General features: G+C 40.6%; 53 protein-coding genes. 12 read left to right on the forward strand and 41 right to left on the reverse strand.

The window, feature by feature from the left end; translation table 11 throughout:
• On the forward strand, positions 1–734 hold a 734-nt coding region (locus B7E06_RS17600; protein ID WP_143414583.1), incomplete at its 5' end, for an SGNH/GDSL hydrolase family protein.
• 894 nt (positions 735–1,628) lie between these two features.
• Here B7E06_RS17600 and hutH read toward each other — a convergent pair.
• The 16 genes from hutH to B7E06_RS17680 all read right to left on the reverse strand — a co-directional run bounded on the left by hutH (position 1,629) and on the right by B7E06_RS17680 (position 22,629).
• Positions 1,629–3,149 carry a histidine ammonia-lyase gene (gene hutH, locus B7E06_RS17610; protein ID WP_082235242.1) on the reverse strand — a complete coding sequence of 507 codons (1,521 nt, stop codon included), beginning with the start codon at positions 3,147–3,149 and terminating at the stop codon, positions 1,629–1,631.
• A 94-nt stretch (positions 3,150–3,243) separates the two neighbouring features.
• Positions 3,244–3,684, reverse strand: a complete 441-nt coding sequence (gene hutP, locus B7E06_RS17615) for a histidine utilization transcription antiterminator HutP (RefSeq protein ID WP_082235243.1) — start codon at positions 3,682–3,684, stop codon at positions 3,244–3,246.
• A 111-nt stretch (positions 3,685–3,795) separates the two neighbouring features.
• Positions 3,796–5,124 carry a YjiH family protein gene (locus B7E06_RS17620; protein WP_082235244.1) on the reverse strand — a complete coding sequence of 443 codons (1,329 nt, stop codon included), beginning with the start codon at positions 5,122–5,124 and terminating at the stop codon, positions 3,796–3,798.
• 55 nt (positions 5,125–5,179) lie between these two features.
• A complete protein-coding gene (locus B7E06_RS17625) occupies positions 5,180–6,175 on the reverse strand; it encodes an agmatinase family protein (RefSeq protein ID WP_082235245.1) in 996 nt (331 codons plus the stop codon).
• Positions 6,172–7,434 carry an imidazolonepropionase gene (gene hutI / locus B7E06_RS17630; RefSeq protein ID WP_082235246.1) on the reverse strand — a complete coding sequence of 421 codons (1,263 nt, stop codon included), beginning with the start codon at positions 7,432–7,434 and terminating at the stop codon, positions 6,172–6,174. Before hutI ends, B7E06_RS17625 begins: the two co-directional genes overlap by 4 nt.
• Positions 7,435–7,448: 14 nt before the next feature.
• Complete coding sequence (gene hutU, locus B7E06_RS17635) at positions 7,449–9,119, reverse strand: urocanate hydratase (protein WP_082235247.1); 1,671 nt, start codon at positions 9,117–9,119, stop codon at positions 7,449–7,451.
• 261 nt (positions 9,120–9,380) lie between these two features.
• The gene (locus B7E06_RS17640) at positions 9,381–10,835 is read right to left on the reverse strand and encodes a helix-turn-helix domain-containing protein (protein WP_082235248.1); all 1,455 of its coding nucleotides are present in this window, start codon (positions 10,833–10,835) and stop codon (positions 9,381–9,383) included.
• A 262-nt stretch (positions 10,836–11,097) separates the two neighbouring features.
• Positions 11,098–12,024 carry a nuclease-related domain-containing protein gene (locus B7E06_RS17645; protein WP_082235249.1) on the reverse strand — a complete coding sequence of 309 codons (927 nt, stop codon included), beginning with the start codon at positions 12,022–12,024 and terminating at the stop codon, positions 11,098–11,100.
• Between the two features lie 162 nt (positions 12,025–12,186).
• On the reverse strand, positions 12,187–13,782 hold the full coding sequence (locus B7E06_RS17650; protein WP_082235250.1) for a DUF1510 family protein: 1,596 nt from the start codon (positions 13,780–13,782) through the stop codon (positions 12,187–12,189).
• A gap of 59 nt (positions 13,783–13,841) precedes the next feature.
• On the reverse strand, positions 13,842–15,074 hold the full coding sequence (locus tag B7E06_RS17655; RefSeq protein WP_179134084.1) for a glycosyltransferase family 2 protein: 1,233 nt from the start codon (positions 15,072–15,074) through the stop codon (positions 13,842–13,844).
• Between the two features lie 665 nt (positions 15,075–15,739).
• Positions 15,740–17,200: a CoA-acylating methylmalonate-semialdehyde dehydrogenase gene (locus tag B7E06_RS17660; RefSeq protein ID WP_082235252.1), complete on the reverse strand. Its 1,461-nt coding sequence runs from the start codon at positions 17,198–17,200 to the stop codon at positions 15,740–15,742.
• Between the two features lie 20 nt (positions 17,201–17,220).
• Positions 17,221–18,570 (reverse strand): GntP family permease, encoded by a 1,350-nt coding sequence (locus B7E06_RS17665; RefSeq protein WP_082235253.1) that lies wholly within the window; start codon positions 18,568–18,570, stop codon positions 17,221–17,223.
• Between the two features lie 23 nt (positions 18,571–18,593).
• Positions 18,594–19,766 carry an iron-containing alcohol dehydrogenase gene (locus B7E06_RS17670; protein ID WP_143414585.1) on the reverse strand — a complete coding sequence of 391 codons (1,173 nt, stop codon included), beginning with the start codon at positions 19,764–19,766 and terminating at the stop codon, positions 18,594–18,596.
• 159 nt (positions 19,767–19,925) lie between these two features.
• On the reverse strand, positions 19,926–20,054 hold the full coding sequence (locus B7E06_RS22155) for a helix-turn-helix domain-containing protein (RefSeq protein ID WP_245807765.1): 129 nt from the start codon (positions 20,052–20,054) through the stop codon (positions 19,926–19,928).
• Entirely contained in the window at positions 20,018–21,703 is a 1,686-nt protein-coding gene (locus tag B7E06_RS17675) for a sigma 54-interacting transcriptional regulator (protein ID WP_245807766.1), read from the reverse strand. Before B7E06_RS17675 ends, B7E06_RS22155 begins: the two co-directional genes overlap by 37 nt.
• A 26-nt stretch (positions 21,704–21,729) precedes the next feature.
• Positions 21,730–22,629, reverse strand: coding sequence for an endonuclease I family protein (locus B7E06_RS17680; RefSeq protein WP_082235255.1), 900 nt, complete (start codon positions 22,627–22,629; stop codon positions 21,730–21,732).
• Positions 22,630–22,904: 275 nt separating this feature from the next.
• Here B7E06_RS17680 and B7E06_RS17685 point away from each other — a divergent pair, with 275 nt between their 5' ends.
• Positions 22,905–23,288 carry a DUF2512 family protein gene (locus B7E06_RS17685; protein WP_082235256.1) on the forward strand — a complete coding sequence of 128 codons (384 nt, stop codon included), beginning with the start codon at positions 22,905–22,907 and terminating at the stop codon, positions 23,286–23,288.
• Positions 23,289–23,334: 46 nt separating this feature from the next.
• Here the strand turns inward: B7E06_RS17685 and B7E06_RS17690 are convergent, their stop codons facing one another.
• The 9 genes from B7E06_RS17690 to B7E06_RS17730 form a co-directional block, all read right to left on the reverse strand.
• Positions 23,335–24,132: a carbohydrate binding domain-containing protein gene (locus B7E06_RS17690; RefSeq protein ID WP_082235257.1), complete on the reverse strand. Its 798-nt coding sequence runs from the start codon at positions 24,130–24,132 to the stop codon at positions 23,335–23,337.
• On the reverse strand, positions 24,129–26,288 hold the full coding sequence (locus B7E06_RS17695) for a family 16 glycosylhydrolase (protein ID WP_082235258.1): 2,160 nt from the start codon (positions 26,286–26,288) through the stop codon (positions 24,129–24,131). Before B7E06_RS17695 ends, B7E06_RS17690 begins: the two co-directional genes overlap by 4 nt.
• 62 nt (positions 26,289–26,350) lie before the next feature.
• Entirely contained in the window at positions 26,351–27,697 is a 1,347-nt protein-coding gene (locus tag B7E06_RS17700) for a GH1 family beta-glucosidase (protein WP_082235259.1), read from the reverse strand.
• A gap of 27 nt (positions 27,698–27,724) precedes the next feature.
• Positions 27,725–28,738: a LacI family DNA-binding transcriptional regulator gene (locus tag B7E06_RS17705; RefSeq protein ID WP_179134085.1), complete on the reverse strand. Its 1,014-nt coding sequence runs from the start codon at positions 28,736–28,738 to the stop codon at positions 27,725–27,727.
• A 66-nt stretch (positions 28,739–28,804) separates the two neighbouring features.
• Positions 28,805–29,641: a carbohydrate ABC transporter permease gene (locus B7E06_RS17710; RefSeq protein WP_082235260.1), complete on the reverse strand. Its 837-nt coding sequence runs from the start codon at positions 29,639–29,641 to the stop codon at positions 28,805–28,807.
• Between the two features lie 4 nt (positions 29,642–29,645).
• Positions 29,646–30,542 carry a carbohydrate ABC transporter permease gene (locus B7E06_RS17715; RefSeq protein ID WP_425432231.1) on the reverse strand — a complete coding sequence of 299 codons (897 nt, stop codon included), beginning with the start codon at positions 30,540–30,542 and terminating at the stop codon, positions 29,646–29,648.
• Positions 30,543–30,665: 123 nt separating this feature from the next.
• Entirely contained in the window at positions 30,666–31,937 is a 1,272-nt protein-coding gene (locus tag B7E06_RS17720) for an ABC transporter substrate-binding protein (RefSeq protein WP_082235262.1), read from the reverse strand.
• An 829-nt stretch (positions 31,938–32,766) separates the two neighbouring features.
• Positions 32,767–33,567, reverse strand: coding sequence for a carbonic anhydrase (locus B7E06_RS17725; RefSeq protein ID WP_082235263.1), 801 nt, complete (start codon positions 33,565–33,567; stop codon positions 32,767–32,769).
• Between the two features lie 197 nt (positions 33,568–33,764).
• Positions 33,765–35,018 (reverse strand): Bcr/CflA family efflux MFS transporter, encoded by a 1,254-nt coding sequence (locus B7E06_RS17730; RefSeq protein WP_082235264.1) that lies wholly within the window; start codon positions 35,016–35,018, stop codon positions 33,765–33,767.
• Between the two features lie 342 nt (positions 35,019–35,360).
• Here B7E06_RS17730 and B7E06_RS17735 point away from each other — a divergent pair, with 342 nt between their 5' ends.
• From B7E06_RS17735 to B7E06_RS17750, 4 genes are read left to right on the forward strand one after another with little or no spacing between them, the layout of a single operon-like run.
• Complete coding sequence (locus tag B7E06_RS17735) at positions 35,361–37,106, forward strand: alkaline phosphatase D family protein (RefSeq protein WP_082235265.1); 1,746 nt, start codon at positions 35,361–35,363, stop codon at positions 37,104–37,106.
• 19 nt (positions 37,107–37,125) lie between these two features.
• A complete protein-coding gene (tatA, locus tag B7E06_RS17740) occupies positions 37,126–37,353 on the forward strand; it encodes a twin-arginine translocase TatA/TatE family subunit (RefSeq protein ID WP_082235266.1) in 228 nt (75 codons plus the stop codon).
• A 22-nt stretch (positions 37,354–37,375) separates the two neighbouring features.
• Complete coding sequence (gene tatC, locus B7E06_RS17745; RefSeq protein ID WP_082235267.1) at positions 37,376–38,107, forward strand: twin-arginine translocase subunit TatC; 732 nt, start codon at positions 37,376–37,378, stop codon at positions 38,105–38,107.
• 13 nt (positions 38,108–38,120) lie between these two features.
• The gene (locus B7E06_RS17750) at positions 38,121–39,551 is read left to right on the forward strand and encodes an alkaline phosphatase PhoX (RefSeq protein ID WP_082235268.1); all 1,431 of its coding nucleotides are present in this window, start codon (positions 38,121–38,123) and stop codon (positions 39,549–39,551) included.
• 38 nt (positions 39,552–39,589) lie between these two features.
• Here the strand turns inward: B7E06_RS17750 and B7E06_RS17755 are convergent, their stop codons facing one another.
• On the reverse strand, positions 39,590–40,642 hold the full coding sequence (locus tag B7E06_RS17755) for a bifunctional transcriptional activator/DNA repair enzyme AdaA (RefSeq protein ID WP_082235269.1): 1,053 nt from the start codon (positions 40,640–40,642) through the stop codon (positions 39,590–39,592).
• Positions 40,643–40,905: 263 nt separating this feature from the next.
• Between B7E06_RS17755 and B7E06_RS17760 the strand changes: the two genes are divergently transcribed.
• Positions 40,906–41,142: a hypothetical protein gene (locus B7E06_RS17760; protein ID WP_082235270.1), complete on the forward strand. Its 237-nt coding sequence runs from the start codon at positions 40,906–40,908 to the stop codon at positions 41,140–41,142.
• Positions 41,143–41,221: 79 nt separating this feature from the next.
• Here the strand turns inward: B7E06_RS17760 and B7E06_RS17765 are convergent, their stop codons facing one another.
• Both B7E06_RS17765 and B7E06_RS17770 read right to left on the reverse strand, forming a co-directional pair.
• Positions 41,222–42,247, reverse strand: a complete 1,026-nt coding sequence (locus B7E06_RS17765; protein WP_082235271.1) for a TDT family transporter — start codon at positions 42,245–42,247, stop codon at positions 41,222–41,224.
• Positions 42,248–42,347: 100 nt separating this feature from the next.
• Positions 42,348–42,950 carry a DedA family protein gene (locus tag B7E06_RS17770; protein ID WP_082235272.1) on the reverse strand — a complete coding sequence of 201 codons (603 nt, stop codon included), beginning with the start codon at positions 42,948–42,950 and terminating at the stop codon, positions 42,348–42,350.
• 156 nt (positions 42,951–43,106) lie between these two features.
• Between B7E06_RS17770 and B7E06_RS17775 the strand changes: the two genes are divergently transcribed.
• Positions 43,107–43,295 carry a YjzC family protein gene (locus tag B7E06_RS17775; protein ID WP_082235273.1) on the forward strand — a complete coding sequence of 63 codons (189 nt, stop codon included), beginning with the start codon at positions 43,107–43,109 and terminating at the stop codon, positions 43,293–43,295.
• Positions 43,296–43,438: 143 nt separating this feature from the next.
• Here the strand turns inward: B7E06_RS17775 and B7E06_RS17780 are convergent, their stop codons facing one another.
• A complete protein-coding gene (locus tag B7E06_RS17780) occupies positions 43,439–43,999 on the reverse strand; it encodes a hypothetical protein (RefSeq protein ID WP_082235274.1) in 561 nt (186 codons plus the stop codon).
• Between the two features lie 91 nt (positions 44,000–44,090).
• Between B7E06_RS17780 and B7E06_RS17785 the strand changes: the two genes are divergently transcribed.
• Positions 44,091–44,831 (forward strand): MerR family transcriptional regulator, encoded by a 741-nt coding sequence (locus B7E06_RS17785; RefSeq protein WP_179134086.1) that lies wholly within the window; start codon positions 44,091–44,093, stop codon positions 44,829–44,831.
• Positions 44,832–44,914: 83 nt separating this feature from the next.
• On the opposite strand, the gene B7E06_RS17790 is transcribed toward B7E06_RS17785, so the two are convergent.
• The 10 genes from B7E06_RS17790 to B7E06_RS17835 form a co-directional block, all read right to left on the reverse strand.
• Positions 44,915–45,991: a HAMP domain-containing sensor histidine kinase gene (locus B7E06_RS17790; protein ID WP_082235276.1), complete on the reverse strand. Its 1,077-nt coding sequence runs from the start codon at positions 45,989–45,991 to the stop codon at positions 44,915–44,917.
• Positions 45,981–46,664 (reverse strand): response regulator transcription factor, encoded by a 684-nt coding sequence (locus B7E06_RS17795; RefSeq protein ID WP_082235277.1) that lies wholly within the window; start codon positions 46,662–46,664, stop codon positions 45,981–45,983. The genes B7E06_RS17790 and B7E06_RS17795 overlap by 11 nt, the downstream gene beginning before the upstream one ends.
• 17 nt (positions 46,665–46,681) lie before the next feature.
• On the reverse strand, positions 46,682–47,257 hold the full coding sequence (locus B7E06_RS17800) for a redoxin domain-containing protein (protein ID WP_082235278.1): 576 nt from the start codon (positions 47,255–47,257) through the stop codon (positions 46,682–46,684).
• 15 nt (positions 47,258–47,272) lie between these two features.
• The gene (locus tag B7E06_RS17805) at positions 47,273–48,034 is read right to left on the reverse strand and encodes a cytochrome c biogenesis CcdA family protein (protein ID WP_082235279.1); all 762 of its coding nucleotides are present in this window, start codon (positions 48,032–48,034) and stop codon (positions 47,273–47,275) included.
• A complete protein-coding gene (locus B7E06_RS17810) occupies positions 48,018–48,635 on the reverse strand; it encodes a hypothetical protein (RefSeq protein WP_082235280.1) in 618 nt (205 codons plus the stop codon). Before B7E06_RS17810 ends, B7E06_RS17805 begins: the two co-directional genes overlap by 17 nt.
• Before the next feature lie 151 nt (positions 48,636–48,786).
• Positions 48,787–49,008: a hypothetical protein gene (locus B7E06_RS17815; protein ID WP_082235281.1), complete on the reverse strand. Its 222-nt coding sequence runs from the start codon at positions 49,006–49,008 to the stop codon at positions 48,787–48,789.
• Between the two features lie 84 nt (positions 49,009–49,092).
• Entirely contained in the window at positions 49,093–49,635 is a 543-nt protein-coding gene (locus B7E06_RS17820) for a putative glycolipid-binding domain-containing protein (protein WP_082235282.1), read from the reverse strand.
• Between the two features lie 111 nt (positions 49,636–49,746).
• The gene (ggt, locus tag B7E06_RS17825) at positions 49,747–51,495 is read right to left on the reverse strand and encodes a gamma-glutamyltransferase (RefSeq protein WP_082235283.1); all 1,749 of its coding nucleotides are present in this window, start codon (positions 51,493–51,495) and stop codon (positions 49,747–49,749) included.
• A 250-nt stretch (positions 51,496–51,745) separates the two neighbouring features.
• Positions 51,746–52,291 (reverse strand): GNAT family N-acetyltransferase, encoded by a 546-nt coding sequence (locus B7E06_RS17830; protein ID WP_082235284.1) that lies wholly within the window; start codon positions 52,289–52,291, stop codon positions 51,746–51,748.
• Positions 52,292–52,308: 17 nt separating this feature from the next.
• The gene (locus tag B7E06_RS17835) at positions 52,309–52,734 is read right to left on the reverse strand and encodes a PH domain-containing protein (RefSeq protein WP_082235285.1); all 426 of its coding nucleotides are present in this window, start codon (positions 52,732–52,734) and stop codon (positions 52,309–52,311) included.
• A 400-nt stretch (positions 52,735–53,134) separates the two neighbouring features.
• On the opposite strand from B7E06_RS17835, the gene B7E06_RS17840 reads away from it, so the two are divergent.
• Complete coding sequence (locus B7E06_RS17840) at positions 53,135–53,746, forward strand: CotY/CotZ family spore coat protein (protein WP_082235286.1); 612 nt, start codon at positions 53,135–53,137, stop codon at positions 53,744–53,746.
• 69 nt (positions 53,747–53,815) lie between these two features.
• Here the strand turns inward: B7E06_RS17840 and B7E06_RS17845 are convergent, their stop codons facing one another.
• Entirely contained in the window at positions 53,816–54,184 is a 369-nt protein-coding gene (locus tag B7E06_RS17845; protein WP_082235287.1) for a hypothetical protein, read from the reverse strand.
• 12 nt (positions 54,185–54,196) lie between these two features.
• Positions 54,197–55,393 (reverse strand): ParM/StbA family protein, encoded by a 1,197-nt coding sequence (locus B7E06_RS17850; protein ID WP_082235288.1) that lies wholly within the window; start codon positions 55,391–55,393, stop codon positions 54,197–54,199.
• A 191-nt stretch (positions 55,394–55,584) separates the two neighbouring features.
• Here B7E06_RS17850 and B7E06_RS17855 point away from each other — a divergent pair, with 191 nt between their 5' ends.
• Positions 55,585–56,346 carry a CsxC family protein gene (locus tag B7E06_RS17855; protein ID WP_082235289.1) on the forward strand — a complete coding sequence of 254 codons (762 nt, stop codon included), beginning with the start codon at positions 55,585–55,587 and terminating at the stop codon, positions 56,344–56,346.
• Between the two features lie 243 nt (positions 56,347–56,589).
• A complete protein-coding gene (locus tag B7E06_RS17860) occupies positions 56,590–57,384 on the forward strand; it encodes a CsxC family protein (RefSeq protein WP_082235290.1) in 795 nt (264 codons plus the stop codon).
• Positions 57,385–57,671: the final 287 nt, after the last annotated feature.

The following is a 57,671-nucleotide window of genomic DNA, read 5'->3' on the forward strand; positions in this document are numbered from 1 at the left end:
CCAATTACATTAGTTCCGGGGATCAGGTATCTGAAGCGGAAGGATTCACATTTGAAACTGAGGAAGAATCATGGTTTTGGCTTGAGTCCGTAGATGTCATAGCTGATTCATCTGTAAAAGGAGCTCTCGTTGTAGTCGGAAGTTCCATTGCAAACGGAAACTATTCAGAAGTAAATGCCAACCACCGCTGGCCTGATTACTTGGCAGACCGTATGAATTCTGAAGACCCAGCAGTAAAACTGTCAGTATTAAATGCCGGTCTCTCTGCAAATCAGCTGATCGACAGTCCGCCGGAAAAAGGGGAAAATGCGCTCGACAGACTCGAAAGAGATGTATTTGACCAAACCGGAGTAAAAGGAATTCTCCTGCACATGGGAGAGAACGATATTAGGCATAACCCCGATTACAGCTCTGAAAAAATAATTGATCGGATGAAAGAAATTATTAAGGCAGCACATGAGAAAGATCTTAAAATATACGGTGGCACTCTTATGCCTTTTAAAGGTTCCAGTATGTTTACAGAAACAGGCGAGAAAACCCGTCAGGAAGTGAATGAGTGGATTCGAACAAGCGGAGAATTTGATGGAGTGGTCGATTTTGATAAAGCAGTAAGAGATCCAGAAGAACCAGAACGTTTCCTTGCTGAATACGATTCTGGTGACCAGCTGCATCCGAATGACAAAGGGTACAAAAAAATGGCCGAGTCCGTCGACCTTTCTATTTTTGAAAAATAGTCGACTCGCTTTCTATGGGCGAACAGGTAGCTTCCAAGAGGCTTCTTTGGTTCTCACTAAAACGGGAAGAGAGTTCCGTTTGCCTGAATATTGAGGATCCGGCCTTGGGAAAGACTCGTTCCAAGGGCGAACGGTGAGCTTCCTCGGGCTTTTAGCTTTCCGGGATCTCACCCTTGTCCTTTACTCCCCTAAAGGCTTCTTAGATTAAAGAGAATTCTGTTCCGTTTACCTGAATATGGAGAACCGGGCCTGGGGAAAGACTCGCTTTCCATGGGCGAACGGTGAGCTTCCTCGGGCTTTTAGCCCTCCGGGATCTCACCCTGTTCTATCCTCCCATAGGAGTCTCGCCGTTTCCCCAGGCCCTTTATGTTTTGTAGAGTAACGGAACATTGGATTAGAGAAGACTAATTCCTTTAAAGCGGTTTCTGAAACTACAGCGTTCCGTTTATATAACTAATGATAAAGAGGCTGGGAAATGGCGAGACTCCTGCAGGGAGATAGAGCCAAGGTGAGATCCGCGAGTGCAACGAGCTAGCTCACCGGCTCCCCGCGGAAAGCGAGTTATTTCCCAGCCGCTTTTCTCTTACTACAGATAACGGAACAGCCTTTTCCTTCCTCAATAATTTAGAACAAAGGAATGGCGAGACTCCTGCAGGGAGAAGAGCCAGGGGGGATCCGCGAGTGCAGCGATCTAGCTCATCGGCTCCCCGCGGAAAGCGAGTTATTTCCCAGCCGCTTTTCTCCAAACGAAATAAACGGAACAGCTCTTTCTCTATTTATCATTAAGAAGAGCAACGAAAAAGGTGAGATGGGCAAGTTCTTCACAAGTAAACAGAACATGTCAAAAGAAATTATTCCACACCAAGAGAGCCCGAAAGAATTCCGGACTCTCTTTTAAGTTCTATTCACCATCTCATCCTGCACCGACCAGTTGAACCGGCCGCTGATCAGCCAATCGTCCAACGCCTCTATATCCTTCGAGAAGATACGATCTTCCTGGATTGAAGAGACAACTGTTCTTGCTTTAGAATAAAGCTCTCTAGCGCAGGAAGAAGCCAATGTGATGCCTCGATATTCAAGCGCCTGCATGGCACAGATTAGTTCAATCGCCGCTACTTTCTGCGCATTCCTAATAATTTGATAGCAATGCCGGGCGGCGGTTGTTCCCATACTGACATGGTCCTCCTGGTTAGCCGAAGAAGGTATCGAGTCTACACTTGCCGGATGGGCAAGTGTTTTATTTTCTGAAACGATTGATGCTGCCGCGTATTGCATAATCATGGCTCCAGACTGCAGCCCAGGATCAGGGCTTAAGAAACCAGGCAGGTCATTAAGCTGAGGATTAACCAACCGTTCTATCCTTCGTTCGGAAATGCTGGCCATCTCGGCAGCAGCAATTTTCAAAAAGTCCATCGCCAGGGCGATTGGCTGACCGTGAAAGTTGCCTCCTGACACAATGGTCTGACCGTCTTCAAGAATAAGCGGGTTATCTGTGGCTGCATTCATTTCGATTTCCAGTTTTTCTTTTACATACCCCAGACTCTGACGGGAAGCCCCATGCACTTGAGGAATACAGCGGATCGAGTAGGCATCCTGGACACGTTTTTCTCCCTGGCGCGTAATCAGTCTGCTCCCTTTAGTAAGAAAACGTATTCGTTCTGCTACCTTCATTTGTTCTGGATAACCGCGTGCTTCATGGATGGCCGGATGAAAGGCATCAATAATCCCTTCCAATGCTTCCATTGTCATCGCAGCAATCCAGTCACACTGATCAACCAGCCGCTCTGCTTCGATATAATTAACGGCTCCCATTGCCGTCATTGCCTGGGTCCCGTTAATAAGCGCAAGTCCTTCTTTCGCTTTCAGCTCAAGAGGGAGAAATCCCTGTTCCTGATAAACCTCTTGTGTCGGTCTTACCCTTCCTTTCTCATGAACTTCCCCTTCCCCAATAAGTACAAGAGCAAGATGTGAAAGCGGCGCAAGATCTCCTGAAGCTCCCAGCGATCCCTGACATGGTATAACTGGAATGATATTGTGGTTGACTAGATCGCACAGCCTGTTTACAATGCAAGGTCTTACCCCGGAGAAGCCTTTTAACAGAGCATTCAGCCTGAGGACGACCATTGCTTTACTCACTCTCTCAGGAAAAGGATCTCCAAGCGCACATGCATGCGAACGAATTAAATGCAGCTGAAGTTTATCGACATCATCTTCTCTAATTCGCACATCACTGAATTTCCCAAACCCTGTATTTATGCCATATACGGTCTTCTGATCCATTACAATCCTTTCGACAGCTTCCCGGCTTTGCTTTACCTTTTCCATACTGTCAGGATCAATCGAAATGGGTTCATCTTTATATAAGATTTTTTTCATTTGCTTTAGATTTAAGCTCGAACCGTTTAAAACAATCATCTGTATTCCCCCTTTTATACATAAAAAGGAGGCGACAATGGCATACCAAATACCATTGCCGCCTCCTCATAACTTTTGACTATAGGCAGCTATTCTATCCTATATGATTTATTCCAAGACCGAACGTTTCATGTTCCAGTCCTTTAACCGGTGCCCCTATCGTTCCATAAAACGCGACAGCAAGCCATTCTCCTTCATCCAGCTTCTCATATGGAGATCCGCGCACCACAGCAAATCGAAGTCCTACGGTCCTCATCATGTCTCCGGCTGCCATCTGCCCGCGCATAACCCCTTCTAATGCTTCCAGAATCGCATGATAGAGGGCATGTGTCTCCCGGTAAAGCTCATCAGAAATAATTTCATTTCTTTTGGCAGAAGTCTCTACAGCTGAAATTACTTTCTGCATGTTCATCGATCCTGATTTACCCTGACAGTAATCTACATCATTTAATTGATCAGCAAAGGGCTCTAATTCTTCCGGCGTCAGGGAAGCTACAAGCATTGCCAGCTTTCCAATTGGAATCTTTTGTGTCATTCTACTCACCCAGCCTGGTAACTACTTACTAAGTAAATTGTAAACGCTTTCTAAACATAATGTCAAACCTGCTTATTTTATATTATGTCCACCGGTCTGCCGGCGTTTCCCTTAGAGTAAAAGATAGGCAATCGGTGTCACAATAATAATAGTAAGTATCGTCCGTTCTATCCAAATTACGATTAATTTTGGAAGGCTGACTGGAATCTCTGTTGAAAGGATACAAGGAATCAGGGCAGAGAAGAATAAGACAGCCGAAATGGAGACCGTCCCGATCACAAATTTAGTAATTAACGGAGCATCAGCTGCGAGCAGTGCCGGCAGAAACATTTCCGCTATTTCAATCGCAGACGCTTTAGCAGCTAGGAGCGGCTCAGGAACCTGCATCAGAAGTGTAAATGGATAAAAGATATAGCCAAGGATATCAAATAGCGGAGTAAATTCTGCAAGAACTAACCCGAGCAGACCGACAGATAAAATGGATGGCAATATAGCCATTGTCATAATGAATCCATCTTTTAAATTCAACCAAACATTCCGGACTAAAGAAGGAGAGTTCTCTGCTGCTTTCATAGCTTGATGCCAGGCTGCCTTGATACGTTGTTCTTTAATTACTTCCTCAGGATGGGCCTTGCCTTCGTAATAATCTTCACTTATTTTATTAAGAGGCCATATCCGCACAGTTATAGCTGTAACAGTAAATGTAACAAAAAGTGTGACCCAGAAATAGATGTTCCAAATTTCCATTAAGCCTAGCGTTTTAGCTACAACGATCATAAATGTCGCAGAAACGGTTGAAAAGCCTGTTGCAATAATCGTTGCTTCTTTAATATTGTACTTTCCTTCTTTAAATACACGGTTTGTAATTAACAAACCTATAGAGTAGCTTCCGACAAATGAGGCGACGGCATCAATAGCCGAGCGTCCCGGTGTTTTCCAAATTGGTCGCATGACCGGCTGCAAAAGGACCCCAATGAATTCAAGAAGCCCGTAGCCGACAAGCAATGCGAGAAAGACCGCCCCTATCGGAACAAGAAGGCCGACTGGAATGACGAGTTTTTCATATAGAAATGGTCCCATATCGGGAATGAATAACCAGGCAGGTCCAAACTCAAATATAAGCATGACAGCAACAGCTGCTCCAAGGATTTTGAAAAAAGACAATACCGTCTGCACAGTGTTCTTATTCCAGCTCCCGGCGGCAAACGGATAAACAGCCCCAAATATAATTACAGTGAGAGCATAATAGGAAACACCAGTGGAAAAAGTATTTTGCAGAAAGGTCACCATGTGATCGAGCAGGATTGAGGATGAACCATTAATCGTAACAGGGATGAAAAATGTCAGAATGCCGATAAAGCTGAAAATAAAGAATTTCCAGACGTTCGAGCGAGAGTTCACAGGCGTTTGAATCGGTGCTTCTGTTTTAACAGATTCCAAGTTTCCTTCCCCCTTAATATTAAAAAAATTATAAAAGAAAAAGACGAAGTATTCCCTATCGCCCTTTCCTTTTACAAACACCAGTCAAAAATGACAGCATGACGTGCACGGCACTTTTCACTCCGATACTCTGAATATCCTTCCTCGGATCGAGGCAGACAATATCCATCGCTTTCACTTTTGGATGTTCTCCTGCCTGCTGCACCATTTCAAACAGTTCATGTGTATACATCCCCCCTGGTGTTGCAGCAGGAGCGGCCGGATTATGTGTGATATCGAGTACATCCATATCAACCGTTAAATAAATGGTATCGACACTCCTGCTTAATTGATTCAGCGCCTCTTCCACCACCTGTGTCATTCCTTTTTTTCTTGCCTGTTTCATTGTTGTATAGTGAACGCCCTGCTCATCTGCATAATCCTTCAGTTCTCTGGCATTAAAAAATCCATGGAGCCCAATGTTGTGGACATTCTTTCCTTGAATTGTTCCGCTTTCAAGTAAATTGCGAATCGGCGTCCCGTTTGCCGGACCAAATTCGTTAGTATCACGCAAATCAAAATGAGTATCCAGCTGAAGGATGCCGATTGATTCGTCTGGATGACTTTGTTTCAAGCCTTTAACCAGCATCGCTGTAATCGAATGGTCACCGCCTAAAACGACAGGCAGAGTGTGAGGATGATGAATTCTCATCGCTTCCATAGCTTCCTTCGTTTTTTGATGGGTGAGCGAAATATCGGTCGCATGCTGCCTTACGTTTCCAAGGTCCATCACTTTCAGCTGGGCGAGATCGATGTCTTCCTCAAGGTTGTAAGTGCTAAATGACTTCCAAACCTGTCTCATCGCTTCAGGGTTATCGCTTGCGGCGGAAGTGCTGATCGAGGATTTGGAAAGCGGCACACCCAGAATCGTTACATCATATTTCTCCCAATCCAGCGATGAGCTGCCTGCATTTTCGATCCATTCGTGGACTTTTAAGTCCGCCGATTTATCCGTTGTTTTCGGATAAATCATTACAGGAGGCTCAAGCATGGGATATGGATATTCATTCATAGCAGGCGGCCCCCTGCCACTAGCGTCCTTCCCTCTTTAATTACCGTATCTACATGGTTCATTCCATATTGATAAGACAGTGTTAAATAATTAGGGACATCAAAAATGGTGACATCGCCTTTTTTACCTTTCTCCAGGCTTCCAGCTTCTTTTTCAGCACCGATAGCATGGGCTGCATTAATTGTGACTGCTGTTAACACTTCTTCAGGTGTCATCCCCATTTTTAAACAGCCTAAATTCATAATAAAAGGCAGTGAGATGGTCGGAGATGATCCAGGATTGGCGTCAGTAGAAAGGGCAACTGCCACTCCGGCATCAATCATTTTTCTTGCCTGGGCGAATTCAGCCATGAGAAAGAATGCGGTCCCAGGAAGCAAGACCCCAATCACTCCAGCTTCGGCCATATCCTTGATCCCCTGCTCTGACGCTCTTAAAAGGTGATCGGCAGAGATGGCTCCGACAGCAGCAGCTAATTCCGCTCCCGCATACGGTTCAATTTCATCTGCATGAATTTTTGGTACAAGGCCATATTCCCTGCCCGCTTCTAAAATTCGTTTTGATTGTTCAGGAGTGAACACCCCACGCTCACAAAAAACATCATTAAAAACAGCCAGCTTTCTTTTAGCGACCTCTGGAATCATTTCATTAATAACACGGCTGACGAAAGGCTCCGGGTTTTCTTTTTCTTCCATCGGTATCGCATGGGCCCCCATAAAGGTAGATACGATATCTACTGGATGATTATCATTGAGCTGCTTTGCGACTTCCAACTGCTTGAGTTCATGTTCAAGAGTTAAACCATAACCGCTTTTAGCTTCAATCGTCGTAACCCCGTGCAATAAAAATTGATTAAGACGCTTTCTTGACTGTTCATACAGCTCTTCATGACTTGCTTCCTGAGTAGCTCGGGTTGTGGAATGAATTCCGCCGCCGGCTTCCATTATTTCCATGTACGATTTTCCTTTAAGCCTCATCGCATATTCATTTTCCCGGGTTCCCGCATGCACGAGATGTGTATGAGGATCAATTAAACCAGGCGTTACTACTTTGCCTGTCGCATCGATTTCTTCTGCAGCTGTATATTTCCCTTCCAATTGCTCATGAGGACCAGCTTCGACAACTTTACCGTCTTCTATATAAACAGATCCATTTTCAATAATATTGAAGCTGGACATTTCTTCCCGAACGGCCGGTTTATCACAATGTCCTTCCATTGTAATTAACTGGGCAGCGTTTTTGATGAATAATGAATTTCCCATAGATGGTCAACCTCCTACTGTTTATTTTTTAACATTGGCATCTGAATTCCTTTTTCGGCTGCCGTCTTTTCAGCCAATTCATATCCAGCGTCTGCATGCCGAACGACACCCATACCAGGATCTGTTGTAAGCACTCGCTCCAGCCGCTGCTCCGCTTCTTTCGTCCCGTCCGCCACGATAACCATCCCTGCATGGAGGGAATATCCCATTCCAACACCGCCTCCGTGATGGACACTGACCCAGCTTGCCCCTCCAACACTGTTGATCATAGCGTTTAAGATCGGCCAGTCAGCTACTGCATCACTGCCGTCCTTCATTGCTTCTGTTTCTCTGTTCGGTGAGGCTACCGAGCCCGAATCCAAATGATCACGGCCAATAACAATCGGTGCGCTTAATTCGCCATTTGCCACCATATCGTTAATAATCTTTCCAAATCGGGCACGTTCCCCGTAGCCAAGCCAGCAGATTCTTGCCGGCAGCCCCTGGAAGCTGATTTTCTCCCGCGCCATTTTAATCCAGTTACAAAGGTGCTTATTGTAGCTGAATTCTTTTAAAATTACTTCATCCGTTTTATAAATATCTTCCGGATCTCCTGATAAGGCGACCCAGCGAAAAGGACCTTTTCCTTCACAGAACTGAGGACGAATGTATGCGGGAACAAAACCAGGGAAGTTAAAGGCATCCTCTACTCCTTCATCTTTAGCTACCTGGCGAATATTATTGCCATAATCAAAAGTCACGGCCCCCTTGTTCTGCATTTCAAGCATCGCTTTCACATGTTCAGCAATGCTTTGCTTAGAAAGACGGGTATATTCCTGCGCATTCTCTTTTCTAAGCTGGGCTGCAGACTCCAGACTCATCGTCATAGGCACATATCCGTTAAGTGGGTCATGTGCTGATGTTTGATCTGTCAATATATCAGGAATAAACCCTTTTTCAATCATTTCAGGCAGCACTTCCGCTGCATTTCCCAGCAGTCCTATCGATAATGCTTTTCCTTGAGTTTTGGCATCTTGTGCCAGCTTGATCGCTTCTTCTAAGCTTTCAGTGGAAGTGTCTAAGTACTTTGTTTCGAGGCGGCGCTGGATTCGATGCGGGTCTATTTCAATTGCGATACAGACTCCCTCGTTTAACGTTACGGCTAACGGCTGTGCTCCCCCCATGCCTCCTAAACCGGCCGTTAAGGTGATCTTTCCTTTTAAACTTCCATTAAAATGCTGCTTTGCACATTCCGCAAACGTTTCATAAGTACCTTGAACAATTCCCTGACTTCCAATATAGATCCAGCTTCCAGCTGTCATCTGCCCGTACATCATTAAACCTTTTCGATCAAGTTCATGAAAATGCTCCCAATTTGCCCACGCGGGCACAATGTTTGAATTAGCGATTAATACTTTCGGTGCGTCTGTGTGGGAACGAAAAACAGCTACAGGTTTACCCGACTGAATTAAAAGGGTTTCATCATTTTCCAGTGTCTTAAGGGAGGCTGTAATTGCTTCATAGCACTCCCAATTACGTGCCGCTTTGCCAATACCTCCGTAGACAACGAGATCTTCAGGGCTTTCAGCTACATCAGGGTGAAGATTGTTACTGAGCATCCGTAATGCCGCTTCCTGGATCCATCCTTTGGTATGAAGTTCTGTCCCGCTATATTGGATTACTTTGTCGGACTGTGTTTTTGACATCTCATCCGTCCTCTCTAACTGTTTATAATGTAAGGTTAGCATTAGGAATTTTCTGAAAATAGATCACTTACTTTTGAATAAGTGGATTTATTTTATGGCAACAATAAAGTTATGATGCCAAAATGGGGATTATGATAGCATTTACTTTAGAAAGTGGACTTTCTTTGGTTTTTTATATTTTTCCAGTAAAAAAAAGCCGCTTCATTAAGCCGCTTTTTGTTTATTTTTTATAATTTTATGCTCCATCAGCCATTTCTTAAGCTAATACCGATTGCGATACTGATTAGGTGTCTCGCCGGTAATTTTTTTAAATACTCTGCTGAAATAGTTCGGTTTTGAATAACCCACTTGTTCAGCGATTATCTGGATAGAGTCATGTGAAGAAATAAGCATCTCTTTTGCCTGCTGAATACGAATGGCACTCAAAACCTCTCGGAAGGATTTTCCATACTTGTTCATAAAAAGATAGCTTAGATAAGAAGCATTGCGCTCTACATGATCGGCTACCTTATTCAAGGTGATGTTGTTATCGCCATAATGCTTTTCCATATAATCAATCGCTTCTTCAATCGTATCTTTTACGAGGGGCCTTGGCTTTTCGAAAATATCCTCGAGCAGCCGATTGATGAACAAGACAAACTCCTGAACGATCCGATAAAGGACGGGACTATATAGAATGCTGTCAAAGACGCGTTTGTACATCCTTTCATTATCTTCATCTGTCAGCCCTTTTTTAATCATAAAACGGCGGATCTGCGCCAGAATGCTCGTCAACCTCGTTCTAAGCAGACCGGGATCTGGATAAGGAGGACTTATATTAAAAAACTCTTCATAAAGCCAGCTTTTAATTTTATCTTTCTGCCCCTCATCCAGCATATAAACCCACGTCCTCTGTTCGGTCATTGTTAAAAAAGGGTCCATATCCTGCCATTTGTAAACCTTTGTCAGTACCTGCTGGTAACCAGTAAAGAAGGTCGTCTCCATTACCTGGCGCAGCTTCATATAAATCTGACTGAGGGATTCTCCCTTTGCTTCTGAGTGCACCGCAATTACGAGCGGCTTGCCAGCTGCCCTGTCCCACTCCTGCATAAAGTTCTGGGCTTGCTTAAGCGATTTAGAGAAATCTTCTTGAAAGACAAGAGCAATTCGATCACTTGTTGAAAAAACGAGCGGCGGATAATAAAAATCAAATTGGTCAATAAACGAACGCAAGCCGGGAAGGTCATCCATCGATTCTGTTTTCATAAGATACACGGGATATGGAAAGGGAAGATGGTCTTCCAAAAAAAGCGATTCGTAGCGAATAAGCGTCTTCGACTTTCTATTTTCTAAAGTCTGTACATTGGCAGACAGCTTGCGGAAAGCCTGCTGAAGGGACCGTTTAACGGTGTTGGGTGATAAAGGCTTTACCCACAAATCTAAAGCCTTTAAGTTCATTGCCTGCATCGCCCTCTCAAACGTAGGTTCAGCCGTTACCGCTATTACCTCATGGACAGTTCGATCAACAAACGATTTCACCATTTCCCACTTTTCATCAGGTATCATATCAAGCTCCAGACAGAGGATATCAGGACGTTCATTTTCAAGTTCATCCAGAAACTTTGCCAGAGTGGAAATCTGTAAAACTTTTGAAATTGGAAATGTATATTTATCAACCAGCCAGTTGAGTCCTGCGGCTTCCTGCTGGTCTCTATCAGTAATCATCAATTTATACATAAATATTCCGCCTCTCCACTAATCCAGGTTCTTTAAATTCATAGTAGCACAGTCAGGAGATTTTTCAGGAAAAAAGCCCTCTAAACAGAAGCTTAAAAGTCTGGGATTAATAGAGGTTGTAAGACACCTAATAATCAGCAAATCAGATTTCTAATTACTTTCTCTGACGTTTAGATAAAGAAAATCAAGCAGAAAGAACATACAAAAAAACCGCACTCCAAAATTATGAAGTGCGGTGTGATTTTGATTAAATTCATGACAGTTAATGAATACTTCCATTAGTAATTAGATATTTAATATTTTCTAAGTCCTCGTCTGAGTATATTTTGTTTTCTTCCTTTGCTTCCCTTACAAAGTAATCTTTAAGCTTTTGTTTATCAGCAAAAACATAAGGAGTTTTCAGCTCGGAAAAGTTAATGAGACGATTTCCATGTAGATCAAAATAAAGAAGTGGGGTAACAGTTTTATAGTCTTCATGCTCAGCTAGTAATTGGCTGAGAGCTTCGACTCCATTGGCCAATTGTTTTGCTGGACTCTCCGCGGTATTTAGATTCACCCCTAATTGATCAACATGTTTATTTGAAACAACTATTGTTTTTTCTGTATCTTTTTCCTGTAAAGGAAAAAGATCATCTAGTATAAAGGAAAATTCTTTTGCTCTGTCATTTGTAATTCCATAAAATACATTACCGTGGTACTCACTTGTATCAATTATATAAATACCTGTTCTCATCAACAGTATATGATCGATCTTTACTGGCTGTATTTCCCCATTATTTTTCTTGAAAGGGATAAATATATTTGACAAGACATACATTTGCAAAGGTCTTATCATACCTTCTGTAATCAGGTTCTTCTTCAAATTAGTTAACAACATATCCGTTTTAACTTCGCTCGTTGTTCTTGATATTTTTTCTACCTTTTCAACATGTGTTTTAAAGTTTTCTAATTTTGCTTTATAATCATTTTCAATTTTTAATGCTAATTTTTCTTTTTCATTCTCAAAATCTTTTTCTACTTTAGTAAGACTTACCACTGCTTCTGATTCAAACTCAGACATCATTTGATCATAATGTTTAAGTTTATTTTTTATAGACACGATTAATCCAATAATGATAAACACTAATACAACAATTACAAGCATTAATAAAATATTATCCATAAAATAATTAATCATTTGGTTGCTCATTGTTAACCTTCCCTCACTAACTTCTTAATTTCTCTATTTGCATAAATTTACATCCAATGCTTAAATTGGTAAAAATATCGAACAAACTAAGAAAAAGAGGGATTTATATTATCCCTCTTTAACATTTAATATGGCAAATTTCTAAAGTGAAACTATTTCTGGTCATTTTTTATCATTTTCATGGAGTATTTCCACTTTGGCAGGTTTATAACCTGTCCCTTCCACCCATGAGACATAGACACGGAAATTCTCAGTCTGTGCTTTATTAGTCACAGTCGCTTCAACACTGTTTACTCCATTACCACTTACCCACCAAAGAATCATGTCACTCTCTGCCAATCCCGCTCCTTTAGAAATCGCTTCAGTCATCTCTTTCCAATCCTGTGTGCCTTTTTCAAAAGTTACTCCTGAATATTTCTCCTGTTTAGTAGGTACTGGCTCCCAATCTTTAGTTATTACTTTAGCAACGTTTGGACCGCCGTCACTCTCATTGTTCTCTCCCGATTCATTTGATTCTTGAGCTTCTTTATGATTTTCCGTGGAATCATCAGCTGCATTTCCTTCTGATTCATGAGAAGCATCTTCATTAATGTCTTCATCCTGTGTTTTCTTTTCAATCGGCTCTTCCGGCTCCTCAGCTGTATTCTCCCTGCTGTTTTCATCAGGGTTCACGGAGTCTTTATCCTCTTTATCGGCTTTCTCGGTTTCTTTCTGTGGCTTAGATTTTTCTTTGGGCGAATCATTATTCTGTTCTTCTTCCATCGATTTAGAACTATCTTCTTCTGAATGAGCTCCTTTACTTTGATCAGGTTCCGCTACATCAGCATATTGATTCTCATCTATTATCTCGAGGTGTTTTTTCAAATGAATAGACAGCTTATGAAGATTCTCTTTATCAGGCATATAATAGTAAGTGCCATCAATCTTATTATCTTCACCTGAAATTTCATATTGTTTTATATTTTGTGAAGCATTCAGATAGTTTGATTGAAGGTGCCAAAAATTGAAAATTCCCAGGTTGGTGTTAATATTTTTCCCAACCACTTTAGCAAGTTCTTCCACTTTTGTAATTGTAGATACCTCAGACGTTTGTTTCAGGATAGACTCAATCACCTGACGCTGACGCTCCTGACGTCCTAAATCTCCACGCGGATCTGCTTTTCTCATGCGAGCATACAATAAGGCATCATTTCCATCTAACGTAAGTTTTCCTTCAGGGAAGTGTACTTTTTGATTGGTGAATTTTTCTTTATTGGTATTCCACTCAAATTTATTGTTTACTTTTACTCCCCCTAGAGTATCAATAATACCCGTAAAGCTTTTCATATCGACTTCTACGTAATAATCTACCGGAACATCCAGGAGAGTCTCTACCGTATCCATGGTCATACCTACATTTCCGATTCCATAAGCACTGTTAATCTTATTAAGGCCGCCTTCAATATTCACGTACGTATCTCGTGGAATACTTACCATCTTGATGGACTCTGATTCAGGATTAACCGTCAGCAGGACTAATGTATCTGTCTGTCCGCCTTGCTCACCTACGCGTGTGTCCACTCCCATGACTAATACTGATATAGGCTCTCCCTCTTTAAGACTGATTTCTTTCAAACGCCCTTCAAAATGTGCGTTTCTGTCAACCTCTTTAAAAATATTCGCTGAAGTTGTTGTTGTAAATTGAAACACATAACTAATTATCCCTAATGTTAATACGGTACCAGCGGTTAAAATAAAAAGTACAACTTTCTTACCCATTGACCCGTCCTCCACTATAAAGCCTACTCCCAGAAAATGTTAGAGGTTTTAACCTGTGATTATGCCACATTTTCAGAATCCTTTTTATGATAATTTCTCCCTGTACGTTCAACTTTGTTCCATTTCTTATTAAAGAAGTAAGAAATACTTCCGTACATAACAAAATACATCGTCACAAATCGATAAATTAAAATATCAAAGAGAATGGCAGACAGAAGACGGAAACTTTCTTTCCAGTGAAAAGTAAATCCATAGTACTTTCCAAGTCTTAACGCTGCCAAATCATATACTACTCCAAATATAAAGATCCAAAACATATAGAAAAGCACATAATTCAAATATGAATTTTGAGGATCGTGCACCATGTTGACGATAACAATAATTGTCATTATATAAGAAGCAAGCGTCCCAATTAGAAAAGCCTCAAATACATAAAAGAAGGAAACGGCTTTTGATAATAAGGTTTTCCCAAAAAAAGACCGAAAATGAATAATACAGTCTATATACGCTTTCTGCCATCGTAGGCGCTGCTTCGTTAAGTCCTTCCATGTTTCAGGCAGTTCGGTAAAACCAACAGCTTCTGATATAAAATTGATTCTCATATTTTTATGGTTCGCTATTAACTTATGAATACGCAAGGTAATATCAATATCTTCACCTATGGTTTTTCGATAACCTCCCACGTCTTGAAGTACTTGTTTTCGAAAGATACCGAAGGCTCCGGATATAACAGCCAAACCTTTAAAACGCACAAGTGACAACTTAGAAATATAGAAAGCTTTTAAGAAATCTAAAACTTGTACTCTTAAAAGCATGTTAGCATTTCGTAAAGACAGACGGTGCCTAGAATGATTGGATTTAGTTTGTAAGACATGTACCATTCCTCCGGCAGCCACAACATTTTCATCCTCTAAAGTCTCATTGACAGCATGTAATGCCTTATCTTCAAGTATGGTGTCCGCATCTAACGTAACGATGATCTCTTGATCGGAATATTCTATTCCTGCATTTAACGCATCGGCTTTTCCGCCATTTTCTTTATCAACTACATAAATATTAGGATACAATTCGGAATGATAGGTTCCTACAACCTTTTCATAAGATAACTTGCCATCTGGATGTAGAGTACACTTTTTAAGGCTCAACATTTCACGTAAATAATCCATTGTCTCATCAGTAGATCCGTCATTAATGTAAAGAATCTGTACTTTTGAATAAGGTAAAGATCTCATATTCTTAATGGATGTTTCTAGAATACCGGTTTCATTAAAACAGGGGATTAAAATACTCATCCCCTTTTCCTCTTCATGCCCATGGACCCTCATCCAATCTTTCAACCTAGTATTTCGTTTTTTGGGTAATTCACCAGATTCGCGGAACCATGGTATAGAATGATATAGATGTAGAACTGGAAACGTGACACTCAACAAGAAAAAAATTGTAATTAATATATCCAACTTAACACTCCTTTTTATACCAAAACTCCTTTTATACAGCTTCATAATGCTAAAAGATAATGGACAATTAAAAAAAGCGTTATCCTATAAGTGATAAACGCCAGTAAAAAGTAAAATTGTATAGATACATGACTTCATACTTGATTATCAGATTTTAATACAAAGACAATAAAACTTTTAAAATACAAAGAAACATAATCAACACGTATAGCATTCCGTTAAGCTTCCTTGTTTTTAGGGGGTAAATATTAATACAGTGTAAACATCTTAAATTTAATGTAAATATTATAAAAAATATTGATAAGTTTTCTAATTGAGGAGGTATTAATACCTGGTATTATTTTAATGGCTATTCCAAAATCCTTCTTAAAACCACTCATTTTACTATTTATTAACTCTTTTTGAATGAAGATTTAAATTTTTAAAATAGTATCTATTCTGAACCAAAACTTCTTAGGAAACATAAAAAAACCCCTCCCGGCTAAGGAAGGGGGTGATAGCTATACCCAGCGTGTCGTTAATACCTTTTTCCTTGTGTAAAACTCAAGTCCGTCTTTTCCGTTTGCGTGTAAGTCACCATAGAAAGAATCCTTCCAGCCCGAGAATGGGAAGAAGGCCATAGGAGCAGGTACTCCGATGTTTACACCCAACATACCTGCATCAATAGTTTCACGGAACTGGCGGACTTTCCCTCCATCCTTCGTAAACAGACAAGCTCCATTGGCAAAGCGCGATTCGTTTGTCAGTTCAACAGCTTCCTCAAGATCTTTTACGCGTGCAATCGAAAGAACAGGTGCAAATATTTCATCCTGCCAGATTTTCATTTCAGTCGTTACATTATCGAAGATCGTCGGTCCTACAAAATAACCTTCACGGCGCGCTCCTTCATCTGTGCGGCCATCTCGGACAAGCTTAGCCCCTTCTTCTTCCCCTGATTCAATATAATTCAGTGTACGCTTTTTATGAGCCTCCCGAATGACCGGGCCAAGAAAAACACCTTCATCCAATCCATTTCCAATCGTTACTTCATTTGCTTTCTGTGTCAACATCTCGGTAAACTCATCGGCTACAGAATCTTTTACCGCAACCACTGAAGCGGCCATGCAGCGTTCGCCCGCAGACCCGAAAGCAGCGTTCAATATTTGCGTTGTCGCATTGTCGATATTAGCATCTTCCAATACAATGGAATGGTTTTTCGCACCCGCTAAGGCTTGTACACGTTTAAGGTTCTCGGTACCTCGTTTATAAACATATTCAGCCACCGGCTGGGATCCAACAAACGAGATTGCCGGGACATCTTTATGGTCAAGCAGACCGTTTACGACATCGTGCGCACCGTGGACAATATTGAAAACTCCTTTAGGCAGACCCGCCTCTTCTAACAGTTCGGCCAGACGGTTGGCAAGCAATGGCGTTCTTTCTGAAGGCTTCAGTACAAACGTATTTCCAGTCACAATGGCCATCGGGAACATCCATGCCGGAACCATCATTGGAAAATTAAATGGGGTAATGCCGCCGATCACTCCAATCGGATAACGATAAACTCCTGAATCGAGACCGGCTGCGATGGATGGAAGCTGTTCCCCCATCATTAATGAAGGGGCACCCGCAGCGAATTCTACATTCTCAATCCCACGCTGAACTTCCCCTTTTGCTTCTTTAAAGTTTTTCCCGTTTTCTTTCGTTATGATTTCAGCGAGCTCGTCCCAATGATCTACGAGAAGCTGCTGGAACTTAAAGAGAATACGAGCTCTTCTCGGCACAGCCACTTCCTTCCATTCCTGAAAGGCTTCCTTTGCTGTAGTAACCGCCCTGTCTACATCCTCTTCTGTAGAAATCGGAACATGGGCAATCACTTCTCCTGTTGCCGGATTATAAACTTCTTCTGTTCTGTCAGTGGCAGCATCAACCCACTCTCCGCCGATATAGTTTTGAAGTTGTTTTACAGTAGTTTGTGTCATATCAATCTCTCCTTAGTCATTTAAAAAATAGAATACAAGATAACAGCCAGCAACATAGCTGCTAGTGGAAGAACAACACTTAATAACAAGATAGGTTTATAGGCTCTCTTATGAGTCTCTCCGCATATTGCCCTGATGGTCGTTACAACATAGCCGTTATGAGGCAGGGAATCCATCCCGCCGGATGCTAAAGCAGATACTCTGTGCATTTCTCCAGGGCTCAACCCTTGAGACATGTAAATCGGTGCAAGAATCGGCAGGGCAATTCCTAAGCCGCCAGATGCTGATCCTGTAATTCCACACACGAGCGTTACTCCGACAGCCAGTCCTAAAAGCGGTGGCCCCGGCAGGTTAACTAAACCGTCGACTAAGCTGTCAAATGCGGACACCTGGGCAGCAACACTTCCAAAGCCGACAACCGCACAAGTATTAGCCAGAGCGACCAGCGCATTCTGTGTTCCAACAGCAAGCGACTCCCAAAATTGTTTTAAAAATTTCGCCATCATCGTACAAGCTAAAAAGATCCCGAGCGTCAATGCAATCAGCAGCGCAGTTGTAGGATTCATAAACTGTCCTAATACATTAAGAAGTACAATGACGACAACAAGTGGAAGAATCGAAATAAAAATATTCGGCAGCCGTTCGTTCTCCGGCTTCACTTCCTCTTCGGGTCTTGCCTCTGCCGCTGATGCTGATTCATTTTTGCCGGCTGCAGCTTCTGACGGAAGCATAAACGTTTCCCCCGCCGCAGAAGCTTTCCTTACCATGCGTCCAAGCCATAACCCGCCTGTAACCATTATAAGCAGCCCAATAATTACCCCAATGATTCCGCCAGCTGTAGGGGTAGTACCAAAAAATTCTGTAGGGATAATATTTTGGATCTCTGGAGACCCAGGAGACGTCATCGTAAAGGATACTGAGCCGAATACCAGAGCTGCCGGAATAAACCGGTGAGGCAGATTAGCCGTCCGAAACAAAGATACGGCAATTGGATACACGGCAAAGCCAACGACAAACAAACTCACACCTCCATAGGTCATAATGGCGGCAGCAGCAACTACGGCAAAAACTGCCCGTTTTGCGCCAAACGTCTTTTTGATCCACTGGGCAATACTTTCAGCTGATTTCGTCTCCTGCATTACTTTTCCGAAAATCGCTCCTAGCAGGAAGACGAGAAACCATGAGGCAAAGTAGTTGGTAAATCCGGTCATATAATTCTCTGTAATCGCTGTTTCTAAATTCAATCCTCCCGTCACCGCAATTAAAACTGAGCTGAGGAGGGCAGCGATGACAATGTTGATTCCTTTCATCGTTAAATAAATCAGCAGGGCTAGTGAAGCAATCAATCCGAGCATTCCGACTACATCCATCTCGTTTTCCCCCTAATTAAAAGTTATCTGGCTGTACTTGCTGCTGAAAAACTATAGTTGTAGCAGGTTCTATACAGCTCTTCTATTTCCATTTGTTCGGGAACTCGAGGGTTGTTACCCGGACTTCCACTCGCTAATGCATCAGAAGCCATTTTACTGATAACGCTTTCAAACTTTTGCTGTTCAATTCCCCATCCGCTCAGATTAGGAATGTTTAAGTTCAGGCAGAGCTTTTTCACAGATTCGACAGCTAATTCAGCACTTTCTGCTGTTGTATACTCCTCATCATCCTTCATAAAAATCGCCCCTAAATCAGCCAGTCGTTCCACAGCATCTTCCTTGCTGAATTCAAGAACTGCCGGCAAAAGCATGGCATTGGAATATCCATGGGGCACATGGAATAAAGCTCCAATCGGCCGTGACATTCCGTGAACTAAACAAACAGATGAGTTGGAAAAAGCCATTCCCGCTTGAAGAGATCCTAAACACATCGCTTCCCTTGCTTCAAGATCGTCTCCATTCTCATAAGCTTTTTCAATATTGGTTACGATTAATTTCATTGCAGATAAAGCAAGAACATCTGTCATCGGATGAGACTTTCTTGAGATATAAGCTTCTACGGCGTGGCTTAAAGCATCTACACCCGTTGCCGCCGTTACGTTCTGGGGTGATGACATTGTAAACAGTGGATCTACAATGGCGATATCCGGCATAAAAGCAGGCTGCTTAATCATCATTTTTACGTCCGTAGTTGTGTTTGTAATAATGGTAGCATCCGTTGCTTCCGATCCAGTCCCTGCCGTTGTTGGTACGGCAATATGAGGGAATGGATCAATGGAAGCTTTCTTATTCCCCCCCATATAATCACCGATATATCCGCCATTTGTGGCTAGTACGGCGACTGCTTTTGCCGTATCAATGCAGCTGCCTCCTCCAATAGATATAACGACATCGCAGTTTTCCTTTTCGCATAAAGATACAGCTTCTTCCACGTAAACATCGGTTGGCTCGGATTCTACCCCCAAATAAACAACACTATTCACATCAGCTTGACTAAGGTGGTTTTTCCCTTCCTGTACGTATCCTAACTGGTCCATAATTTTATCACTGATAATCAGGGCTTTTTTTCCCTTCCCAGCAGCTTCTTCTCCAACTTTTTCAAAAGCTCCTCTCCCATAATTTATCGTTTGAGGCATTCTTAATGCAGCATAACTTTCCACAATATTTCACACTCCTTTATTTTCCCTTATTTTTATAGATGCAAAAACTGTGCCAAGTTCACACCCCTTTGATAACGCTTACATAAAACAACAGAGTGTATCATTAATACTACACTCTGTTGTTTTAACACTACATTACAGGCCATATTTCCTTAGCTTGTGATATAAGGTCGTCCTGTGAATGCCTAACGCTTTTGCTGTTTCTGATTTGTTGCCGTTCAAGTCTTTTAATTTTCTACGAATAAGCTCTTTTTCACTTTGCATTTTAGTCTTCTGAATAAGCCCATTTTCTGATCAACTGTACTTTTGTTTTTTATAAAAGAAGGGAGGTCGCCAAGTTCAATTGTTTTCCTCTCAACAAGTATGACGAGTTTTTCTATTGTATTAATAAGTTCCCGAATATTACCAGGCCAAGAATAGCTTAAAAATGCTTTCATAGCTTCAGAGGTTATAGCCTTTTCACTTAATTGATGCTTTTCACTTAGATCTGTCAGATAAGAAGAAACGAGCAGCGGGATATCCTCTGGCCGTTCTCTCAGGGGAGGGATAGTAATTTCTATCACATTGATCCGGTAATAAAGGTCCTCCCGAAACTCTCCTTTATCTACCATCCCTTTCAAATCACGGTTAGTCGCTGCAATAATTCTTAAGTCGATCGGCTGTTCTTTTATAGCCCCGATTCTCCCAACTTCTTTCTCCTGAAGCACGCGCAGCAGTTTTGTCTGCATCATCAGCGGCATTTCACCTATTTCATCAAGAAAGAGTGTACCGTTTGCGGCAAGTTCAAATTTCCCCGGCTTTCCACCCTTTTTAGCCCCTGTAAAAGCACCCTCTTCATAACCGAATAGTTCAGATTCGAATAAGGCTTCTGGAATCGCCCCACAGTTTACACTAATAAAAGGACCTGGAGAAATAGAGCTTAGATGGTGAATGCCTCTAGCATACATTTCCTTTCCTGTCCCACTTTCACCTGTTATTAGAACGGTTACATTAGTCTTTGCGACTTTACGAGCAAGACGCTTAATATAGGAAGCTTTTTGACTGTCTCCAATGATTTGATCTAACGTCATTCGGTCTGCCTGCTTATCTTTTGATAAATAAGGCTGAGTTTCCTGCTTTTCCGCAGAGTTTTTCTGAATTCTTTCATAAATCCGATAAACCTCAGATACTCCTTCAAATATTAATATGCCAATGGCTCCTACCACTTTGTTGTTTTTCCAGATGGGGATCCGGTGAACGATCATCGCTTGACCTTGAATGTATTGAATGACGCCTCGCTCAGGCATGCCTGTCTTAAGTGTTTCCGGCAGATGAGTGTTGTCGATCACCTCTTTTACGTGTCGGCCAAGAGCATCTTTCTTATCTATGCCTGTAAAAATGCTGTAAGCCTCATTAAATTCGAGCAAAATTCCATTCTCATCCACAACAGCGATTCCCTCATACGTGCTTTCAAGAATTTCACTTAAAATAGCTGCCGTATGTTCTTTCTCATTGAGGTCCTCAATAATTCCAGAAAGAGCTTCCACGACGCTGTTTTTAGAAATCATGCCTGTTAACTTCCCGTAATTATCCACTACGCAAAAATGATCATACGGACTTGTTACAATGTTAAGAATGGACTCACGACACTGGACGATTGAATGAGTGGTACGAATGAACTTGCCAACAGGCTCCTCTTCTTTTCCGGCAACCATTAGTTGCAATAACACTTTTACTGTAATAACTCCAATGGGGTATTCCCCTTTATCAAGTACCGCCATACAGTCAGCGTCCATATCAATTGCTTTCACAGCAGCTTCCCGCACTGTTTCTTCAATGGTTATAGTATACAGAGAAGGAGACATCCAATTCTCGACAAGCAGTGATGTCTCCTCTTCCTTAACCTGTAAATCGTGAAAAAATTCATTTTGCATTCTGTTCACCTTCTCTATGCCTCTGTTTAATTAATGGATGTAATTCTTTCCGGAAAATCTATGAAAGGATTGCGGTTACCCTGAATCTCATAAATGGCCTGATTACGGTGAAATTCATATTCCCCCGGAGGGTCTTCCTGATGCCACTTAAATAGAAGCTCTGTATCTATTTTTTCTATATGTTCTTTCGAAATGGCTTTTGGATATCTTACTAAAAAGTAGAGCATCGCCCTTGCTGCTGATCCTTTTGCATTCTCGGGCTCAAACAGGTGCTGTTCTGCTTTGCCGCATTTCTCTTCAATTCTGTTCATTTTCATTTTTTCAGGCTCATAGCCGGGAAAATCATGATACGGATAGTTGCTTCGAATTGAATTACAGACAGGTTCACAAGTAAATAAGTGATGCAGATCACCGCGCATAGGTTCCTTCTTTTCAAACCACGATTGTGGAACGATATGTTCACAGTTATACTTCAGCTTTCCGGCAATCTTCTGCAGCACTATTTCCTGATCCTGTTCAACAGCCTCTGCCATTTCAATCGCTTCCTCACGTTTTATAGAAGTTTCATAATCTTCTCTAATGACAGCCTCCGCTTCCCGTTCCTCGCCTGAATAGATACTTCTCAGCTTTCCGTTTGGTCTCAGATCTACCCAAGGATAGACATGCTCACTAGGATCGTAATGAACGGGACGGATATGCGTTTCTTCGAGAAGTTTCTGTAATGCTGTGATGTTGATGTCGTCAAAACTAATAGACTGATAGTATTCTTCTATCGCCAGCTTGTCTTTTTCTTCATCGTAATAAGACCTTTGCCTTTCCTCAAGTTCTCTCTTGCTCTTCACCGCTTCCGATATGATCCTGTTTAATCGTTTAGAATCTGTCGTTACAGACAGGAGCTCTGCTTTTTGCTGTAAACTGATAGCCAATTTTACTCCTCCTTATTACGTTCATCGGTATAAGTAAGAGTTTCTCTATTTGTTGAATGATTCCTTCAATAATTTCCAATAAACAGGAATTCCTGACAGAAACGGCGTTATTCTTCCTATCTTCCCGCCCTTTGACCTGCTAAGAATGTTGCTGTCTTATTCTATATTGCTATTTTACAAAAACATTTCAAGTTCCATATCCTGTTTAACTCCCCCCGGGGCAACGGGTATATCTGTAGTAAGATCAATTTTTCAAAAGGAGGCCGTTCAACGATATGGAACACGCTAAAGCATTAGCGATTAAAAGCGGAATGACTCTTATCGGATTACTTCTTGTGCTTACAGCAGGCTTTGGAGTTTCCTTCGGGACCGTTCTTGTCATGACCATTGTTCTCGGGGCAGTATCTTATCCCCTTGGTGACTTGAAGCTGTTTCCGAAATCGACAAATATGATCGCCTCAACAGCGGATACGGGTGTTGCCTTTTTAATTATCTGGATTATCGGCATGAGCATGGCCGGTAACGCAGTTACAGGGTGGCCATGGGTTTCCCTTCTGGCAGCCGTCGTTATAGGTGCAGCGGAATTCTTCTTCCACCTTTATATTGCCAAGAAACCTTTAGGTGACAATAAAAAACTGCATACGGCTCCAAGTCATTAAAACGCTAAAAAGGCTGTCTCTCAAAGAGGAGACAGCCTTTTATAGGTTAATCGTTTTTTACTTTAAGGATTACATTATCAATCGATATTTTATGCTGACTTTCTGCTTGGCCCATCAAAAATTTTAAGGAAACCTGGTCATCCGCCGGCATTTCAAACTCATATTCAAATCTTTGCTCTTCTTCTTTCAATGAGACCTTATCTTCAAAAAACCTTTGATATTCAGCATTTTCCAGGGTGATCTCTATATCCCTGTCTTGTGTAGAATTAGCTTCAAAAGATAAAACATAAGTGTATCCTTTTTTTAGCTGAAGACCTTTCTGCTCTACGAGAACACTCCAGGGCTCATTTCCGGCTTCCTGAATATCAATATTTATTCTTTCATTATTATCAGTAACCTGTGCTTGTGCATCGAAATGAATATACTCTTCCCAATAGTCTAGTCCTGATGAGAAGTCTCCATTTTTTAAGGGATTAAGGTCTTCCTCATCTATTGAAGTCTGAATCATTTTCACATTATCTAAATAAATGTCGCCGCTCTTTCCTCCTGCTTTAAATAACAACTGGGCTTTCGGCTCTTCTTCAGGGATTTTGAAAGTAATCCTCTGATTTAACATATCTTCTGTCAGAGAAATAGTAGTACTGGAATAGCTTTTGCTTCCATCTTCGTTTACTACTTCTACTTCTATTTCTTTAGGGTGTTGTGCTCTCGCATCAAATGAAAGTTCATATTCAGCGCTTTCTTTAAGAGGAATCCCTGATTGTTTTATCACAATATCATCTGTTTTGCTGCCTTCTTTTTGTATATTCAGGTGTAATTCTCTTTCCTCAGCAGCAACATTCATTTCAGCAGCCGCGGTTTTTCTGAAGCAACAAGTTCCCAGTAGTTGGTTCTCGACATATCTCCTTGATCAAAAGTTCCATTGTAAATAAGATTCCCATCTGCTAAAGGAGGTTTGGCCTTATTTTCTTCCTCTTGTCCTGTAACATTTTCCACACGTACATTACCAATCCAGACGGGTGCTGTGCCATTGCCTCCTAAGTTAAATTCCAATCTTGCCAATAAATCTGATTCTTGATTCGGTGTAAAGGTGTACTCATAAGATTCCACCTCATCCGTCAGCTGAATGGTCTTCTCACCGGAATAGTTGGCAAATCCTCTTTCTTCTCCACCGGAAACTTTTGTCATTATATTACGTTTGGCATCTGATTTAGCGTCAAAAGTTACTTTATACGTATTACCTTCAAGGATGGAGAGTTTTTGGATAAACTGTAGTGACCATAATGCATTTCCCGGGTCCTCTGTTTGAATTTTGGCGAAAGGACTCCCTTCAATTATTTCCTTCTCTACTGTCCCACTTCCTTCGAAGTCAGGGAGCTGCACAAGATTCCAATAAAGTGAATCTAATTCCTTCTCAGGGCTTTTTACTATAGTGAACGGCTCATTGTACTCGTTATCATAAATAAGATTCCCATCGTCAAGGGGCTGCTTCGCGTCTTCTGGCAGTTCATCTTTTTTGAGGACAGGTTCTACAGGCTCTTTATATTCTCTGCCTGTTAGCTCAAATGCTCTCACATAATCTACTTCCATTTGTGCGGGAAACTCAGTCGTATCATCCGGGTTACCGCCATACCATCCTCCTACTGCCAGATTCATAATTAAGTAGAATTCCTGATCAAAAGGTGCCGGAAATGAGTATTTATCCGCTTGGTTCTGCCCCTTACTGAACCAGTTATCTAATGTTTGATAAAGATTACCATCTACGTACCAGCGTATTTCCCCCGGTTCCCACTCTATAGAATAAGTATGAAAGTCGGTATAATCTTCTCCCTCGGGAAAGTGATACTCCGTGCCTTTGTAAGTATTATTTGGATATTCCTCGCCATAATGAATGGTTCCGCCAATCGTTTCTGTATCTTTCCCGGCGGCTTCCATAATGTCGATCTCGCCGGAAACGGGCCAGTCTCCATATACTTCATCCTCAGGCATCATCCAAAAAGCAGGCCAGAAACCCTGCCCCTCAGGCAGTTTCATTCTAGCTTCAAACTTTCCATATTTCTGACTGAACAGCCCTTTGGTTTTTAATTTAGCAGAGGTGTAGTCATAACTTCCAAATTGATCACTTACTGACTCTTCCTTAGCTTTAACAATAAGTTTTCCGTCCTCGATATAGGAGTTATCCGGCGAGTCAGTATAATACTGCAATTCGTTATTTCCCCAACCTGGAGAAATAGGCTCGCCTTTTTCATCCACCATCCAATTTCCCGTATCATATGTCCACTTAGACTCATCGATTTCAGTCGAAATAAATTCATCTGACCATACAAGAGACCAGTCAGAGGCTTCCTGCCTCTCTTTCACGATAACCACTTGGTTTAACTTTGAGTTCAACGATTTCACTTCATTTTGGATATTCTCTGCAATATAAACTGTGCCGCTCACTTTTGTGTTTTCAAGTAGAATATTTCCAGGAGCAGCCCCTTGTGTTATGAAAAGATTACCTTCAATTTCGGTATCCGCTACGGTAATGTCGGAATGATTGATCCACGCATTTCCTTTAATTTGCTTTTCTGAATATTTTCCTTCTTTGTAAAAATACCCCTCAATCAAAGAGTCGGCCAGGAATACGGCATCTATTCTTTTAAGCGGTTTGCCTTTACCTTCTTCCCATTGCTCTGTAAAGGATTTAGGCAATAGATTTTTTAAGATCTTTTGTGCCTCTTCTTGTTTGATCACTTCATTTTTGTTATTTACTGAAAAACCGGCTTCTTGAATGTTTTTAAAAACGCGTTCACCGCTGATATTAAATAAGTTTCCGATTAGCAAAGTAAATTCACTATAGGACATCGCTGCATTTTCATTCTTTTTCTTCAAGTCTTTTAGGAGACCTCTTTCTTCCCAACGTTCAAAACTTTCTTCCGCTTTCTCTGCATCAGCAGGGAATGCCATAGTTTGAAAAACAACAGCTGCCACTAAAAGAGCGACTAAAATTTTTTTCAATTTACTCCTCCTTCATTCTATTGACACTTCAGGGAAACCGGTTTCGTCATCAGTAAAAAAAATTAGGTTAATGGAAACCCTTTGTTTTTAATCGTATTTTTGTACCAGTGATAACTTTCTTTTCTTGTTCTTTCCAAAGTCTCAAAGTTAACATGGATGATACCAAACCGTTTATCATACCCTTCCGCCCATTCAAAGTTATCGAGCAGTGACCATAAGATATACCCTTTAATCGGGACCCCTGCTTTGATGGCTCTGTGCAAAGACGTAATGTGCTGTTTTAAATAGTCAATCCGTTCTTGATCATTTACGCTGCCTTCTTGAACTTCGTGGTTATAGCAGGCTCCGTTTTCTGTAATATATATTGGAATTTCGCCATAGGTTTCCCTTAGGTTTACGAGTACTTTAAAGAAACCGTCGGCATAGATCGGCCAGCCAATATCTGTTCTCCGATTATCCAGCGGGACTTCCTCTACTTCAAACAACCCGGAACCTTCCTTGTGACGGCCGAGGCTTCCTGAGTAATAATTAAGGCCCATAAAATCAATAGGCTGGGAAATCACTTCGAGATCTCCACTTTCCAATTTTAAAAAGGCGTTTTCTTTTTCAAAGATTTGAAGCAGCTCTTCAGGGTAAGAACCTTTAAATACTGGATCCATAAACCATTCCTTCTGCCACAACATCCCACGGCGGCTTGCATCGCGATCTTCAGAAGCAGGGCTGTAAGGTTCCAGCCACCCCATATTTGGCGCATACCCAATCTGCCCATCTGGTACTACTTTCCTAAAGGCCTGCACAGCTTTTCCATGAGCAACTAATAAATGATGAGACACATCAACTGCAGCCTGCAAGTCTTGTTTACCTGGAGCGTGTATCCCTAAGTAATTTGATAAAAACGAGGCACACCAGGGCTCATTTATCGTAATCCAGCTTTTCACCTTGTCGCCGAATTCCTTAAACATTGCCTCTGCATACTCCTTAAAAGCCTCTATCGTTTCACGGCTTTCCCATCCGCCCCTATCCTGAAGAATTTGAGGCAGATCCCAGTGATAAAGGGTAATCATTGGTTCAATATCATGAGCAATCAGCTCTTCAATCAAGTTTCGGTAATAGTCCACACCCTTGGGATTTAACTCTCCTGTTCCTTCCGGCATCACCCTTGACCAGGAAATCGAAAAGCGATAAAGATCTACACCCAATTCTTTTAGGTGTTGAACATCCTCTTTATATAAGTGATAGCTGTTACAGGCTGTATCTCCATGATCTCCGTTTTTCACGTTTCCCTTCGTGTGAGAAAACGTGTCCCAGATCGAAGGACTTCTCCCGTCTTCCCGCGCCCCTCCTTCGATCTGGTAGGATGCAGTGGCAGCTCCCCACTTTAATTCTTTAGAAAACTCTATTGTCGTCATTTGCTAACCTCCATGAATATCGGAAACCTACCTTTCAATGCTTGATGACCGTATGACAAGCTCCGGATCCACTTTAACCGGATGGATATCGTTGTTTCCTTGAATAAGGTCATTGAGCATATTAGCAGCCAGTTTCCCCAATTTCTGTTTATCTTGTTTAACTGTTGTAAGCGGGGGATCACTGTATCGACAGGCTTCAATATCATCGCAGCCAATCAGCTGAATATCTTCAGGTACAGACAGTCCTTTTTCCTTAATCGCTTTCAGGGCTCCGAGTGCCATCATATCTGAAGCAGCAAATACTGCTTCGGGAAGTTCTTTCGTCTGCAGGATTTCTTTCATAGAATCATAGCCGCTCTGCTCGAAGAAATCTCCAAACTTCACCCATTCTTCCTTAATTGACATCCCGAATTGCCTCATGGCATCAATAAATCCTTGATTTCGAATGCCTGCTACTAAAGAATCCTGTTTCCCGCCTATATAAGCAACCTTTCTTATTTGATTTAAGTAGAAAAACTCTACGACTTTTAATCCTATTTTTGCGTTATCCGTCATAATATAACTTGATCTTGGCCCATTAAACTCAAGGTCAATACCAATACAAGGAGTATTGCTGTTAGAGATCTCGTGAATTTCCTCTTCAATTTCATCTCCTGCAATGATTAAACAGCCATCGACATGAAAATGCTTGCATCTCTCTAAATACTGGCTTTCTCCCTGATAAAATTTTTCGTTGGAAAATAAGAGGAGATCATATCCTTGGGCACCTACTGTTTTCTTAAACGTATTTACTACCTCATTAAAAAACGGGTGCTTAAAGTCGACATTAATTTTCCCTGCATATATTAAGCCTATCAAGTTTGATTTCTTAGTAGCCAATGATTTTGCTGAAAACGTCGGCTGGTATTTGGTATCTTTAATGATTTTATATACTTTATCTCTCGTTGCTTCGCTGATCCCGCCATAATTGTTGATTATTTTTGAAACAGTGGCAGGAGATACACCAGCCATTTTAGCAATATCTCTAATTGTCAGATCCAATCTTTACATCTCCTTAATAGCCGCTATCTCAATAATTGTATCAACAATTGGCCAGAGTAGCATTGCTTATTTAATCGATCCTTCCGTAATACTGGAAATAAACCATTTGTTAAATATAAGAAAAATAACAATTAACGGTACTGTTGCCCAAAATACTCCTGAAAGCAGCATCCCAAAATCAACACGAAACGCATTGTTTAAAGATGCCAGCGCTACTTGCAGTGTATAGGAAGAAGGATCGCGTAATACGGTAAACTGCCATAAGAACTCTCCCCAGACAAGTGTGAATACAATGATCCCAAGAGTAGCGAACGCAGGCTTAATAATAGGAAGTACTATGCTTCGGTAAATTCTGAAATTGGAACAGCCATCTAACTTAGCTGCCTCAATTAGCTCATCTGGTACTGACTCACTAATATACTGTCTCATTAGAAAAATCCCTAAAGGATTAAGAAGAAACAAGATACCCGCACCAAACAATGTATCCAGCCACCCTAACTGAGATACAAGATAAAACTGTGGAATCAATCCTAATTGAGGCGGGATAACCATCGTAAGCAGAATACAGATAAACAAAAAGTTTTTACCTGGAAATGTAAACTTAGCAAAAGCAAAGCCAGAAAGTGAACTAATCAATAACACGACGATCGTAACACTTGTACACAATAGAACTGTGTTCCACATAGCTTGAAAAAACGGGATCGTATCCAATACTTTCAGGAAGTTCTCTACAAGCATGTTTCCAGGCACAAGTGTAGGCGGTATAGAATTGTAAGCGGCACTCGGCTGTGTAGCCATGACGAACATCCAGTAAAACGGAAAAATAGACAGGGCAGAGGCAGTACCCAACAGTATATATATAGGAAGACTACCAGACTTTAGTTTTTTCCCTTGTTGATTCATATCTCTAAGCCCCCTTCTTTCTTCGGCCCGCTCCTGAAGTTAACCACGTATTGAGAGCAGCAGCTGCTACAATTATAATCAGCAGCAGAACAGCTGTTGCGGATGCTGTTCCAAATGATCCTAAACTAAACGCATCTCTGTACAGATACATAACGACTGTCATGGCTTCATCACGTGTAAAGGCAGAACCGCCTAAAAATACAGTAGGCTCAGCAAAAAGCTGAAGTGCCCCTACGGTAGACATGAAAACGGTTAGTAAAATAAATGGTTTTAATAACGGGATGGTAATATGAAAGAACTGCTGTGCCTTATTAGCGCCGTCAATCGTTGATGCTTCATATAGATGTTTAGGAATACTTTGCAGTCCGGCTAAATAAATAATCGTGTTATATCCGACCCACCTCCAGAAAACCATAAGGGAAATTGCAAATTTAGCTCCCCACTCTGAAGTTTTCCAGCTCACAGGGTCAATTCCAAACCAACCGATAACATAGTTAGCAAGAGCTGTTTCATTGCTGCTGAAAAACACGCCAAACACTAAAGCGACCGCTACCATCGATGTGATATATGGCATAAAGATGGTCACTCTAAAAAAGTTGGTAAACCGAATGGCTGCCATGTTTAAAAATACAGCGATAATCAGGCCGACGATCAGCTGAGGTGCCGTTCCCATCAAACCAATAATTACAGTATTATATAAAGATTTCCAAAATAGCGGGTCCTGAAGTACAACCACAAAATTGCTCAGACCGACAAAATCCATTTCTCCTAGACCATTCCACTCCTGAAAAGCAAGTAAGATGCTAAAAATTGCAGGATAAAGGCCGATGATTCCGAAGATGATAAAGAAGGGAGCTACATATAAATACCCAGATATCATATCCTTCTTTTTTTCAGACATTCGCCTTCCTTTTGAAGAAGAGACGTATTGCTGTTTTTCTACATTTTCCAATTTTCTACCTCCTGACATAGGAAAGCTGGCATAAAAAGGGCCGAATCAGAAAAACATTCGGCCCTTTATTAATTACCGTTGAATCAAGCCTTCAATACGTTCAACGGCATTCTGCCACTCTTTCTCTGGGTCTCCGCCTTCCTGTACATTTCTAAGTGCTGTTAACACTTCATTGTTAACGGTTACATACTTAGGCCCCTTGTAAACTTCCGGAATCTCTTTAGCTGCTTCTGCGAAATAAGCCGCCGTGTTCTGCCCGCCAAAATATTCATCTTCGTTTTCTTTGAATTCTTCCATCTCATATACTTCTGGAGTAGATGGGAACAGACCGCTTTCGGTAAAGGACTTCATTTGATTTTCTGGAGAAAGAAGCCATTTAGCAAATTCATAAGCTTCTTCACTCTGCTCTGTTTCAGCAGGGATAGCTACGTAAGAGCCTCCCCAGTTTCCAGCAAACTGGTCAGGAAGTGTAGTTACTCTCCATTTTCCAGAAGCTTCCGGTGCATTCTCTGTCATATATCCTTTCAACCATGCAGGCGCCATTTCAACTGCAAAATCTCCCTTGTTTAATGCATTTGCCCACTCAGGCGTCCACATTTCATAGTCACCTACATAGCCTTTTTCATTCAACTCAACAGCATAATCATAAGCATCTTTCACGCCATTATCTTCTTCGTTAATCAATAACTCCCCGTCACGATTAAAATAGCTGACTTCAAGAGCATCCATATTCGCTCTAAACGCCATTTCCATACTATCTACCATTGGTTTGTCTGTGCTTTCCAACACTTTATCCGCAGCATCTGCAAATGCTTCAGGTGAAGAAATTAATTGACTCACTTCATCTGGGTCTGTTGGAAGACCTGCATTTTCAAATACCTCCGAATGATAGTACATAGCTTTTGGACCAATATCTGTTGGAAGACCAAAGAGGAAATCTCCTTCCCCGTTCTCCGCCACATTCCACTTCCATTCTAAGTATCCATCCTGAATTTCATCTGCACCTAAATCATACAAATTAACAAACCGTTCCTGAGCATCTCTGTAACGATCCAGCTGATCCACTTCAATCATAGTAAGATCCGGTGCTCCTGTCCCGGCTGATATTGCAGTAAATAAACTATTATGATGGTCATCAAGTTCAGATGTTTTAATATTAATTTTAACCTCAGGGTTTTCTTCCTCATACTCTTTTGCTAATTCTTCATAGTTTGTTGCTCCAAATACCCAAAAATCTAAAGTAACATCTTCTTCTCCAGAAGCTGAATCATCTCCGCTGCAGGCAAACAAAAAGACGCTGATACTGATCAACAGTACTAAAAGCAGACTTCCTTTCAATTTCATCTAGACTTTCCTCCTTGTTATTGTGCTGAATCATTTAGGAAACCGGTTTCCTAAATGTTCAAAAAAAATCAATTGATTGAACAACTTAAATTGATTATATGCGGTTTTGTATTCGTTTTCAAGCATTTTTTCAGAAAATTCATCTTTATTTTGTAAACCGGTTTCCATAACTTACATCTCAATGTTTAATATCCCAACAAATCCTATTAAAACAATTATGTAAACGCTGACATTTTATTCGAAAAACTATGTACCTTTTCTTCTTTCAATGTTATAATAAAAGTGTACAAAAGATAAAATCAATTAAATAAACAGTTTAGGCGGCTCAACCATCTAAAATTCGTTTCCATTACGAATAGATTTGATGGTCATAAAAGGGAACACAAAACCTGTGGATAGGAATGGGAAACGCCCTGTTATGAGGCCATCCGGATTGGCTCTGCATGTATAAGCATAGCAGAGAGAGCAGATTTACCCATTTAATTTGTAAGACTATGACCCTAATATAGGTTTGAATCCCACCTATAAAGGTAGTTGTACAATTAAGTGTATTTTTGCAAAAACCACCCTTTCTTTAAAAAAGGAGGGTAAAAATTAGACTTAACCACTGACTGGAGGAAGCGGATTTTTAAGAATTATTCTCGAGTTATAGTTGGAAAGAATGTAAGATCGCGAATGATTCTTACATGGTTGGGTCACCTAAGCTGTTTATCCTCTTACCTGTTCCTTTAAGGAACAGGTTTTTATTTTTTATGAACGCTATGCAAAAGGGATCACCTGTATGGATGGTGATCCCTTTTTGTTAACCTCTTTTCTTCTTAGCAGCTCATTAGTTTTCAATGACTTCCCGTTCATTTACGGGCTGGACTGGCCGATCTGTATCATTATGAATCTGTTTGAATTCCTCAATTTGTTCTTTTGAGGCCTGGACAGGTTCTTTAAACAAAGCCCAATTGATCTCCTCAGTACAAGGAGGGGTGGTTAATGAGCCTTCATAATGGAGGGTAGTTTGATCTTCAGGAATTAATCCTTCTACATCAATTGGTTCCTCAAGCTCTACATTCTGTTCGGTTTCCTCAGCAGGGAGTTCGTCCCAGAATTCTGATAATGCCTCATTCTCTTTTCCTTCTTCTATCATGATTCCAATGACAGCCGAGTTCCCATCTTCACTTTCATGTACAAAATGCAGTTCCATGTCATACGTCTGGTCACTAATTAAATGCTCACTGGGTGCATGAAAATGAAACTGCTTAAGCTGATATTCCTTTTCTCCCAGCACCATCGTATTAACTGCCCCTTTCGCATTTGCCTGAACGGCGTGACCGTTATTAGCTAATGAGAAATTAGAAGGTTGATAGTTTAACGATATGTCCTCCATCTCCTCACTTTCATTTGTATCAGATAGACTTATATTTATCGGCGATTGTTCTTCCCCCTCAGCGCAAGCTGCATATTCAGGGTCTAATTCCCCCCAATTTTTAGGACCTGTCTCCCCATCATAGGACCATGCAGCCCCTTCTTCCTCTTGTTCTTCCTGTGATCCTGTTTCCCGTGACGACTCCTGACAGCCCCCTAAACCAAAACTGATTGAGGCAGCTAAAAAAGGGTAAGCTAATAACTTCTTTGACATATGTATACTCCTCTCCACTACTACTTCCTTTCTCTTTCTGATTCCCTTATTTGGTAAAATTCGAATCTAGGCTTTACTACTAAAAGTTTCAAAGTTATGCCAACTGAATGGTAACTTTTCTCCTTCTATAGTTCGAGAGGTTTCCATATAAGCAGCAAAAAAAGCAGACCGCTCTATGAGTGGTCTGCTTTTATAAACTATATTTTCCCGCTCCCTGTTCTTTCACGGGTTATTTGTTCTGCTTCTGTTTCCTGCTTCTCCGGATGCTTTGTTAAGGTAAAGAATAAGATTAAACCTATTAAAGAAGTAGTGAATAAAATGGCCCCCATCGGTACAGCTGTCGTTTCATTAATACCTACTAGAGGTGAAACTAGTGAACCAAATAAGAGTGGAAGCATTCCTAAAACAGCGCTCGCACTTCCTGCCCGGTGTCCCTGTTTTTCCATCGCCAGTGTAAACGTACTTGTTAAAACCATTCCCATCGCTGTCATATAAATAAAGATCGGGATAACGATGGAAGGCAGCGGCCCTTCCACGATAGTCATCGTTAAAAGTACTGTCGTGGCACTTGCTGCAATAATTACCGCCGTTTTCAGAAGGGTCCTTTCATGAATATATCCTCCCAGGCGTCCGATAATAAAGCTTCCTGAAATAATTGCCAGCCCGTTTATGCCAAAAAGGATACTAAACACCTGGGGAGAAACACCATAGATTTCCTGATAAACAAACGGTGTTCCTGACACATAAGCGAAACTGCCGCCATGGACAAATCCTATAGTTAATGCATAACCAATAAAGGAAGAGTCTTTAAACAAACTGCCAATCGTTCCAATTGAGCTGCCCACTGAGCTTGGAATTCTCATCTCCACTGGAAGGGTTTCTTTTAATTTTAGAAAAACAGTTAATACAATTAACAGTCCAAGTAAACTAAGTGTGTAAAAAATGGTCTGCCAATTGGCAAATGGCAGCAGCAGAATTGCTCCTCCAGCCATTGGAGCAATCATCGGTGCTGTAGCATTAATGACCATAAGCAATGCGAAAAATTTCGTCAGCTCTCTTCCTGAGAACACATCACGAACGACGGCACGTGACAGCACCACACCTGCTGATGCGGTAAACCCTTGTAAAAAGCGGGCCGCTACTAAAGTAATAATATTTGGAGCCAGAGCACACAGTAGAGAAGAAACAGCAAATAATAAGAGAGAAATAATTAACGGCTTTCTTCTTCCCTGAGCATCGCTGATCGGACCAACGACAATCTGCCCGACTGCTAGCCCGATTAAACAAGTCGTTAAGCTGAGCTGTACTAGTGAAGCACTCGCTTCTAAATCACTCGCAATTCCCGGAAAGCTCGGTAAATACATATCAATATTAAGAGGTCCGAGGATCCCAAGCATTCCCAGAAGAAAAGCGAGTGCTATACGTTCTTTTCCTGTTGGATTATGAAGCATGATGAAAACACCTTTCCTGACAATCTATTTTCCTTCATTGAATCTACCATCTTTTTAACTCTTTTAAACTCGCTGGCCAATATTTTAAATATTACCACAATCTATGGGAATATTTAGTTTTCATGGATTATCTGTTAAGAATTTTAGGATTATTTTACTGATTCCCCTGTACTGGCATCATGCTTAGAACACGAAGTGACTAAAATCCCTTTGGTCCAAATTAATAAAACATAGGCCGTTTACCCTGCAAGCCTCCTCAATCAATTTACATTCATTTACAATTCATTAAAAATTACCACCTATAATACCAAGTGTTACTTAAACAGGAAAGGAGCAGAACGTATGACTGAGAAAAAATCAATGGAGCAATTAATTCAACAGCTGAATGAAAAGACATTAGAAAAAGATTTGGACAGAAGGGATTTTATTCACGGAGCCGGTAAAATTGCCGGAATTTCCCTTGGTATGGTTATTGCACAGTCCTTAGGAACCGTTCATGTAAAAGCTGAAGAAAAGTTTAAAAACTACCCTTTTACGCTTGGCGTTGCATCTGGAGATCCTCTCCATGACAGTATTGTATTATGGACAAGATTAGCAGCTGATCCTTTAAATGGCGGAGGGATGCCACAGCGCAGCATCCCGGTGAAATGGGAAATAGCAACAGATGAGAATTTCAGGAATATCGTTCAGCGAGGTACAGAAATTGCCTCCCCGGACCTTGCTCATTCTGTTCATGCAGAGGTGGAGAACCTTCAGCCAAATACTATTTATTATTATCGCTTTAAAGCAGGTCAGGATTTCAGTCCAACAGGCAAAACGAAAACCCTTCCTGCCTCTGGAACTCCTGTATCAGAACTTACTTTTGCTTTTGCATCCTGTCAGCAATACGAACACGGATATTTCACGGCTTATAAACATATGGCAAAAGAAGACCTCGACCTTGTCTTTCACCTCGGGGACTACATATATGAATATGGCCCAAATGAATATATTTCAGGAAGCGGTAATGTAAGGATGCATAAAGGCCCGGAAATCAGATCACTTGAAGATTATCGCAATCGCCATGCCCAATATCGGTCAGATAAGGACCTTCAGGCCGCCCATTCTGCTTTTCCATGGGTAGTGACGTGGGATGACCATGAAGTTGAAAATAATTATGCCGATCAAATCCCTGAAAAAGGACAGTCTGTAGAGGAATTTGTTAAGCGGAGAATTGCTGCCTATCAGGCTTATTACGAACATATGCCGCTTAGAAAATCTTCCATGCCGCATGGGCCGGATATGAAATTATACCGCGATTTTTCTTATGGCAGCCTTGCTGACTTTTATGTACTGGATACCCGGCAGTACCGTTCTGATCAAGCAAACGGCGATAAAAGTTCCCCTCAGACAGAAGAATCGCTTGACCCTTCCCGGACACTGCTCGGAAGTGAACAGGAGCAATGGCTGCTCGATAGGATGGATCATTCAGAGGCTCAATGGAATGTTTTAGCTCAGCAGATTTTCTTCTCTAAGCGTAATTACGGACCAAGTGAAGAAGAACCATTATTCAGTATGGATGGTTGGGATGGATACACACCGGCACGTGACCGTATTACAGACTTTGCCAATTATAAAGAACTAAATAATTTAATTGTACTAACAGGAGATGTCCATGCCAGCTGGGCATCGAATCTTCTCGCTGATTTTAATGACATAACCTCCCGCGTTCTAGGAGCAGAGTTCGTCGGGACTTCTATTACATCGGGAGGAAATGGCGCTGATAAGCGGGCTGATACAGAACGAATATTAGAACAGAACAAACATATTAAGTTTTTTAATGACTACAGGGGATATGTTCGCTGTAAAGTCACTCCTACCCGATGGAAAACAGACTATCGCGTCATTCCGTTTGTAACCCACCAGGGAGCAGATATCTCAACAAGGGCTTCCTTTGTTTATGAAAAGGATCAGGAAGGTTTAAAAGAGGTTTCAGCCTCCATCGTTCCACAAGGCAAGCAATTTTCGGATGAGGTGGAAACGGACCGTTATAAAGCACATGACAACGCCCACAGCATTCAGTCTAAAAAGCAAAAGCAGCTGAATTAATAGAGGAGGAATAAAAACCATGCTCACAAACATCGGCATTCCAGGATTGATTTTAATTTTAGTCATTGCCCTGATCATTTTCGGTCCTTCCAAGCTTCCCGAAATCGGACGGGCCTTTGGCAAAACACTCACAGAATTTAAAAATGCTTCTCAAGATTTGATCTCAGGTGAAGGAAAAGGTAAGGAACAGAAGGAGAAAGAAACAAAGGATGAAGAGCAGAATAACGAGCAGTCCTCAGCACGTTAAGGCTTAAGGAGGGGAACAAAAGGTGGAAGAGAAAAAACTGCAGCTGATCGGACATTTAGAAGAGCTGCGAAACCGTATTATTTTTACTCTCGCAGCCTTTATAGGTTTTATCATATTCGGCTTTGTTTTTGTAAAACCCATTTATAGCTGGCTGATCAGGGATTTGAATGCGAAACTTGCCATTCTGGGACCAGGTGACATCCTTTGGGTTTATTTAATGATTGCAGCCGTCATAGCCATCTCACTCACAATTCCGGTAGCTGCCTTTCAAATCTGGCTGTTCGTATCCCCTGCCTTAAGCAGCAGGGAAAGAAAAATCACTCTGCAGTTCATTCCTCCCCTCTTCCTTCTTTTCTTAGGAGGAATGGCCTTTGGATATTTTTTCTTATTTCCAATTGTGCTTAATTTCTTATTGGGGTTGTCTGAAGGCCAGTTTGCCATGATGTTTACTGCAGATAAATACTTTCGCTTTATGCTCAGCCTTACCGTTCCTTTTGGATTATTGTTTGAAATGCCTTTAATCGTATTGTTCTTAACACGTTTAGGTATTTTAAATCCGTTACGGCTTAAAAAAGCGAGAAAAGTTTCTTACTTTTTATTAATTGTCTTATCTGTCCTTATTACACCACCTGACTTTCTTTCAGATGTACTGGTTATCGCACCTTTACTGCTTCTATATGAAATAAGTATTACGTTATCCAGCTTTGTTTATAAACGGCAATTAAAAACATCAGCTGAACATAAAGCGGCTTGAGGAGGAATAATGAATGAATAAAAATATCAATCGCAGGGACTTTCTTAAAGTAAGTGGAATCAGTACCGCAGCCATGGCTTTAAGTACTACAGGACTTTTTTCTTTTAGTGAAAGCAAAGCACTGGCATCTCCGGGCAGAGCAAAAAAAGCAGTTGCTGGGTATGGTCCTCTTTCCAAAGATCCCGGCGGAGTTCTTAACCTTCCCAAAGGGTTTCAATATCGAATAATTTCTGAAGAAGGGAAAAAACTATCTGACGGACGTCCGATCCCTCAAAAATTCGATGGTATGGCTGCTTTTCCAGGTAAAGACAATTCTACTGTTCTCGTAAGAAATCATGAACTTGATGGAAATACGAAATATCCTGTCATTGGAAAAAACCCTTATCAAAAAGATCGTACAGGAGGAACGACTACTCTGGTTGTAGGCCCTGATCGAAAAATCCAGAAAGAGTACGTCTCCTCTTCTGGTACCATCCGTAATTGCGCAGGAGGTGCCACACCTTGGGGCACTTGGCTGACTTGTGAAGAAACATTGAAAGAAGGACATGGTTACGTTTTTGAAGTTGATCCATTGGACCCTGAAAACAAGTTGTCCCGTACGCCTATTCGTGACATGGGAGCATTTTCACATGAAGCAACGGCCATTGACCCGGCGACTGGCATTGTATATTTAACCGAAGATGCAGGACCGAGTTATCTATACCGCTTCATTCCTAATGACCGCAGCCAAAGAGTCGGTGCCCTTCAAAAAGGTGGAAAGCTGCAGGCAGCGGCCATGGAGAAAATGAGTGGTAATCACACAAGTGAATATTATACAGGGCAGGAATTCGGAATTGTATGGAAAGATGTCGATCCTGAAAAACCAACCTTTGATGCTGGACAGAAAGGCTGTATCCAGTTCAGCCGTCTAGAAGGAGCTTATTTTGAAGGCGGGGTCTTCTGGTTTGATGATACATCAGCAGGCAGCAAAGACTTAGGTCGGGTTTACCGGTATATTCCGGCTTCAAATACACTCGAGCTCTTCTATGAATCAACTTCTGCCAATGACCTTGAAATGCCGGATAACATTTGTATTACCCCATGGGGAGATTTATGGATTGCCGAAGATGGAGATGGAGTAGACCGCATTATCGGAATGACACCAGAGGGAGAAACCTATGTATTTGCTGAGAATCTACTAAATAATTCTGAACTCGCAGGTCCTACCTTTTCAGCAAAAGGCGATACATTTTTTGTGAATATCCAGACACCAGGGCTGACATTCGCAATCTGGGGTCCATTTGCCCGCAGGAATGCCGGACGCAGGAGACAAATGGGATATGCCGCACCGCCTGACGCTTATGCTCCGAGAATCAATGAAAAGGTCTCAGCGTTTGCAGAAATGAACGGGATTTCTAGTTTAGAAGCAGCAGCTTACCAGCGTCATGGAATGCCAATTGGATAATTTTAAAAAGGCTAGCCAGGGGATCTCCTGACTAGCCCTTATTTTTGCAAGGATTTTCTTTCATGTTGAATCATCCATTTCTTTCGTGGAATTCCACCGCCATATCCCCCTAATTCTCCATTTGAATTTATTACACGATGACAGGGAAGGATGACAGCAATCTGATTTGCTCCATTAGCACGGGCCACCGCACGATAAGCAGTAGGCTTACCAAGAGAAGCAGCCATCTCTGCGTAGGACAGCGTCTCCCCATAAGGGATTTTCTGCAAGGCTTCCCATACTTGCTTTTGAAATGGGGACCCGAGCAATTTTACAGGAGTTTTAAACTCTGTTAATGTCCCTTCAAAATATTTATCTAATTCTACTTCAAGGGAACTTATAATTGCGGTAGATCCCGGAATTATGGCAGACTTCGTTTTTTGCCGTAATCGTTCAATTTCACGTTCAAGCCCCCGGCGTTGTACAAATTCGAGCAGATAAAGAGCTTCATCATCTGCTGCAGCCACCATAGGTCCAAGCCTAGTATCCATCCAGGATGCCTTAAGAACATTACAATTCTCCTGAAGTCCGGGAGGTGTACCCATAATGCTAGAGAACGCGTCTCTAAAACCGCTGCTTGATTCATACCCCGTGGAAATCTGTGTATCAATTACGGAATGGCCGTTTCTTATGTGTCTAAATGCCAATCCCATTCTTCTGGCTCTGGCATATTCTACAAAAGTCATTCCAAACCTCTTCTTAAATTGTCTCCTTGCCGTTGAAGGATCAACCGAAAAGCGTTGAAGGTCTTCATCTTTCCACCGTTTCTCTGGTTCTTTTTCAACGGCATCCACCAAAACAGACACAATTTCTGATACAAGGTCTGGATGAGAGAGAGGCCGGCATCGTTTACAGGGGCGGAATGAGGCTAAAAGTGCCTCTTCTGCCGTTTCAAAAAATTCACAGTTTTCCCATTTAGGTTTTCTCGCCGGACAGGTAGGCCTGCAAAAAACACCTGTTGTCTTTACACCAACAAAAAAGACACCTTCATACTCTGTTTTTCGATCTATTAATGCTTGATAGTACTCTTTTTCTAATTCCAGTGGCAGCAACTGTGTCACCTCAATTTATAGGTTTGATTTGATACCTTTATTATAAATCGCCGGGACAGAGCGTGCAGCCGAAAATCAGGCATTAATTTTTTTGTGGCATGCTATCACCTTGACACCGTCTTTACCACCTGACTCAAATTCAATATGTTTATGTTACTGTTATTAACCCGCCATTATTTTCTATAATCTCCAACCACTATTGGAGGATAATATTCTTAGTCTATGTTAAGGTTGGTTCATGCCTGATTTAAGGAGTCATTATTTTGGAATTACTTCCACTGATTAAGAATGCAGGATTTACAGAAGCTCTGTTTATGGATAGTGTCGGTAATGAATGCAGCCTTCTCTTAAAAAACGTTCATTCCAATGAACAGTTTTTTCATCAACTTAAAATTGTTCCGACAAGAATAGAATACTACCCCTTAGAAAGAAAACCATACCTTTATTTTTTCGAAAAAGAAAAACCCACAAAAGTTAAGCTTATAAAACAAGTGTTATAAAAGCCTGAACCTTCCGTTCTCCTAAATCTAATTAAAGATAAAAAAACTCTCTAATTTTAGAGAGTTTTTTTATACTGGCTTATATCTTAAATGGGAAATCCCCTGAAGATACCCATTTAGATCCTGCCCATACAATAATCTCTGCGGCCAGGAAAAAGAAAACCACCCAGACGCCTAAGGAAAGGAGGGTCTCATGGAAATCATACATGCCAGGTAAATAATAAGCACCTTCATGTCTCATCATCGTGAAAGCGTAAAACATGCCAAATGTGAAATTTCTCGACCATTGGCTGACATTATAGGTGAAGACACCTTCTTTCCAGCCATATGTCCGAACTCTCTTTACAGCCCTTAATATTTCTAACAATTCTACAAGGAGAACCATACTAAATACAATCAGCCAATAAATTAACATAAAAAACGGCGAGATGCCGCCTGCTGCGATGAGGGCCAGACCCGTAATAGATAAAGCTCCATGAATAATACAATTCGTACTTGTCCAATCTTCTGCGATCGACCAATGATGAAGTTTATATCGACGGCCAATTAAAAAGATTCCAATAAAGTAAAAAACAATCCCAGCCAGGGTGGCCGTCATCAATAGTGATGTAGGAAGGAAAGGAAACATATCTCCCCAAAGTATAACTAGAGACTGGGTAGCTACCGTGGATAATAAAACCGTTCCGTGGGGCGAATGAGCTCCAGAATATTTGATCAGCTTTGTAAAGCTGTAAATGCAAATAACCATAAATAAAACATAAAGGCCTGTATTTAATACGGCAATCGCTTGTGCGGCTGCCAGCAAATCAGGATAGTATTTTAAAGTTACCTCACTCAAAACGGAAAGTCCCGCGATCCATGATCCTATGACAAATGAATTTACAGGGTTTTTCAAAAGACTATAAAAGAAACCGCGAAACAGCTGACGGGCAAGGGCTGAGTAAATGATGATTCCAAAAACTGCAAGAACCCCCGTGAGTACCTGTCCTATAACCAAATGAAAAAAAGGAAGGGCTTCTATTGCTGCGTAAAGAAAAACGCCTAAAGCCATAATGATTGAAGCGGAGGCCGGATTTACAATTTTCAATGAATGATCGTTAGTCATAAGAGACACTCTCTTCTCTTTATTATCGTTCCCATTATAAGGTTTCCGGCAAATAAAGAGAAGAATTCTTTTATAAAAAAATGAATGAGAAAACGAAGATTCACCTTCTTTTTCTTATATACAAAACAACCAGGCTCACAATGAGAACAGCCAATATGGCATAAATAAATTTTGAATACACTTCCATGTAACGAACAATCTCTGACCACGATTCCCCAACAGAGGCTCCTAAAACTACAAGTACAACATTCCAAATCAGCGTTCCGAATGTAGTAAATACTAAGAAAACACCTATATTCATTTTAGACATACCTGCAGGTATCGAAATCAGACTTCTGATCAAAGGGACAAATCGGCAGAAAAATACCGTCCATGGACCATAACGGTCAAACCACTTGTCCGCTTTACGGACATCCTGCTTCGTCAGACGTAAAATATGCCCCCATTTTTCAATAATCCTTTCAAGTCTTTCAGTATTTAACAGTAGACCTATTCCATAAAGAATGACCGCACCGGCAACAGATCCCCCAGTCGAAGCCAATACCACACCAAATACACTAAGATGAGAGGTAGTCGTTACAAAACCTCCAAACGTTAAAATAACCTCTGAAGGTACGGGCGGGAAAATATTCTCTAGCGAAATTAATAAGAAAATGCCTAAGTAGCCGTATTCATTGATAATACGCATAAGCCATTCTTCCATGATGTTCCTCCTTATACAGTATAGGTCTATGTAATTCACAAATTGATTGCCGAAACACATTCTCCCTCAAATTTTACGTTTAACTCTTTACATGTTCGGTTATAAATCCTATGAGATCAGATTTACAAAATTATGTATTAAAGGAGATGTTTAACTATGGCAGATCGTTACAAAACAGGTGAAAAGGCTCCAGAAAACGGCACTTATGAATTTGATGGTTTAACTGATGGAAGAAAAAGCAGTAACCCTACAGAAGATGAAAAACAAGTAAAACTTGAAAGCGGAGAAACTTTCCCGCCACTTCGTTCCAGCAAAGAAGCTGCATACTGGAAAAAAGTAAAATAACCTCTCTATAACCTATGCAATAATAACCGGGAAATCGAAGCAGCAAATAATTTTTTATAAAAATAACAGCATTTAATTTAGCAGGAAAATTTAAGAAAGACCTTTACCTTATGGAGGTAGAGGTCTTTTTCATTTTTAAGAGATCAGCCAAACAAACGGGGTTTATTTTCTTTAATCTTTTTAGGAAAAATAAAATGACTGAGAGCAATTAAGAAATCAAGGCCTAAAACTAGTGTCCATAACTTTAGGACACCGTCCAAAGCTTCTGTTCTCTCTTGATCATTTATAAGGAAAATAAGAGCAGCTAGAAATCCAGCACCCATCAGATAAGCAAACACATGACGGATCCAGCTCTTAAAATACTGCCTGGCATACGGTAATCCGCCGAGTTTTTCAGGTGCAGGTCCCTCTTTCGTAATGTAGTACTTAAACCGCACATCCGCCCATTCGATCATACTCTTGCCAAAAGCAACCGAAACACCGATATAAACTGCAGCTATCGCATGAACCGTACCTGCTTCTGCCCCTCTGTATAAATCAACACTTGTAGTAATCAAAAGAATTAAATCAATTAGAGGTGTTAATGCCAGAAAAAACAGCCCTAACTTTTTCCTCTTAAAAATATATCGTATAATTAATCCTGTTAAAATAAAGACCCAGAATCCGACTTCACTTGCTACAATCAGCCAGCCAAGAAAATTCATCTATACCGCTTCCCCTTACCTGTTTGTTACCTTAACTATACTAGGTTACGCAGCGTCATTTGCAAGATTTTTTTTGATAAGGAGAATGGAAATGGAATATTATACGTCTGGTGGAGCCGCCAAGCATTTAAATATTTCTGTACGAACTTTAAGATACTATGACCAAATTAAACTAGTAGTACCGAATAAAAATGAATCCGGAAAACGGCTGTATACGAATAAAGAGCTGATTCAACTTGAAAAAATCTTGTTGCTTAAATCTTCGGCAATGAGCCTTGCGGATATAAAAAAAGTATTGAATAAAATTACGATAGAAGAAGTGCTGACTCTCCACAAATTGAAGCTTGATGATACCATCAGCCAGCTTGAGAAGTCACGGCAGCAAACGCAGGCCCTCTGCCACGTTCTAAAGCTTGAAGGTGATTTGAACTGGGACCAGTTACTTCCGCTTGTTAGAGAGAACACCGAAAAAAATCACTGGGAAGACTATTTTAGTAAGGAGGAAATAACTAAGCTGAAAAGCCGACTTCCGAAAATGGAAGATCCATCAAGCCAGGAATGGATTGACCTAATTAACCAAATAAAATCATGTTTGAAGAGAAGAGTAGAACCTCAATCAGAGGAAGCCAGCATCATCGCTCAAAAATGCCTACTCTTATCTAAAGACCTTTTTAAAAAGGATCCTGAATTAGCCGATAAGTTCTGGGAAGCGAGAAAGTCTCCTCAAGCTTCCACTGAGCTGGGCTTATACCCCCTCTCTCCTGAGATTCTTCAATTTTTGGAAGAGGCGCTCCAACACCTGGATGGAGAAAGTTTTTCATCCATGGGATAAATAGGGGAAGTATTTTCATAAAAAAAAGCTGGACCTGTGTTAGGTACAGCTTTTCCTATTTAGGATAAATGGTTCGCCTCTCATCATTCAGCTACAGGCAGCTTTACAATAAACTGGTGCAAATTACCATCCGTTTCTAATGCAAGAATGCCTCTGTGACGCTCAACGATCTCTTTACTAATAGCTAACCCCAGGCCCGATCCTCCAGACCGCCGGTTACGGGAAGCGTCAATTCTGTATAGACGTTCAAATATTCTAGTACGCTCTTCTTCCGGTATAGGCTGCCCGGGTCCCGTTACAGAAATCACATAAAAACTCTTTTGAATTTCCCCGACTAAGGTAACTGCCCCTTCCCCCTCATAATAACTAAGAGCATTGCGTAAAAGGTTTGTAATGACTTGCTGGATTCCACGACTATCAGCAATTAAGAGTGCAGGTTCAGCTGTAACGGCAAGTTTAATATTTTTTCGTTCAAACTCTAATGAAAACAATTGAGCTACTCGCTGGATAACTTCATCAATTTTTATTTTCTCCGGAGTTATTGGAGAATTATCTTTGCTCCCGTCCCACTCTTTAATCCAGTCAATTTGGCTGAGCAGATCTGTGAGCCGATCCGCTTCGTCAGCTAATGATTGATAAATCTCAGGACTTCCTGCAATGACCCCTTTATTTAAAGCTTCAAGATAACCTTTTAAATTAGAAGTAGGTGTTCTTAGTTCATGAGATATATCACTAAGCATACGGTTTCGACTTTCTTCGTTCCTCTGCAATTGCAAATTTAAATCATTGAAATGAGAGATCAGCTCACTGATTTCATCCTGTTTGCCGTTCACCTTCATAGGAGCCGGGAAGCACCCTTTACGAATCTCCTGAACGGATTTTTTTAAATCCTCAATAGGCCGTAGCATTGACCGTGTGACTTTCCAATACATTACGCTTCCTACCAGAATTGTAAATACGCTGATTACCCAGAAATAACGAAGAAGTTCAACAGAAAAACTTGTCTGGCGGCCCCCCCTCACACCTTCAATGTTGCCTACTAAAAAACAGGCAGATTGATAGATTATCAAGCCACTGAATAAAATAAAACCTGCTAAAATCAGGATATGAATAAGAGTAAGCCGCCCCTGCATGCTGAGTTTCACTCTATTAAAGGGCAAATTTATACCCCATTCCTCTTACCGTAAGAATACGTGCAGGCTGACTGGAATCTTCTTCGATTTTCCTTCTCAGTTTTTTTACATGGGCGTCAATCGATCGAGGAAAAATCTCTGATTCTTCATATGGATGAATATGGTTCATGAGCTGTTCACGTGTAAATACCTGGCCGGGATTTTCCATAAAAAGATAGAGTAAATTAAATTCATAAGAAGTCAGTTTGATTTCCTTGTGATTCAGCCAGACTTCCCCTTTTCTAGGTTTAATAATAAGTCCATCATGAACGATTTTTTGACAAAGCCGTCCTGTGCGTCTCAGGACGGCTTCAACATGGGCCATGAGCTCTTCGGGGCTGAAGGGTTTTGTCATATAGTCATCAGCACCAAGACGCAGACCGGTAATTTTGTCATCCACACGCGCTTTCGCTGACAGCATTATGACAGCGGGATCCTCTGGTGCTTCACTGCTTTTTACCCAGCGGCAAAACTCTTCTCCGCTCAATGAGGGGAGCATTAAATCCAGAATAATTAAACAAGGAGTATGTTTTAAATACAGATCCCGGGCTTCTTCGCCATCATAAGCCTGAAGAGTCTGGTAATTATCACGAACTAAGTAAAGTTTAATCAAATTAGAAATTTTAACGTCATCTTCCACTATTAAAACTTTCGGAATCATCGCTTAATCCTCATCTCCTAAAGTTCTTCATAACGTTGCATCATCATATCATAATTCATTCCACCGAGCATAACAGACTGTACTTTACCTTCTGCATCAATAAAGACAGAAGTAGGGACAGGCCCTATCTCGTAAAGCCCCATAACATCAAGATCCTGATCCATTAGTATCGGAAAAGTCAGACCGAATTCCTGTACAAACGGGTCAACATCCATACGGGAGCTTTCGGTTCCAGTTAAATTAACAGCTAAAATCTTTATATCATTATTTTCATAAAACTTCTGCATATCAGGCATTTCAGCTCGACAGGGAGGGCACCATGTAGCCCAGAAGTTAATAAGTACTTTTTCCCCTCGATAATCTGACAGCTTGACCTTTTCCCCTGCTAAAGTGTTCAGTGTGAAATCAGGAGCCATCTCCCCTTCCTGTACACCTGAAGAGGGCTTAGACTCTCCATCTCCTTCTGCTGACATCTGTGCCCCTTCAGGTGGGTTGGGATCAACTGGTGATTCCGAATCTTCTTCTCCCAAATAATCATAAACAGCCCACCCAAACAAAGCGACAATCAATGTAACAATGATCCATTTTTTCATAATATATTTATCCTCCTATAGAAACAAGACTGAGCCTAAATTAGAAAACCACGTATCCTGAACGAGGCGAAGCAGCATGTTTGAAATACGGGTTAACTGCCCGGTGTATAACAAAAGCCCCATAATAATCATAAGACTCCCTCCCGCTTTCATGATGATCCCGCTGTATTTGACAACTGCCCGGCTTTTTCCGATGAAAAAAGTAAACAATAAAAAAGGAACAGCAAAACCAACTACATAAGCAATAGTATAAAGGAGCCCCTTTCCAGGCTCATTGGCGGCCATAACTAAAATAGAAGCAAAGATAGGACCAATACAAGGTGTCCAACCTGCCGCAAAGCCCATACCTACAAAGATAGTCCCCGCGTAACCTAACGTCCTTTGAGGTTTTACAGAAAGCCGCTTTTCTTTCATTAACCAGCTGAAGTTCAGCCAGCCGGCAATAAATAACCCCATGGCAATAATGAAAACTCCTGCCAGTCTTTGCACAAGAAGCCCTGAACTACCAGCAAATAAACCTTGAAGAAAATCGCCTACTAACGAAGCTCCCAGACCGAGTCCAATAAAAATCAACGCGAGACCCAAAAGAAAAAATACAGAATGGATAATTAATTTACGTTTAACCTTGATACTCTTATCACCCTGTATTTCTTTGACACTCATACCTGTAATATAGGACAGATATGCAGGGAAAATTGGTAAAGTACAAGGAGACAAAAATGAAATAACGCCCGCCCCAAAGGCAAGCCATAACGTAACATCAGTTCCCAATTTTATAGAACCCCCTTTGCTTTAATAAGAGAAACAGAAATACTCCAATTAAAATAACGTAGAAAAAACTATGGACGCGAATCGCCATCACATCCGGTACTATGTATGTAAAACTTAAGACAGATGCGGCAATCATGCATAAGAGCCAAAGTACTAAATAATATTTTTGAATAATTAATGATCCTGTAAAAATAAAAAACCATAACGTCAGCTCCACCCAGACCTTATCGTCTTCAATGACCCTCAAAAAAAAGTAAAAAAAGAATTGAGAACCAGCCATCATCTGAAGCATGGCCTGTAAAAACGATGAAGTATATTCCTGGCGGGCAGTTTTTATGTAGTGGACAGCCGTCGCCATTAATGCGAGGTAAAATTCCAATGTCCCACTAGGATAAGCAGCCACAGCCCCAGGGTATTCGAGAAGCATAGAATAGTTGGTAATGAATTTCATAAGAAACATATAGATAAAAACCGTTGATATGAACGATAGAAAAGAACTCGTCCATTCTTTTTTCTGTTCATTTGTCCCTGAGTTTAGGGCGTAAAATACGGCAGCAGCCATAAGAAAAGCAAGAATCCTAAATACCATATATGGAGGAATACTCAATTATTCCACCTCCTTCAGTTCACCATATAGTATAAATTTCTTTTGTGAAAATTAGATGAATACTTAAGAAGATTTATAAAAGACATAAAAAAAGCACAAGCTGACTTTAGCTTGTGCCTAATTTACTCATCTAGTTGTGAATGATAAATATTTATTCTTTACTTCCTTTAATCACCTTAAACTTAGCCGGCTTGTCCCCTGGTGCTGAATCAAAAGCACGGATTGTCGCACCGGCTCCTATTTTAAGCGAACCATCAGCCTCTATTATAAACAATGCTCCTGGTTCTTTTACTTGTATGGACTGAACATTATGCTTCACAAAAACCTTCTGTAAATCCTGGATCAATTCTATTTTACTGTAAGTGAATGCCATACCATTCATCTCCCTGCTATTTGATCGGTTAATAGAAGGTTATGTGAAAATAGAGAGAAAAATACATATAAAAATTTCATTTGATTATTTTCTAGTAAATACACCAGGATAATTTACTACTAATCCATCTGAATCAACTGTAATTGTTGTCCTATAATCTCGACACTTATATTCAAACCTTCGTACATGTAGGAATTTTCCCAAATAAGTGTATTGCTGCTCAAGTTTTTTTACTTCTAACGATAATCCGTCCACATAAAGAACTGGAAAAGTACGACTTTGCCCTTCCTTCCATGAAAAACGATTGATCGGAAGAGAGTTGGAAAAAGGGGTTACAGACAGATCAATATCGATAGTGCCTTCCCCTTCTACTAATACCTCCCCTCCTGACGTCCATTTTCCTTTACCGTTTGACGCAAGATTTAACTCTTTATTATGTAAGTAAATATTTACTTTCTGTATCGTCCAACCCTCATCCATTTTAAATATGTAGGATAGGCGTTCGGAAGCTTCCTTTGCCCCCCATAAAACAGAAGCTCTTCCAATTAGTGAAGAGTTTTCTTTCTTTAGCGTTAGGTATTCTCTGCCAGAACACTCGATATTTTGCCAGAAAACTTTTTTATTCATTTATTTGCTCTCCTTGCCGTAATCTTATATGTTCATTATTCCAAATAGTCTAGGCATACACAATTCCCCAGTAAAAAAGACACTTCCCTTAAGAAGGGAAGTGTCTTCGGGCTATTTCTTTTTCCCTGGTTTGTTTAACCCTATGGCCGTTCCTTCTCTCGTTGAATCAGCGGCACCTACATAGGAGCCATCTTCCAGCATTCGAATAGCCTGAACATTTCCAATATCGACTGGAGTCTTTTGCCATTGATGTCCCCACTGTTCCATCATTTGTCGTGCATCAGCAGGAATCCCTTCTTCCCAACGGATCGAAGGATAAGTCGGACTGTAGATTCTCGGTTCTTCAATAGCTGATTTTAAACCCATATCATAATCAATAACATTCACAATGGTTTGAAAAACCGATGTTATGATAGTGGCTCCGCCTGGTGACCCTACACTCATAAATGGCTCACCATCCTTAAATACCATCGTCGGACTCATGCTGCTCATAGGCCGCTTATTCGGCTCGACTTGATTTGGGCCGCCCGGGACAGCATCAAAATCAGTCAGTTCATTGTTTAGCATAAACCCATACCCCGGCACCATAATACCTGTCCCAAAAACTTGTTCAATTGTAGTCGTATAAGTAACCACATTTCCCCATTTATCTGCAACGGAGAAATGAGTAGTTTCACCGATTTCTCTGTCATCCTGCTGTGTGACTGTTCCTGTCGATTCACCATCCTGGTAGGCCCACGGGTTCCCAGGTTCGACATTTTGATTTGCCTGTCCAAATTCAATGAGTGAACGTCTTTCAGCTAAATATTCCTCATTTAACATGCCTTGTACCGGTACATTTACAAACTGTGGATCACCAATATAAGTATTTCGATCAGCATAGGCAAGATGCATCGCCTCTGCCATCAGATGATATTTTTCAGGAGATTGAACATCGTAAGAACTCATATCAAATCCTTCAAGCATTTTCAGCATTTGCAGAACGGTTAAACCACCTGAGCTCGGAGGCGGCATTGAAGCAATTTCATATCCTCTATATGTTCCAGTTACCGGCTCATCTATAGAGATTTCATAGTTATCCAAATCCTGCTCTGTCATGCTTCCGCCAAAGTCTTGAACAGTATCAGCAAGTGCTTCTCCAATTTCACCTTCGTAAAAAGCTTCCGCTCCATCTTTTCGTATTTTTTTATAAGTATTTGCTAAATCGCTTTGTACTAATTGCTCTCCTTCCTGAAGCGGCTCACCATCTGGTAAGAACACTTCACCTGCAGTACTCCTCGCTAGTTTCTCCTGATTATCAGCGATTGCATCTGCAAGAACTCCATTTACCTCCACCCCTTTGTCAGCAAGTTTAATCGACGGGTTGATGAGTTGGTTAAATGGTCTCGTTCCCCATTCCTCATAGGCAGTCATTAACCCTTTGAGCGTTCCCGGCACCCCAACTGCATCTCCACTGATATGACGCTGTGAGAAAGGAATCACATTGCCATTTTCATCGAGAAACATATCAGGTGTCGCACCCGCAGGAGCTCGTTCTCTGCTGTCGATGATCGTTATATCCTCTTCGCCGGCATCATAAACCATCATAAAACCGCCTCCGCCAATTCCTGACATCATCGGTTCTGCAACATTAAGAGCCAACTGAATTGCGATAGCAGCATCCACTGCGTTTCCTCCCTTTTTCAAAACTTCAGCCCCTATTTTTGAAGCTTCAGGATGAGCAGTGGCCACCATTCCTTCTGTACCATAAGCTTCCTTCCCTTCTTGGAAGTGCGGCGATTTGGCTAAAATTCCTGCTGGGAAAGCCATCGTTAACATAAGAACAAGGACGACAAACAAAAGACCAATTTTTCTTTTCAATATTTTTCCTCCCTTCTTTATTATCTACATTTTACGGAAAATTCTGACATTATTATATAGAGGATAACTACCAATTTTTTAAAAGAGAAAGGAATAGGATTAAAAATAATCATAGTTTTCTCCTGCTTTTTTACTATGTATAATAAAATGTCTTTCTTTTCTTTTATTCCATTGACCTAGAACATACGTTCTGTTATAGTGTAAATAGAAAGGGAAGGAAACATAAGCTTCGGCCTCCCCAGCTGCCTGTTTATCTGTTCCCTTCCCCTTTAAGATTAAAATTTGTTTGAAAAATAGCTAAGCACGTAATCCCGTGCCACTCTCCGTTTCTAAAAAGATGCTCTTTAAGCTCACCTTCCTTATCAAAACCGAGTTTTTCATAGAGATTTATGGCTCTTTCATTAAATGAAAACACTCTTAAATAAATCTTATGAAGATTCAATTCCTTAAAACCATAATTTAGTAGTAAGCCCATAGCTTCGCTGCCATAACCACTTCCCCAATAATTTTGATTCCCGATATCAATAATACATTCTGCATTTCGATTTTTATAATCTATATTAACGAGGGATACGATCCCTATAGGCATGCTGTTTTCATTGAGCTCAATCATATAACTTTTCGACTTATCCGAGCAGGCGATATTCTTTATAAATTGTTCTGTTTCATTTAATGTGTAAACATCCAATTCCGGGCTGGTATTCTCCATGACTTCTAAATTGTTTATCCAGCTGTAGTAAGTCTCTGCATCACTTTCCATTACCTTACGCAAGTGAATCCTCTCTGTTTTAAACATTTAACCTCTCCTCTTATTTAATTAATAATACGCACATCCGGACAGCATTCTTTAATATTTTCTATAAATTCATCTCTATCTTTAGGCGAAATGAGGACAGAACTATGTTGTCCATAGATAATCTCTATCCTTTTAAGAGATAAAGCAGGACTTGAAATTGGATTCATTGTTTTCTTTAACGATTGAATAGAATTTAACGGGATCCTTTTTTTAAAAGGGCCGTATATGACGATTAGTTCTTTCTCATCAATTATATAAGCTACTGTCAGCCATAGCCATAGAATAAATAGAGGAACTGCCAACGTTAGGAAAACAGTGGATACAACTGTCATAGTATTGAGATTCTCTGTGAAAAGAGATTGAACACCGCTTTTTATTGCCATGATTAGGGCTCCCCACAAAATAACAGCTAACCACCAGTCTTTTTTTGACTTATATATCAATTTGATCCCTCCCAGTTAGAACCTTCCCGTTATCATTTACTAATCTTATGTATACCCCTTGCCCCATTCCTCCTATTTCAAGAGAAATTTACAGTTATACAATTTGCCATTAGTTAAAATACGAGTTAAATGGAAATAGAGTTTCATTATTTTCTTATAAAACACAGTCTCCATAATAGAGCCCTTATTCTCTGTTGAACTGGCAACTGAATTTCCTAGGGTACTCATTAAATCAGCGTATGCCTAATAACAGTAAGCTGACACTGGGCGCAGGGAGGAGACAGAAGCTCATTATTAATATAATTTTAAATAAAAATTAGACACCCTTAGGCGTCCTCCTCAAACGAAATAAATTCTTGCACGTATAATGTGCTAAGAAATAATATGAGGGGGGAACATTGTGAGTTTTAAAGAATATTTAACAGAGAGTTCCAGCTCTTATCATTGGGAAAAAGAAAGCTCCGGCTTTTACGAATCGAAAGATGATTATAAAGAATGCTGCAAAGAAAAAAAACACGAAAAACATCATCCAGTCAAACATTATAAAAACTGTGTAGAGGAAGTGTTAGAAGCCATTCTACAGGCCCAAAGAAAAGCACAAAAGGGACATGGCTGCGATACTTCCTGCCAGCAATCGATCCATGATTTATTTAAAGAAGAAAAGACGTTCAAAAAGAACACTATACCTTTTATTTTATATTGTGGCTGTGATCCGTTTAAAGGAACCGGGGTTACTACTTATTCCTATAAACCAAAAAAACACAGGTTTAAGTGTATAGAAAGCCATATTTTCAGGTTAAAGGATTTAAAGAATGAGTGTGCGGTTCTTGAACTGCTATATTTTAAATCCGACTTAAACGATTCAAATGAGAAACACTGCCATGATAAAAGCTCGGCCTGTGACCAAATTGACAACAAATGTGTAAGTGATTTAATAGCCACAGGCATATGCATTAATGTTGATCTTTCATGCTTTTGTGGAATTACCTGCTTACCCGCTGTAAAACTATAATTCTGCTGCTTTATACTCTAAGCTAAAAAAGAAGGCACCCTCTTTTCCGGGTTGCCTTCTTTTTACCTCTTAGCCCAAAAATGCATCAAGCACATCCTCAATTTCTTTCATGTTTAACTTTTGTGAGGATCCGTGTGTTGGAGCAGATGAGGCTGGCACCTGAAAACTGCTTCTATTTCCACTATTTAATAATTGCTTAATCGCTAACAGTTCGGATAATAATTCATTTGACCCTCCATTTTGTACAGGAACACCATGAAAATATTCATGCAGCGCAGAAATAATAAGATGCTTCAGTGTATTATTCTCTGAATGGTACTTTAGTTCTTCGATAACTTTAGGAGAAACGACGAATGTTTCTCCCGTTTTTACATCGATGAAGTTTTCAGGAAGAGATAAAACTGTATCATTAAAATAGTCGCTGAAGATTTGTGACATTTCCCTCACCCTCTAGCTCGTTGTAACAGCATAATTATTTTCATTCTCATAGTTTTGCTGTTTGCTGAATAAATTCATTTTTGACAGAATCATCAGCCCCCGTACATTTAATTTCGCCATATCTTCGGGGAACATGAGATCGATTGGACGGCCCCTTTCATTCCATTTGACAGCCGCTTCTTTTATTTGTTTCTCCGCAATCTGAGCCGCTCCCCCAACTGCGATATACCTTGCTGCTCCTTTAATTTCATTCGAGCTGCTTCTAACTCTGTCAAAATGCTCTAAATACTTTATAGCCATTAGACGAAGCTGTGGAACAATATACTTGCTAATATCTTTACGCACCCCGGCAAACGGTTCCACATACCACTCTGATTGTCCGGCTGCCAGCTTCTCTTCAAGCTCTGCCCTGGAATTAAAACTGTATAACTCGTTTTTATTAACTTTCTGAATAATATTATCTAAGAATTGATTAATACCGAATGTTTCTCCCTCAACGGAAGCCACTGGTTTATTATTTTTTATGCCTACAAAGTCAACAGAGTCACCGCCCAGGTCACCAATGATGATCCCTTTCTTCGAGTCTTTCACAAGAGCATCGTCCGTAATCAACAGGGAATCCATATCACGGGTTAAACTCACATAAGCAAGCGCTCCCTCAGCTCCGATAATGACATCTTCCACGTGAAGTTTTACAACGACTTCTTTTGGTGCACTCACACCCGGCATTTTATGAAAGATTACGGTGTGATCTCCCATTAACCGCTGTTTAAAAATTTCTTTCTTTTCTTTATATTGCGTAGTAGGAAGGGATACTGCCAGTTGATCGATGTGATAGCTGATATCTGTGATTGAAGGATTAGAGCGTAAAGCATGATAAGCGGCGGCCGCATAAAGCAAAATATAAGTACGTTCTTCATTTGTTTTCTGATTATTGAAAGAAGTTAAGCTTACGTTTTTCTGCATCATCGCTGATTTCCCTACATAGTAAATCTCACGGCGATCAATAACTGTCGGGCTTTTTATTTCCACTATTAAGCTCTCTTCTAAATCCATGTCTTCTTCGTCATACGGTTTCTCGTAAAATTCTTCATCAAAAAGGGCAATGGCATTAGGTATCTGATAATCAGCCATTTCACCATCATCTGATGCCAGTATTTTATACCAGCTGTTTCCAATATCAACGGAAAAAATATTATTACTTTTCATTTTCTCCCTCCTCATGGTCAATGATATGCACACAGGAATAGTAGTTGTGCAAGTACCCATATAAAATAATTTGAAAAAGCCCATATTTTTGTAGTCTTTATAACTTCCACGTTTATACTGATTCATTTGACCAAGCTTAGTAGAGCCGTTTGCATAAAATACATTGAGGTTAATATAAAGGAGGAAAAAAAATGAAAAAGCATAATAAAAATTGTGTCAACCTTAATGAGTCTGCCTCTATTGAACAATGTACAAGTGAATCGGTTGATACACCGACTACACCTGCAGGCGATGTCACCATTAGAGTTCCAGTAGAATTAGGAGCATTTACAGTAACTTCTCATCTGACAGCAAATATTACATTTCCTGATCCAGTCTTAGAAATTAAAGATATTAAGAAAAGAGTTATTATTACTCAATGCCGTCTTATGACACGTACTTCAACAGGTGATGATGATCAATTTAGCGATGGTCCTTTCCCATTATTTATTAAAGGATATGTACGCAAAAACATTCGATACGCCACAACATGTCCCCATTCAAGAGGTGAGTGTGTCTCTTCTGAAATCAAATCTCTTACAGTCAATGTACCTTTCGAATGTGTGACGACAGTAGAATTGGACTCCCCTGTTCAGCTCCCTGTAGCTAATACTAGAAGTGAATTCGATTTCTTTAGAGCGCAGAATTTAGGAACAGGTTTTCCTGAGAAAGATCAGTTTCTATCAAGCGATATTTCTCAGTTCCACCAAACCAGTACTCAAGAATATAATCAGCTTCCTTATTGTGAACTTATTCGAAGCCAGATTCTTGAATGGGATGAAGCAACAGACCGCCATTCCTTCGGAGATAGCCCTGTAGATGAGGGATACTTCTTCAATTTAGTTGAAAAAATGTCATTAAACTTTACTATCAAAGTTTTGCAAAACCAACAAGTTAACATTGATGCTCTTTAAGAGTCAGGACACAATCGACTTCACCCGTCGGTTGTGTTTTTACATACTACAGTTTATTCAAAAAGCAGCTGGACGTTTTTCTTTTATAAGATTTAAAAACAAAATATTTTTTCTTACACGTTCTTTTTTATTATATAGGAAGAGAATCGCCACCAAACATCTCATCTTCAAGATAAGAGCCCAGACATAGTCATTTATCCCACATACGATGTGAGTATATTTTGTATAGGGGGAAATCAAAAAATGACTGATTCTCATAAGTATTCCAAAGGGTATGACTGTAAAGGAAAAGCCAATTTATGCAGTTGCGACAATACACCAGTCAAACCACAAGTAAGTATTGGGAAAATCATCACCAAGGTCCCTGTTGTATTAGCTGAACTTAATCTTCAATTAAACATAGATGAAACGATTACTTTCCCTGAACCAGTATTAGAAATCAAAGATATTAAAAAGAGGGTAAATCTCACTCAATGCCGCTTATTACTTCCAACTAATAAATTATTCGTAAAAGGTTTTGTCCGTAAGAACATCCAATATGCCAGCCCATCAAGTGAAATTGAGAAAAGCACTGAGTGCACCGTAGCCTCTGATTTACACTCTTTTACTGTTGATATTCCCTTCGAATGTGTAACTGAAGTAACAGATTTCTTATCCATGCCTGTATTGCCTAAACTGAATAACCGTGAAGAGTTTGATTTCGGTGTTTCCAAACATCTTCCAACTGGCTATCCTGAAAAAGATAAATTACTGACGAGCGACCTTTCTCAATTCCACCAGGAAAGCCAGCAATATTATAATGAACTTCCTTTCTGTGAGCTTATTTCCAGTAAGATCATTGAATGGGATGAAGCACTGGATCGAAAACCTCTACCGGGAAGCGCTCCTTTTAACGAAGGGTACTTTACAAAAGTAGAAGAGAAAATGGTGCTTGATATCTCTCTTAAAGTTCTTCAAAATCAGCAAATTCGTGTCGCCTCTTCTACTAATGATAAACATGACCACGATTATGAATCATGTGAGAGCCTTGATTATTAATCAATCATTTTTAAAAATGTTAGGAGGGAGGAAGGATGCTTTAAAATAGAGCACCTTTCGAGAATATATGATAAGAAGAGACAGTATCTTTTCTCGAAGACCTTGGGATAAACAGACTGACCGAAGGCGTTCTTTCTTTACCACTTATAAGGAAGAATCTTCTGCAGAAAGCCCTGTTGAAAAAAAGGCAGAATCCAGGAAAAATAAAATCTATACACCATCAAATTTAGAAAAGAAAATACATCGTCCCGTAATTCTGCCTCCTCCCCAGCTGAAATCGCAAAAGA

The organism is Halobacillus massiliensis (assembly GCF_900166625.1).
GTDB lineage: Bacteria > Bacillota > Bacilli > Bacillales > Halobacillaceae > Halobacillus_A > Halobacillus_A massiliensis.

Excerpts from the sequence above, each read along its gene's own strand:
- B7E06_RS17795 (WP_082235277.1), bottom strand. The coding sequence starts at position 46,664 with ATGATTCCGAAAGTTTTAATAGTGGAAGATGACGTTAAAATTTCTAAT.
- B7E06_RS17730 (WP_082235264.1), bottom strand. The coding sequence starts at position 35,018 with ATGCTTCATAATCCAACAGGAAAAGAACGTATAGCACTCGCTTTTCTT.
- B7E06_RS17625 (WP_082235245.1), bottom strand. The coding sequence starts at position 6,175 with ATGAATGAATATCCATATCCCATGCTTGAGCCTCCTGTAATGATTTAT.
- B7E06_RS17850 (WP_082235288.1), bottom strand. The coding sequence starts at position 55,393 with ATGAAAAGTAATAATATTTTTTCCGTTGATATTGGAAACAGCTGGTAT.
- B7E06_RS17800 (WP_082235278.1), bottom strand. The coding sequence starts at position 47,257 with ATGAAAAAATGGATCATTGTTACATTGATTGTCGCTTTGTTTGGGTGG.
- B7E06_RS17690 (WP_082235257.1), bottom strand. The coding sequence starts at position 24,132 with ATGAATGTTGCTGCTGAGGAAAGAGAATTACACCTGAATATACAAAAA.
- tatA (WP_082235266.1), top strand. The coding sequence starts at position 37,126 with ATGCTCACAAACATCGGCATTCCAGGATTGATTTTAATTTTAGTCATT.
- B7E06_RS17675 (WP_245807766.1), bottom strand. The coding sequence starts at position 21,703 with ATGCAAAATGAATTTTTTCACGATTTACAGGTTAAGGAAGAGGAGACA.
- B7E06_RS17660 (WP_082235252.1), bottom strand. The coding sequence starts at position 17,200 with ATGACACAAACTACTGTAAAACAACTTCAAAACTATATCGGCGGAGAG.
- B7E06_RS17770 (WP_082235272.1), bottom strand. The coding sequence starts at position 42,950 with ATGGAAGAATGGCTTATGCGTATTATCAATGAATACGGCTACTTAGGC.
- B7E06_RS17670 (WP_143414585.1), bottom strand. The coding sequence starts at position 19,766 with ATGCCTCAAACGATAAATTATGGGAGAGGAGCTTTTGAAAAAGTTGGA.
- B7E06_RS17815 (WP_082235281.1), bottom strand. The coding sequence starts at position 49,008 with ATGGCATTCACTTACAGTAAAATAGAATTGATCCAGGATTTACAGAAG.
- B7E06_RS17775 (WP_082235273.1), top strand. The coding sequence starts at position 43,107 with ATGGCAGATCGTTACAAAACAGGTGAAAAGGCTCCAGAAAACGGCACT.
- B7E06_RS17645 (WP_082235249.1), bottom strand. The coding sequence starts at position 12,024 with ATGAGCAACCAAATGATTAATTATTTTATGGATAATATTTTATTAATG.
- B7E06_RS17700 (WP_082235259.1), bottom strand. The coding sequence starts at position 27,697 with ATGACGACAATAGAGTTTTCTAAAGAATTAAAGTGGGGAGCTGCCACT.
- B7E06_RS17665 (WP_082235253.1), bottom strand. The coding sequence starts at position 18,570 with ATGGATGTAGTCGGAATGCTCGGATTGATTGCTTCACTAGCCCTGCTG.
- B7E06_RS17820 (WP_082235282.1), bottom strand. The coding sequence starts at position 49,635 with ATGAATAAAAAAGTTTTCTGGCAAAATATCGAGTGTTCTGGCAGAGAA.
- hutU (WP_082235247.1), bottom strand. The coding sequence starts at position 9,119 with ATGTCAAAAACACAGTCCGACAAAGTAATCCAATATAGCGGGACAGAA.
- B7E06_RS17765 (WP_082235271.1), bottom strand. The coding sequence starts at position 42,247 with ATGACTAACGATCATTCATTGAAAATTGTAAATCCGGCCTCCGCTTCA.
- B7E06_RS17720 (WP_082235262.1), bottom strand. The coding sequence starts at position 31,937 with ATGAAATTGAAAGGAAGTCTGCTTTTAGTACTGTTGATCAGTATCAGC.
- B7E06_RS17685 (WP_082235256.1), top strand. The coding sequence starts at position 22,905 with ATGGAACACGCTAAAGCATTAGCGATTAAAAGCGGAATGACTCTTATC.
- B7E06_RS22155 (WP_245807765.1), bottom strand. The coding sequence starts at position 20,054 with ATGCAAAGTGAAAAAGAGCTTATTCGTAGAAAATTAAAAGACTTGAAC.
- B7E06_RS17650 (WP_082235250.1), bottom strand. The coding sequence starts at position 13,782 with ATGGGTAAGAAAGTTGTACTTTTTATTTTAACCGCTGGTACCGTATTA.
- B7E06_RS17735 (WP_082235265.1), top strand. The coding sequence starts at position 35,361 with ATGACTGAGAAAAAATCAATGGAGCAATTAATTCAACAGCTGAATGAA.
- B7E06_RS17785 (WP_179134086.1), top strand. The coding sequence starts at position 44,091 with ATGGAATATTATACGTCTGGTGGAGCCGCCAAGCATTTAAATATTTCT.
- B7E06_RS17655 (WP_179134084.1), bottom strand. The coding sequence starts at position 15,074 with ATGAGTATTTTAATCCCCTGTTTTAATGAAACCGGTATTCTAGAAACA.
- B7E06_RS17710 (WP_082235260.1), bottom strand. The coding sequence starts at position 29,641 with ATGAATCAACAAGGGAAAAAACTAAAGTCTGGTAGTCTTCCTATATAT.
- B7E06_RS17750 (WP_082235268.1), top strand. The coding sequence starts at position 38,121 with ATGAATAAAAATATCAATCGCAGGGACTTTCTTAAAGTAAGTGGAATC.
- B7E06_RS17845 (WP_082235287.1), bottom strand. The coding sequence starts at position 54,184 with ATGTCACAAATCTTCAGCGACTATTTTAATGATACAGTTTTATCTCTT.
- B7E06_RS17715 (WP_425432231.1), bottom strand. The coding sequence starts at position 30,542 with ATGTCTGAAAAAAAGAAGGATATGATATCTGGGTATTTATATGTAGCT.
- B7E06_RS17780 (WP_082235274.1), bottom strand. The coding sequence starts at position 43,999 with ATGAATTTTCTTGGCTGGCTGATTGTAGCAAGTGAAGTCGGATTCTGG.
- B7E06_RS17855 (WP_082235289.1), top strand. The coding sequence starts at position 55,585 with ATGAAAAAGCATAATAAAAATTGTGTCAACCTTAATGAGTCTGCCTCT.
- hutH (WP_082235242.1), bottom strand. The coding sequence starts at position 3,149 with ATGATTGTTTTAAACGGTTCGAGCTTAAATCTAAAGCAAATGAAAAAA.
- B7E06_RS17830 (WP_082235284.1), bottom strand. The coding sequence starts at position 52,291 with ATGTTTAAAACAGAGAGGATTCACTTGCGTAAGGTAATGGAAAGTGAT.
- B7E06_RS17860 (WP_082235290.1), top strand. The coding sequence starts at position 56,590 with ATGACTGATTCTCATAAGTATTCCAAAGGGTATGACTGTAAAGGAAAA.
- B7E06_RS17725 (WP_082235263.1), bottom strand. The coding sequence starts at position 33,567 with ATGTCAAAGAAGTTATTAGCTTACCCTTTTTTAGCTGCCTCAATCAGT.
- B7E06_RS17640 (WP_082235248.1), bottom strand. The coding sequence starts at position 10,835 with ATGTATAAATTGATGATTACTGATAGAGACCAGCAGGAAGCCGCAGGA.
- hutI (WP_082235246.1), bottom strand. The coding sequence starts at position 7,434 with ATGGGAAATTCATTATTCATCAAAAACGCTGCCCAGTTAATTACAATG.
- hutP (WP_082235243.1), bottom strand. The coding sequence starts at position 3,684 with ATGACACAAAAGATTCCAATTGGAAAGCTGGCAATGCTTGTAGCTTCC.